Source organism: Streptomyces sp. NPDC043870 (assembly GCF_056435785.1).
Genome location: NZ_JBWKDT010000008.1, coordinates 181,225 through 234,714, shown reverse-complemented (window position 1 = coordinate 234,714; position 53,490 = coordinate 181,225). Strand labels below are relative to the sequence as shown.

General features: G+C 71.4%; 60 protein-coding genes and 2 pseudogenes (1 of these 62 only partly in view). 39 read left to right on the top strand and 23 right to left on the bottom strand.

Annotation, left to right across the window (positions count from 1 at the left end; genetic code table 11):
• Positions 1 to 537, top strand: partial view of a DMT family transporter gene (locus AC0699_RS13900; protein WP_478659572.1) — the 3' portion only. 402 nt of this gene lie to the left of the window's left edge; the window shows 537 of its 939 coding nt (coding positions 403–939); its start codon lies beyond the left edge, outside the window; it ends in the stop codon at positions 535 to 537.
• 118 nt (positions 538 to 655) lie between these two features.
• On the opposite strand, the gene AC0699_RS13895 is transcribed toward AC0699_RS13900, so the two are convergent.
• Positions 656 to 1,348, bottom strand: a complete 693-nt coding sequence (locus AC0699_RS13895; RefSeq protein ID WP_478659520.1) for a pyridoxamine 5'-phosphate oxidase family protein — start codon at positions 1,346 to 1,348, stop codon at positions 656 to 658.
• 23 nt (positions 1,349 to 1,371) lie between these two features.
• On the opposite strand from AC0699_RS13895, the gene AC0699_RS13890 reads away from it, so the two are divergent.
• A complete protein-coding gene (locus tag AC0699_RS13890) occupies positions 1,372 to 2,703 on the top strand; it encodes an aminotransferase class I/II-fold pyridoxal phosphate-dependent enzyme (RefSeq protein WP_478659518.1) in 1,332 nt (443 codons plus the stop codon).
• Here AC0699_RS13890 and AC0699_RS13885 read toward each other — a convergent pair.
• Positions 2,694 to 3,710: a DMT family transporter gene (locus AC0699_RS13885; RefSeq protein WP_478659517.1), complete on the bottom strand. Its 1,017-nt coding sequence runs from the start codon at positions 3,708 to 3,710 to the stop codon at positions 2,694 to 2,696. The two genes, AC0699_RS13890 and AC0699_RS13885, sit on opposite strands and share 10 nt — an antisense overlap.
• Positions 3,711 to 3,784: 74 nt before the next feature.
• Here AC0699_RS13885 and AC0699_RS13880 point away from each other — a divergent pair, with 74 nt between their 5' ends.
• The gene (locus AC0699_RS13880) at positions 3,785 to 4,684 is read left to right on the top strand and encodes a LysR family transcriptional regulator (RefSeq protein ID WP_478659515.1); all 900 of its coding nucleotides are present in this window, start codon (positions 3,785 to 3,787) and stop codon (positions 4,682 to 4,684) included.
• 144 nt (positions 4,685 to 4,828) lie between these two features.
• On the opposite strand, the gene AC0699_RS13875 is transcribed toward AC0699_RS13880, so the two are convergent.
• Entirely contained in the window at positions 4,829 to 5,296 is a 468-nt protein-coding gene (locus AC0699_RS13875) for a pyridoxamine 5'-phosphate oxidase family protein (RefSeq protein ID WP_478659513.1), read from the bottom strand.
• Positions 5,297 to 5,435: 139 nt separating this feature from the next.
• Here AC0699_RS13875 and AC0699_RS13870 point away from each other — a divergent pair, with 139 nt between their 5' ends.
• Positions 5,436 to 6,086 carry a cysteine hydrolase family protein gene (locus tag AC0699_RS13870; RefSeq protein WP_478659511.1) on the top strand — a complete coding sequence of 217 codons (651 nt, stop codon included), beginning with the start codon at positions 5,436 to 5,438 and terminating at the stop codon, positions 6,084 to 6,086.
• 46 nt (positions 6,087 to 6,132) lie between these two features.
• On the opposite strand, the gene AC0699_RS13865 is transcribed toward AC0699_RS13870, so the two are convergent.
• A complete protein-coding gene (locus tag AC0699_RS13865) occupies positions 6,133 to 6,663 on the bottom strand; it encodes a Rieske (2Fe-2S) protein (RefSeq protein WP_478659509.1) in 531 nt (176 codons plus the stop codon).
• A 577-nt stretch (positions 6,664 to 7,240) separates the two neighbouring features.
• On the opposite strand from AC0699_RS13865, the gene AC0699_RS13860 reads away from it, so the two are divergent.
• The 7 genes from AC0699_RS13860 to AC0699_RS13830 all read left to right on the top strand — a co-directional run bounded on the left by AC0699_RS13860 (position 7,241) and on the right by AC0699_RS13830 (position 13,257).
• Positions 7,241 to 8,095 (top strand): HipA family kinase, encoded by an 855-nt coding sequence (locus tag AC0699_RS13860; protein ID WP_478659508.1) that lies wholly within the window; start codon positions 7,241 to 7,243, stop codon positions 8,093 to 8,095.
• Positions 8,092 to 8,475, top strand: a complete 384-nt coding sequence (locus tag AC0699_RS13855; protein WP_469771112.1) for a DUF3037 domain-containing protein — start codon at positions 8,092 to 8,094, stop codon at positions 8,473 to 8,475. Before AC0699_RS13860 ends, AC0699_RS13855 begins: the two co-directional genes overlap by 4 nt.
• A gap of 160 nt (positions 8,476 to 8,635) precedes the next feature.
• The gene (gene fabG, locus AC0699_RS13850) at positions 8,636 to 9,397 is read left to right on the top strand and encodes a 3-oxoacyl-ACP reductase FabG (RefSeq protein WP_478659506.1); all 762 of its coding nucleotides are present in this window, start codon (positions 8,636 to 8,638) and stop codon (positions 9,395 to 9,397) included.
• A gap of 16 nt (positions 9,398 to 9,413) precedes the next feature.
• Positions 9,414 to 10,187, top strand: coding sequence for an SDR family oxidoreductase (locus AC0699_RS13845; RefSeq protein ID WP_469771110.1), 774 nt, complete (start codon positions 9,414 to 9,416; stop codon positions 10,185 to 10,187).
• Between the two features lie 118 nt (positions 10,188 to 10,305).
• Entirely contained in the window at positions 10,306 to 11,886 is a 1,581-nt protein-coding gene (locus AC0699_RS13840; protein WP_478659504.1) for an ABC transporter substrate-binding protein, read from the top strand.
• A gap of 102 nt (positions 11,887 to 11,988) precedes the next feature.
• Complete coding sequence (gene ung, locus AC0699_RS13835; protein WP_478659502.1) at positions 11,989 to 12,672, top strand: uracil-DNA glycosylase; 684 nt, start codon at positions 11,989 to 11,991, stop codon at positions 12,670 to 12,672.
• A 147-nt stretch (positions 12,673 to 12,819) separates the two neighbouring features.
• Entirely contained in the window at positions 12,820 to 13,257 is a 438-nt protein-coding gene (locus AC0699_RS13830; protein WP_478659570.1) for a hypothetical protein, read from the top strand.
• Positions 13,258 to 13,268: 11 nt separating this feature from the next.
• On the opposite strand, the gene AC0699_RS13825 is transcribed toward AC0699_RS13830, so the two are convergent.
• Both AC0699_RS13825 and AC0699_RS13820 read right to left on the bottom strand, forming a co-directional pair.
• The gene (locus tag AC0699_RS13825; RefSeq protein ID WP_478659500.1) at positions 13,269 to 13,781 is read right to left on the bottom strand and encodes a DinB family protein; all 513 of its coding nucleotides are present in this window, start codon (positions 13,779 to 13,781) and stop codon (positions 13,269 to 13,271) included.
• Positions 13,782 to 13,824: 43 nt separating this feature from the next.
• Positions 13,825 to 14,436, bottom strand: coding sequence for a TetR/AcrR family transcriptional regulator (locus AC0699_RS13820; RefSeq protein ID WP_478659498.1), 612 nt, complete (start codon positions 14,434 to 14,436; stop codon positions 13,825 to 13,827).
• Between the two features lie 76 nt (positions 14,437 to 14,512).
• Between AC0699_RS13820 and AC0699_RS13815 the strand changes: the two genes are divergently transcribed.
• Together AC0699_RS13815 and AC0699_RS13810 are read left to right on the top strand one after the other, a co-directional pair.
• On the top strand, positions 14,513 to 15,730 hold the full coding sequence (locus AC0699_RS13815) for an FAD-dependent monooxygenase (protein ID WP_478659496.1): 1,218 nt from the start codon (positions 14,513 to 14,515) through the stop codon (positions 15,728 to 15,730).
• A gap of 10 nt (positions 15,731 to 15,740) precedes the next feature.
• The gene (locus AC0699_RS13810) at positions 15,741 to 16,646 is read left to right on the top strand and encodes a Gfo/Idh/MocA family protein (RefSeq protein WP_478659494.1); all 906 of its coding nucleotides are present in this window, start codon (positions 15,741 to 15,743) and stop codon (positions 16,644 to 16,646) included.
• Here AC0699_RS13810 and lnt read toward each other — a convergent pair.
• The 6 genes from lnt to AC0699_RS13780 all read right to left on the bottom strand — a co-directional run bounded on the left by lnt (position 16,570) and on the right by AC0699_RS13780 (position 23,793).
• Entirely contained in the window at positions 16,570 to 18,177 is a 1,608-nt protein-coding gene (gene lnt / locus AC0699_RS13805; protein WP_478659492.1) for an apolipoprotein N-acyltransferase, read from the bottom strand. The two genes, AC0699_RS13810 and lnt, sit on opposite strands and share 77 nt — an antisense overlap.
• A 74-nt stretch (positions 18,178 to 18,251) precedes the next feature.
• Positions 18,252 to 18,713, bottom strand: a complete 462-nt coding sequence (locus AC0699_RS13800; protein WP_478659490.1) for a nuclear transport factor 2 family protein — start codon at positions 18,711 to 18,713, stop codon at positions 18,252 to 18,254.
• Positions 18,714 to 18,809: 96 nt separating this feature from the next.
• Complete coding sequence (locus AC0699_RS13795) at positions 18,810 to 20,822, bottom strand: APC family permease (protein ID WP_478659488.1); 2,013 nt, start codon at positions 20,820 to 20,822, stop codon at positions 18,810 to 18,812.
• A 108-nt stretch (positions 20,823 to 20,930) separates the two neighbouring features.
• Entirely contained in the window at positions 20,931 to 21,806 is an 876-nt protein-coding gene (locus AC0699_RS13790; protein WP_453664517.1) for an undecaprenyl-diphosphate phosphatase, read from the bottom strand.
• A gap of 214 nt (positions 21,807 to 22,020) precedes the next feature.
• Positions 22,021 to 23,070, bottom strand: a complete 1,050-nt coding sequence (locus AC0699_RS13785) for a helix-turn-helix transcriptional regulator (RefSeq protein ID WP_478659486.1) — start codon at positions 23,068 to 23,070, stop codon at positions 22,021 to 22,023.
• Between the two features lie 267 nt (positions 23,071 to 23,337).
• Complete coding sequence (locus tag AC0699_RS13780; RefSeq protein ID WP_478659484.1) at positions 23,338 to 23,793, bottom strand: winged helix-turn-helix transcriptional regulator; 456 nt, start codon at positions 23,791 to 23,793, stop codon at positions 23,338 to 23,340.
• Between the two features lie 116 nt (positions 23,794 to 23,909).
• Here AC0699_RS13780 and AC0699_RS13775 point away from each other — a divergent pair, with 116 nt between their 5' ends.
• A complete protein-coding gene (locus AC0699_RS13775; RefSeq protein WP_478659482.1) occupies positions 23,910 to 25,079 on the top strand; it encodes a thiolase family protein in 1,170 nt (389 codons plus the stop codon).
• A 237-nt stretch (positions 25,080 to 25,316) separates the two neighbouring features.
• On the opposite strand, the gene AC0699_RS13770 is transcribed toward AC0699_RS13775, so the two are convergent.
• Complete coding sequence (locus AC0699_RS13770; protein ID WP_478659480.1) at positions 25,317 to 26,039, bottom strand: UdgX family uracil-DNA binding protein; 723 nt, start codon at positions 26,037 to 26,039, stop codon at positions 25,317 to 25,319.
• 168 nt (positions 26,040 to 26,207) lie between these two features.
• Between AC0699_RS13770 and AC0699_RS13765 the strand changes: the two genes are divergently transcribed.
• The 8 genes from AC0699_RS13765 (at position 26,208) to AC0699_RS13730 (ending at position 31,942) form a co-directional block, all read left to right on the top strand.
• Complete coding sequence (locus tag AC0699_RS13765) at positions 26,208 to 26,696, top strand: hypothetical protein (RefSeq protein WP_478659478.1); 489 nt, start codon at positions 26,208 to 26,210, stop codon at positions 26,694 to 26,696.
• On the top strand, positions 26,693 to 27,010 hold the full coding sequence (locus AC0699_RS13760) for an MrpF/PhaF family protein (RefSeq protein ID WP_478659476.1): 318 nt from the start codon (positions 26,693 to 26,695) through the stop codon (positions 27,008 to 27,010). Before AC0699_RS13765 ends, AC0699_RS13760 begins: the two co-directional genes overlap by 4 nt.
• Before the next feature lies 1 nt (position 27,011).
• Positions 27,012 to 27,317, top strand: coding sequence for a monovalent cation/H(+) antiporter subunit G (locus AC0699_RS13755; protein ID WP_478659474.1), 306 nt, complete (start codon positions 27,012 to 27,014; stop codon positions 27,315 to 27,317).
• Between the two features lie 5 nt (positions 27,318 to 27,322).
• Positions 27,323 to 27,604 (top strand): Na(+)/H(+) antiporter subunit B, encoded by a 282-nt coding sequence (locus AC0699_RS13750; protein ID WP_478659568.1) that lies wholly within the window; start codon positions 27,323 to 27,325, stop codon positions 27,602 to 27,604.
• Complete coding sequence (locus AC0699_RS13745) at positions 27,601 to 28,341, top strand: MnhB domain-containing protein (protein ID WP_478659472.1); 741 nt, start codon at positions 27,601 to 27,603, stop codon at positions 28,339 to 28,341. Before AC0699_RS13750 ends, AC0699_RS13745 begins: the two co-directional genes overlap by 4 nt.
• Positions 28,338 to 28,682 (top strand): sodium:proton antiporter, encoded by a 345-nt coding sequence (locus AC0699_RS13740; protein ID WP_478659470.1) that lies wholly within the window; start codon positions 28,338 to 28,340, stop codon positions 28,680 to 28,682. The genes AC0699_RS13745 and AC0699_RS13740 overlap by 4 nt, the downstream gene beginning before the upstream one ends.
• 8 nt (positions 28,683 to 28,690) lie before the next feature.
• Positions 28,691 to 30,544, top strand: a complete 1,854-nt coding sequence (locus AC0699_RS13735) for a complex I subunit 5 family protein (protein WP_478659468.1) — start codon at positions 28,691 to 28,693, stop codon at positions 30,542 to 30,544.
• Between the two features lie 465 nt (positions 30,545 to 31,009).
• Positions 31,010 to 31,942 (top strand): cation diffusion facilitator family transporter, encoded by a 933-nt coding sequence (locus tag AC0699_RS13730; protein ID WP_478659466.1) that lies wholly within the window; start codon positions 31,010 to 31,012, stop codon positions 31,940 to 31,942.
• A gap of 340 nt (positions 31,943 to 32,282) precedes the next feature.
• On the opposite strand, the gene AC0699_RS13725 is transcribed toward AC0699_RS13730, so the two are convergent.
• Positions 32,283 to 32,987, bottom strand: coding sequence for a TVP38/TMEM64 family protein (locus tag AC0699_RS13725; RefSeq protein ID WP_478659464.1), 705 nt, complete (start codon positions 32,985 to 32,987; stop codon positions 32,283 to 32,285).
• A gap of 49 nt (positions 32,988 to 33,036) precedes the next feature.
• Between AC0699_RS13725 and AC0699_RS13720 the strand changes: the two genes are divergently transcribed.
• From AC0699_RS13720 to AC0699_RS13700, 5 genes are all read left to right on the top strand, one after another.
• Complete coding sequence (locus AC0699_RS13720; protein WP_478659462.1) at positions 33,037 to 33,738, top strand: DNA alkylation repair protein; 702 nt, start codon at positions 33,037 to 33,039, stop codon at positions 33,736 to 33,738.
• 82 nt (positions 33,739 to 33,820) lie between these two features.
• Positions 33,821 to 33,982, top strand: a complete 162-nt coding sequence (locus AC0699_RS13715; RefSeq protein WP_469771086.1) for a hypothetical protein — start codon at positions 33,821 to 33,823, stop codon at positions 33,980 to 33,982.
• Between the two features lie 111 nt (positions 33,983 to 34,093).
• Complete coding sequence (gene tuf / locus AC0699_RS13710) at positions 34,094 to 35,263, top strand: elongation factor Tu (RefSeq protein WP_478659460.1); 1,170 nt, start codon at positions 34,094 to 34,096, stop codon at positions 35,261 to 35,263.
• Positions 35,264 to 35,328: 65 nt separating this feature from the next.
• Positions 35,329 to 36,201 carry a patatin-like phospholipase family protein gene (locus AC0699_RS13705; RefSeq protein ID WP_478659458.1) on the top strand — a complete coding sequence of 291 codons (873 nt, stop codon included), beginning with the start codon at positions 35,329 to 35,331 and terminating at the stop codon, positions 36,199 to 36,201.
• A 600-nt stretch (positions 36,202 to 36,801) separates the two neighbouring features.
• Positions 36,802 to 37,647 (top strand): spermidine synthase, encoded by an 846-nt coding sequence (locus AC0699_RS13700; protein ID WP_478659456.1) that lies wholly within the window; start codon positions 36,802 to 36,804, stop codon positions 37,645 to 37,647.
• Here the strand turns inward: AC0699_RS13700 and AC0699_RS13695 are convergent.
• Together AC0699_RS13695 and AC0699_RS13690 are read right to left on the bottom strand one after the other, a co-directional pair.
• On the bottom strand, positions 37,609 to 38,925 hold the full coding sequence (locus AC0699_RS13695; RefSeq protein ID WP_478659454.1) for an MFS transporter: 1,317 nt from the start codon (positions 38,923 to 38,925) through the stop codon (positions 37,609 to 37,611). The two genes, AC0699_RS13700 and AC0699_RS13695, sit on opposite strands and share 39 nt — an antisense overlap.
• Positions 38,926 to 38,966: 41 nt before the next feature.
• Positions 38,967 to 40,004 carry a DUF8017 domain-containing protein gene (locus AC0699_RS13690; protein ID WP_478659452.1) on the bottom strand — a complete coding sequence of 346 codons (1,038 nt, stop codon included), beginning with the start codon at positions 40,002 to 40,004 and terminating at the stop codon, positions 38,967 to 38,969.
• A gap of 106 nt (positions 40,005 to 40,110) precedes the next feature.
• Here AC0699_RS13690 and AC0699_RS13685 point away from each other — a divergent pair, with 106 nt between their 5' ends.
• The 5 genes from AC0699_RS13685 to AC0699_RS13665 all read left to right on the top strand — a co-directional run bounded on the left by AC0699_RS13685 (position 40,111) and on the right by AC0699_RS13665 (position 42,508).
• On the top strand, positions 40,111 to 40,551 hold the full coding sequence (locus AC0699_RS13685) for a DUF4442 domain-containing protein (RefSeq protein ID WP_478659566.1): 441 nt from the start codon (positions 40,111 to 40,113) through the stop codon (positions 40,549 to 40,551).
• Positions 40,552 to 40,740: 189 nt separating this feature from the next.
• On the top strand, positions 40,741 to 41,427 hold the full coding sequence (locus AC0699_RS13680; RefSeq protein ID WP_478659450.1) for a DedA family protein: 687 nt from the start codon (positions 40,741 to 40,743) through the stop codon (positions 41,425 to 41,427).
• Between the two features lie 18 nt (positions 41,428 to 41,445).
• A complete protein-coding gene (locus AC0699_RS13675) occupies positions 41,446 to 41,982 on the top strand; it encodes a gamma carbonic anhydrase family protein (protein WP_478659448.1) in 537 nt (178 codons plus the stop codon).
• 88 nt (positions 41,983 to 42,070) lie between these two features.
• On the top strand, positions 42,071 to 42,238 hold the full coding sequence (locus AC0699_RS13670) for a hypothetical protein (protein ID WP_478659446.1): 168 nt from the start codon (positions 42,071 to 42,073) through the stop codon (positions 42,236 to 42,238).
• 105 nt (positions 42,239 to 42,343) lie between these two features.
• Complete coding sequence (locus AC0699_RS13665; protein ID WP_478659444.1) at positions 42,344 to 42,508, top strand: CsbD family protein; 165 nt, start codon at positions 42,344 to 42,346, stop codon at positions 42,506 to 42,508.
• Between the two features lie 196 nt (positions 42,509 to 42,704).
• On the opposite strand, the gene AC0699_RS13660 is transcribed toward AC0699_RS13665, so the two are convergent.
• Positions 42,705 to 43,928 (bottom strand): FUSC family protein, encoded by a 1,224-nt coding sequence (locus AC0699_RS13660; protein WP_478659442.1) that lies wholly within the window; start codon positions 43,926 to 43,928, stop codon positions 42,705 to 42,707.
• Positions 43,929 to 44,053: 125 nt separating this feature from the next.
• On the opposite strand from AC0699_RS13660, the gene AC0699_RS13655 reads away from it, so the two are divergent.
• Positions 44,054 to 44,800: an acyltransferase gene (locus tag AC0699_RS13655; RefSeq protein ID WP_478659440.1), complete on the top strand. Its 747-nt coding sequence runs from the start codon at positions 44,054 to 44,056 to the stop codon at positions 44,798 to 44,800.
• Between the two features lie 45 nt (positions 44,801 to 44,845).
• Here AC0699_RS13655 and AC0699_RS13650 read toward each other — a convergent pair whose 3' ends face one another.
• A complete protein-coding gene (locus AC0699_RS13650; protein ID WP_478659564.1) occupies positions 44,846 to 45,712 on the bottom strand; it encodes an EamA family transporter in 867 nt (288 codons plus the stop codon).
• A 92-nt stretch (positions 45,713 to 45,804) separates the two neighbouring features.
• On the opposite strand from AC0699_RS13650, the gene AC0699_RS13645 reads away from it, so the two are divergent.
• The gene (locus AC0699_RS13645) at positions 45,805 to 46,377 is read left to right on the top strand and encodes a helix-turn-helix domain-containing protein (protein WP_478659438.1); all 573 of its coding nucleotides are present in this window, start codon (positions 45,805 to 45,807) and stop codon (positions 46,375 to 46,377) included.
• A gap of 44 nt (positions 46,378 to 46,421) precedes the next feature.
• Positions 46,422 to 46,979 (top strand): YbaK/EbsC family protein, encoded by a 558-nt coding sequence (locus AC0699_RS13640; RefSeq protein WP_478659436.1) that lies wholly within the window; start codon positions 46,422 to 46,424, stop codon positions 46,977 to 46,979.
• 208 nt (positions 46,980 to 47,187) lie between these two features.
• Here the strand turns inward: AC0699_RS13640 and AC0699_RS13635 are convergent, their stop codons facing one another.
• On the bottom strand, positions 47,188 to 47,745 hold the full coding sequence (locus tag AC0699_RS13635; protein WP_478659434.1) for a hypothetical protein: 558 nt from the start codon (positions 47,743 to 47,745) through the stop codon (positions 47,188 to 47,190).
• Between the two features lie 5 nt (positions 47,746 to 47,750).
• Positions 47,751 to 47,927 carry a hypothetical protein gene (locus AC0699_RS13630; protein WP_478659432.1) on the bottom strand — a complete coding sequence of 59 codons (177 nt, stop codon included), beginning with the start codon at positions 47,925 to 47,927 and terminating at the stop codon, positions 47,751 to 47,753.
• A 122-nt stretch (positions 47,928 to 48,049) separates the two neighbouring features.
• On the opposite strand from AC0699_RS13630, the gene AC0699_RS13625 reads away from it, so the two are divergent.
• The 3 genes and pseudogenes from AC0699_RS13625 to AC0699_RS13615 all read left to right on the top strand — a co-directional run.
• Positions 48,050 to 48,625 (top strand): TetR/AcrR family transcriptional regulator, encoded by a 576-nt coding sequence (locus AC0699_RS13625; protein ID WP_478659430.1) that lies wholly within the window; start codon positions 48,050 to 48,052, stop codon positions 48,623 to 48,625.
• A 208-nt stretch (positions 48,626 to 48,833) separates the two neighbouring features.
• Positions 48,834 to 49,259, top strand: coding sequence for a VOC family protein (locus AC0699_RS13620; RefSeq protein WP_478659429.1), 426 nt, complete (start codon positions 48,834 to 48,836; stop codon positions 49,257 to 49,259).
• 479 nt (positions 49,260 to 49,738) lie between these two features.
• A pseudogene (locus AC0699_RS13615) lies at positions 49,739 to 50,361 on the top strand (RHS repeat-associated core domain-containing protein); the annotation flags it as partial.
• A 60-nt stretch (positions 50,362 to 50,421) separates the two neighbouring features.
• Here the strand turns inward: AC0699_RS13615 and AC0699_RS13610 are convergent.
• The 3 genes and pseudogenes from AC0699_RS13610 to AC0699_RS13600 form a co-directional block, all read right to left on the bottom strand.
• The gene (locus AC0699_RS13610; RefSeq protein WP_478659427.1) at positions 50,422 to 50,829 is read right to left on the bottom strand and encodes a CoA-binding protein; all 408 of its coding nucleotides are present in this window, start codon (positions 50,827 to 50,829) and stop codon (positions 50,422 to 50,424) included.
• 491 nt (positions 50,830 to 51,320) lie between these two features.
• On the bottom strand, positions 51,321 to 51,965 hold the full coding sequence (locus AC0699_RS13605; RefSeq protein WP_478659425.1) for a CBS domain-containing protein: 645 nt from the start codon (positions 51,963 to 51,965) through the stop codon (positions 51,321 to 51,323).
• A gap of 364 nt (positions 51,966 to 52,329) precedes the next feature.
• Positions 52,330 to 52,536 (bottom strand): annotated as a pseudogene (locus AC0699_RS13600) (transposase); the annotation flags it as partial.
• Positions 52,537 to 52,776: 240 nt separating this feature from the next.
• Between AC0699_RS13600 and AC0699_RS13595 the strand changes: the two are divergent.
• A complete protein-coding gene (locus AC0699_RS13595) occupies positions 52,777 to 53,379 on the top strand; it encodes a hypothetical protein (RefSeq protein ID WP_478659423.1) in 603 nt (200 codons plus the stop codon).
• The last annotated feature ends 111 nt before the right edge of the window (positions 53,380 to 53,490 follow it).

The window sequence follows — 53,490 nt, the reverse complement described above, 5'->3', positions numbered from 1 at the left end:
GCGGGCGCGCTCACCGGCCTCGTGGTGCTGGTGCTCGGCGGCGAGGGCGGCACGGTGCGCCCGGTGGGTGTGGCGCTCGCGGTGCTGTCGGCCGCGGGCTACGCGGCCATCACCCTGCTGACCCGGTGGCTGGGCCGGGACGGCGGCGGCGGTGACGCGCTCTCCACGACCATGTGGACGTTCGTGGTCGGTGCGGTGGGACTGCTGCCCTTCGCGCTCGTGGAGGGGCTGCTGCCGCACACCGCGGAGCCCGTCCGGGTGCTGTGGCTGCTCGTGTACGTCGCCGCCGTGCCGACGGCGCTCGCGTACGCGCTGTACTTCGCGGGCGCCGCGGTCGTCCGGGCGGCGACCGTATCGGTGATCATGCTGCTGGAGCCGGTGAGCGCCGCGGTCCTGGCGGTGACCGCACTGAACGAGCGGCTGACCACCGCGACCGTGGTGGGGACGCTGGTGCTGCTGGCCGCTGTCGTGGGCCTGGCCTGGCAGGAGGCACGCCTTGCGGCGGGCCGTCGCAGGGCGGCGGAACTGCTCGCCTGACATGAACGGAGGGCGGGCCCACACGGGTCGTGTGAGCCCGCCCTCCCCGCGGACCGCGACCCCCGTGCGCGATCCAGCCGGCTTCCCGGGTCCTCCCGCCTCGCTGCCTGGGGTCCCCTTACGGCACGGACAGGTAGTCGGGCAGCGTGACGGCCGGGTCCAGGTCGTCCGCCGGAATCGGCGTGCCATGGCTCCGGACCAGCGGGACGACGCCCGTCCAGTACGGCAGCGACAGGTCCTCCGGCTCGTCGTTCGGACCGCCCGTACGGACCTTGGCGGAGACCTCGTCCAGGTCGAGCCGGAGCACGGCGGTCGCGGCGAGCTCCTTGTCGTTGGCCGGGCGCGAGTCGTGCGAGCGGCCGGGCACGACATGGTCGACCAGCGCGTCGAGAGCGGTGCGCTTCTCCTGCGGGTCGGTGACCTGATGGGCGGTGCCGAGGACCACGACCGAGCGGTAGTTGATCGAGTGATGGAAGGCCGACCTGGCCAGTACCAGCCCGTCGACGTGGGTGACGGTCAGGCACACCTCGAGGCCCTTGTCCGGCCGGTCTGCCTGACCGGCCATGCGCAGCGGGCGGGAACCGGTGGAGCCGTGGACGTACAGCGTGTCGCCGACCCGGCCGTACAGCGTGGGCAGCACCACCGGCGCCCCGTCGCGCACAAAGCCCAGATGGCAGACGTACGCCTCGTCGAGTATCGAGTGCACCAGCTCGCGGTCGTAGGAAGCGCGGTCCCGGGCCCGGGTGGGGACGGTGCGCTCGGTCGTCCGGTACGCGGCGTTCACCGGCGTCGAGGCCATTGCGATCTCCATTGCACTAGTGCATAATCTCGTTTGTGCTAGGAGAGTATCGGATCAGGGGTCGTCGCGCATCGGAGATTGCCGCGAGCGTCGAGCGGGGGGTTGGTGCAGGCGATCTGCAGCCGGGTCAACTTCTCCCGCCCATGCGGGAGTTGGCGACCGAGCTGGGCGTCAATCCGAACACCGTGGCGGCCGCGTACCGGACGCTGCGCGACCGGGGAGTCATCGAGACGGCCGGGCGCAGGGGCAGCCGTGTGCGGCCGCGCCCGGCCAGTACGGCGCGCGGCTCGCTCCGGGTCGAGGCCCCGCCCGGCGTCCGGCAGATCTCCGACGGCAATCCCGACGTCGCTCTGCTGCCGCCGCTGCGGGACGCCTTCGCGGCCGCCGCGCGCCACCACGACGAGCGGCCCGTCCTCTACGGGCAGGCGCCGGTCGACCCCGAGCTGGCGCGGCTCGCCCGGGCCGGGATGGACGCCGACGGGGTGCCGGACGGGCCGATCGCCGTCGCGTCCGGCTCGCTCGACGCGATCGAGCGCGTGCTGAACGCGTGGCTGAGGCCCGGCGACGCAGTCGCCGTGGAGGACCCCGGCTGGGGCGGCCTGCTGGATCTGATCCCGGCGCTGGGGCTGCGGCTCGCACCGGTCGGCCTCGACGACGACGGGCCGCTCCCGGACGAGGTGGAGCGGGCACTCCACGGCGGAGCCCGGGCCCTGATCGTCACCGACCGGGCACAGAACCCCACCGGAGCCGCGATCGGTCAGGCCCGCGCGGGCGAGCTGCGCGCCGTCCTCGCCCGGCATCCGGAAGTGCTGCTCATCGAGGACGACCACGGCCACGCCATCGTCGACCAGCCGCTCCACCCCCTTGCCGGAGTGTCGGATCGCTGGGCGCTCGTGCGCTCCACCGCCAAGGCGTACGGTCCGGATCTCCGCCTCGCTGTGCTGACCGGGGACGAGGTCACGATCGACCGGGTGCTCGGACGGCAGCAGCTCGGACCGGGCTGGGTCAGCCGGCTGACCCAGCGCGCTGTCGTGGAGCTGTGGGTCTCCGGGGCCGTCGACCCGGCGGCTGTGGCCCACGCGTACGGCGAGCGGCGCGACGCGCTGCTGCGGGCGCTGGCCGAACGCGGCGTCGAGGCGCGGGGCCGCAGCGGGATGAACGTGTGGGTACCCGTGGCCGACGAGACCGGGACGGTGGCGCGGCTGCTGCACGCCGGATGGGCCGTCGCTCCCGGGGCGCGGTTCCGGACGTCCACGCCGCCCGGGGTGCGGCTCACGGTGTCCGGTCTGACGCGCGACGACATCGGCCGGCTCGCCGAAGCGGTGGCATCGGCGGCCGACCCGTTGCCCGCACGCGCCTACGGCTGACGCGGTTTCGGCCTGCTCTGCGTGAGTGCGGCTCCCGCCAGCACGATCAGCGCACCGACCGGGGTGTTCCAGCCGAACTGCTCGCCCAGCAGCGTCACACCGGCGGCCGTGGCGATGACCGGGATGAAGTACGTGACCATCGTCGCCGTGGTGGGCCCGACCTCGGCGACCAGTCCGTACTGGAGCAGCATCGCGAAGCCGGTCCCCAGAGCGCCCAGAGCGATCACCGCGAGCAGGGGAACCACCGGAAGGGAGCTGGGGAGCGTGGTGAACAGCGGGGTCACCAGCGCCAGTTGGAGTGTGGCGAGAAGAAGCTGAGCGCCGGTGAGGGAGAGGTTCGAGTGGCTGGAGCCCGCCAGCGTACGGCGGACGTAGATCCAGCCGACCGGGTAGCTCAGCGAAGCGAGAAGGGCCATCGCGGTGCCCGTGACATCCAGCCCGGAGAAGCCCTGCCAGGCGCCCAGCACGGTGAGCACCCCGAGGAAGCCGATCCCGAGCCCGGCGACACGGCGGCGGGTCGGCCGGTCCTCGGAGAGCGCCACCAGCGACAGCACCATGCCCCAGAGCGGTGAGGTGGCGTTGCAGATGCCCGCCAGCGTCGAGGGGATCGTCAGCTCGGCGTAGGCGAAGAGCGAGAACGGCAGGGCGTTGAGCAGGAACGCCGCAACGGTGAGATGCCCCCAGGTGCGCACTCCGCCGGGCAGCCGCTCGCGCTTCACCGCCATCGCCGCGGCGAGCACCGCCGTACCGAAGAGCAGCCGGCCGAAGGTGACCTGGAACGGCGCGTACCCGTGGGTGCCGACCTTGATGAGAAGGAAGCTGAAGCCCCAGATCAGGGCGAGCACGGCGAACCTGATGCGCCAGTCGACGGCGGGACGGCGTGCGGCCGGGGCAGCCGGGGCAACGGGGGCAGCCAGGGTGACGAGGGAGGCAGGGGCAGGTGGGGACGAAGGGGAGGGAGGCGATATGCGGGATCGGTCGCGCGACGGCGGCCTGACGGTGCTCATGCCCTCTACCTTGGCCGCACCGTTCTCGTAGGACAAGCGAGACTTCTTTGAGAGTTTCGCTTAGCATCGCTTACATGTTGAACTTGGAGCGCCTGCGGACCCTCGACGCGCTGGCCCGGCACGGCTCGGTCAGCGCAGCGGCCGACGGGCTGCATGTGACGACGTCCGCCGTGTCCCAGCAGATGGCGAAGCTGGAACGGGAGGTGGGCCAGCAGCTGCTGGCCAAGTACGGGCGAGGGGTGCGCCTCACCGACGCCGGACGACTGCTCGCCGACCATGCCGCGCGCATCCTGTCCCAGGTGGAGCTCGCGCAGGCCGACATCGAGGCGCAGCGCGGGCAGGTGGTCGGCGAGGTGCGGGTCGGTGCGTTCCCGACGGCCGCGCGCGGACTCTTCCCCGCCGCGCTCGCGTCCCTTCGCAGGGTCCATCCCGAGCTGCGCGTCCGCTCCAGCGAGCTGGAGCCCGAGCACGCCGTGCGGCAGGTGATCAGGGGCGATCTCGATCTCGCGGTCGTGCTGGACTGGAGCAACAAGCGGCTGCCGGTACCCGGCGGGCTGGCCCGGGCGCAGCTGCTGGACGACGCGGCGGATGTGGCGATGCCGGCGGACCATCCGCTCGCGGACCGGGCGGAGGTGGACCTGGAGGACTTCGCGGACGACGAGTGGGTGTCGTGGCCCGAGGGTGAATTCTGCTACGAGTGGCTGATGTTCACGCTGCGCGCCAAGGGCATCGAGCCGCGGATCGCGCACATGGCGGGCGAGCACCACACCCAACTGGCGCTGATCGCCGCAGGCCTCGGGGTCTGTGTGACCCCGAGGCTCGGCCGCGGACCGGTGCCGGACGGCGTCAGGCTCGTGCCGGTACGGCAGAAGATGCTCCGGCACATCTACGCGGTCTGGCGCAGCGACGCCGACCGGCGGCCCTCGATCCGCGCGGCGGTTGAGGCGCTGCGGCAGTCGGCGGCCACGGTCTGAGCCCCGATGCCCGCATCCGGGGAGCGTGGGGTGCGGGCCGCGTCCGGGTAACGTGGGGCGTCGGCCGGGCCCGGCGAGTGTGGGGTGCCGGCCGGGCCCGGGGAGCGTCGGCAGCGCCTGGCCGACGTCCGCGTCCCTCCGTGCTCAGAGCCCCGCGAGCTTGCGGAAGTCCCAGGACGCGATCGTGTCCGGCGTCAGTCGCACCCATGCGTGGCGGCCGTCGTGCGGCATGGTGTCCAGCCCGAAGTTCTTCCGCGCGAACAGCTGCTCCGGTACGTCGAGCTCTGGGCAGGGCTCGCCGGTGCGGGGCGCCTCGCCGACGAAGACCGCCGTGCCCGAGAGCTCCACGCCGCGCAGTTCCGCGTACTCCTCCCCGGAGTCCACCACGATCGCGATCCGTGGATCCCGGCGCAGCTCGGTCCAGCGCCGGCTCCGCGTGATCGAGTACAGCCACAGGGACGTCCCGTCCCAGGCGAACCAGAGGGCGCTCACGTGCGGCCGTCCGTCCGCGGACACCGTCGCCACCCGGCAGGTGCGCTGCTCGGCGAGGAACGCGTCCAGCTCGGCCGGACTCATCATGATCCGTCGGCCCCGGCGCTGTGTGACGGCCATCGGTGGCCCTCCTCGTAATAGCGGCCAGATTCTCTGACTAGGTGTCAGGAATCATGGGCTCTCTTCCCTCATGACGCAATGGCCGTTACCGTCGCGCGCCCGGTCACCCAGGAGAAGCGTCGACGAGAAGGGCGGAGCCGTGCCTTCGTTCGAACAGTTGGTGGAACAGCTCGACCCGGCCGGCACGGTGCTGCTCACCGTCGAGTGCCAGCAGGGCGTTGTCGGAACGGACAGTGCGCTCCCCGAACTCGCGGCGGCGGCACGCGCGTCGGGTGCCCTGGACAATGCCGCCCGGCTCGTCGCCGTCGCGCACGCGGCCGGTGTGCAGGTCATGCACGCGGTGGCGGAGCGGCGGCCCGACGGTCGCGGCGCGAACCGCAACGCGCGCCTGTTCAGGGCCGCCGAGCGGCTCCCCGTGCAGCAGCACTCCGGCAGCCGGGCGGTCCGTGTCGCGGAGCCGATCGAGGTCGCGGACGAGGACATCGTCGTCCGCAGGCTGCACGGGCTGTCACCGATCGCGGGCACGGACGTCGACGCGCTCCTGCGGAATCTGGGCTGCCGGACCCTCGTCGTCGTGGGTGTCTCGGCGAATGTGGCGATACCGAACGCCGTGTTCGACGCCGTCAACCTTGGCTACACGGCGGTCGTGCCCGCGGACGCCATCGCGGGGGTGCCCCCCGAGTACACCCCCGCGATGATCAGGAACACGCTCGCCCTCGTCGCCACCGTCACCACCACCGACGACGTGCTCGCGTGCTGGAAACGCCCGCGCCGCGCGACGCGCGCCTGACACGGGTGACGCGAGCCTGACACGGGTCACGCGCGCGTCACACGGGTCACGCGAGCTTGATCGAGTCCCCGTCCACGACGATCGAGGCGGCGGGCAGCGGAGAGGTCGCGGGACCGCTCTTCACGCTGCCGTCCGTCGCGTCGAACATGCTGTTGTGGCAGGGGCAGTTGATCATGCCGTCGGAGACGCCCTTCACCGCGCAGCCCTGGTGGGTGCACTTGGAGGAGAACGCCTTGAAATTGCCCGCCGTCGGCTGTGTGACCACGACATCGCCGATGACCTTGCCACCGCCCTCGGGGATGTCCGCGACCTTCGCGAGCACCTGCCCGCCACCGCCACCGCCCGTCGTGCCGCCCGTGCTGCCCCCGGTGCTGCCGCCGGTACTTCCCCCGGTGCTTCCACCCGTACTGCCGCCCGTCCCGCCGGTCGTTCCGGCGCCCGCCGGTGTCTCGCCCACGCTGCCCGAACTGTCCGATCCGCCGCACGCCGTCAGCGCCGCGGCGAGTCCGGCGCCGCCCGCCGCCGCGAAGACAGTGCGTCGCGCCACGGTGCGCGCAGGTCCCTGCGTTCCGGTCATGCCGGCTCCCTTTCCATGGTCGGCCCCGGTTTCGGGCCCGCTTGTGTTGTTCTACGGGACCGGGTCGCGCCCCGTTCAACGGCCACGCCGGAAAGCCGGACAGCAATCTGGCCGATTCCTCCCCGAAGTCACAGCCACCCCGCTGCGTCGCTGAAGCCGTACTCACCTCACCTGCTGCGGCCTGGGCGTATCCCATCAGCCTCTGCTGCGTGTTCGAGCGTCGCCTGTCAACACGAGAGTGGACAGGACCTGTTCGAGTGGATCACGATGGGGCGTTCTTCAAAGGCCAGTGCGACTGCTGCCAATGCCGGGGGAGGGGGACGGGACTCACACGGCAGCAGCCCCCGGTGTACGGGCAGCACGCACAAGGGTTCGTTCCGCAAGCCGGGTTCGTACCGCAGCAGCCGGTGGGCCACCAGCCTCCCGCACCGCACCTTTCCGCTCGTCGATCGCCCGGCGGCTGCGGTCGATGTCACCAGCCTCGTTACGGGTGGGTGATCGCCGCTCTCCCCGGGGTGAGTCGTGACTCGGGAGAAATCTTGGATCGTGAAGCTCAGCCGCCGGATAGCCTGGGAAAATGCTCACAGAAGTGATCGCGACCCGTTACGTCACGCCCCTGCGTGAAGGCGGCTCGCTCCCGGGAATCGTCGAGGCCGACGACCTCGGTACCTACGTCATGAAGTTCACCGGGGCAGGACAGGGACGCAAGACCCTGGTCGCCGAGGTCATCTGCGGCCGGCTGGGTCGCCGGCTGGGGCTGCGGGTCCCGGAGCTCGTCCAGATCCAGCTCGACCCCGTCATCGGGCTCTCCGAGCCGGACCAGGAAGTACAGGAACTGCTCAAGGCCAGCGGCGGGCTGAACCTGGGGATGGACTTCCTGCCCGGCTCCCTCGGCTTCGATCCGCTCGCCTACGAGGTGAGTGCGGCGGAGGCGGGCCGGGTCATCTGGTTCGACGCGCTCATCAACAATGTCGACCGGTCCTGGCGCAACCCCAACATGCTTGTCTGGCACGGCGACCTGTGGCTGATCGACCACGGTGCCACCATGATCTGGCACCACAACTGGCCGGGTGCCCAGGCCTCCGTGGCCAAGCCCTACGACGCCTCCGACCATGCCCTCGCGCCCTTCCGGCCCGACATCGCCACGGCTGCCGCCGAGCTCGCTCCGCTGGTCACCGAAGAGCTGCTGACCCAGGTCGCGGCGGATGTCCCGGACGAGTGGCTGGTCGACGAGCCGGGCTTCGACTCCACCGACGCCGTGCGCCGCGCCTATGTGGAGGCCCTGCTGCCACGCGCGGCCACCATCCATGAACGGATCACTCTGAGCGCCCCGTCCAAGACCCGGACCTCCCAGGCACCCGGCTGGCTGACCGAGCACCTCACGCCCTGGCCGCACCCGACCAAGAAGAGCAAGAAGGGCGACGGCCGGTGACCGAGCGCGATGTCTTCGAGTACGCGCTGCTGCGCGTCGTACCCCGCGTCGAGCGGGGCGAGTGCTTCAACGCGGGCGTGGTGGTGTACTGCCGCGCCAAGTCCTTCGTGGCCGCCCGCACCCACCTCGACGAGGGCAAGCTCAGGGCACTCGACCCGCAGGCCGATGTCCTTGGCGTACGGGCCGCGCTGCACGCCGTCGAGGGCGTCTGCCGGGGCGGCGAGGACGCCGGCCAGGCCGCGCGCGACGACGCCGGGCGGCGCTTTCGCTGGCTGATCGCCCCGCGCTCGACGGTCGTCCAGCCCGGCCCCGTGCACACCGGACTCACGGCCGACCCGGAGGCCGAGGTCGAGCGGCTGCTGGATGTGCTGGTGCGGTGAGCCCGGAGGTGAACCGAGCCCTGGAAAGAGGGGGGCACGTTGACACCGGGTGCCAGGGCTTCTAGCGTCTCGTCCACGAAGGTACTAAGCGGTCGCTCATTCATCTGGGCCGTGCCGGGCGGCCGCTTCCAACGGGATCCAAGGGCGAGGAGAACCAACCATGTCCACCACCGAGCAGCGCGTCGCGATCGTGACGGGAGCGGCGCGAGGCATTGGCGCCGCCACCGCCGTACGCCTGGCGGCCGAGGGCCGTGCCGTCGCCGTACTCGACCTCGACGAGGCGGCCTGCAAGGACACCGTCGAGAAGATCACCTCGGCCGGCGGGAAGGCCATCGCCGTCGGCTGTGACGTCTCGGACTCCACCCAGGTCGAGGCCGCGGTGGCGCGGGTCGCCACCGAGCTCGGCGCGCCGACGATCCTCGTCAACAACGCGGGTGTGCTCCGCGACAACCTCCTCTTCAAGATGAGCGAGTCCGACTGGGACACCGTGATGAACGTGCACCTCAAGGGCGCGTTCCTGATGGCCAAGGCCTGCCAGAAGCACATGGTGGACGCGGGCTTCGGGCGGATCGTCTCGCTGTCGTCCAGCTCGGCCCTGGGCAACCGCGGCCAGGCCAACTACTCCGCGGTCAAGGCCGGCCTGCAGGGCTTCACCAAGACCCTCGCCAAGGAGCTCGGCAAGTTCGGCATCACCGCCAACGCCGTCGCGCCCGGCTTCATCGTCACGGAGATGACCGCCCAGACGGCCGCCCGCGTCGGCATGGGCTTCGAGGAGTTCCAGGCCGCGGCCGCCACGCAGATCCCGGTGCAGCGGGTCGGCAGGCCGGAGGACGTTGCCAACGCGATCGCCTTCTTCGCGGGCGACGACGCCGGCTTCGTCTCCGGCCAGGTCATGTACGTGGCCGGCGGCCCGCTCAACTGAACGGGAGGTGACTGACATGACCGCTCAGGAGCAGGAGCTTCCCCCGCTGTCCGGGAAGGTCGCCCTGGTCACGGGTGCCAGCCGGGGCATCGGCTACGGCATCGCGGAGGCGCTCGTCGCGCGCGGCGACCGGGTGTGCATCACCGGCCGCGGCGAGGACGCCCTCAAGGAGGCCGTCGAGAAGCTCGGCGGGGACCGTGTGATCGCCGTCGCGGGCAAGGCCCATGACGAGACGCACCAGGCGGTTGCCGTGGAGCGCACCATGGAGGCCTTCGGCCGCGTCGACTTCCTCGTCAACAACGCCGGCACGAACCCGGTCTTCGCCCCCATCGCGGAGCTCGACCTCAACGTGGCCCGCAAGGTCTTCGAGACCAACGTGATCTCCGCGCTCGGCTTCGCCCAGCAGACCTGGAAGGCCTGGCAGAAGGAGAACGGCGGTGCGATCGTGAACATCGCGTCGGTCGCCGGAATCTCCGCGTCCCCCTTCATCGGGGCGTACGGGATGAGCAAGGCGGCGATGGTCAATCTGACCCTCCAGCTGGCGCACGAATTCGCCCCGGCCGTCAGGGTCAACGCCATCGCCCCTGCCGTGATCAAGACGAAATTCGCGGAAGCGCTGTACGAGGGCCGGGAGGCCGAGGCCGCGGCGGCCTATCCGCTGGGCCGGCTCGGTGTTCCGGCGGACATCGGAGGAGCGGCCGCGTTTCTCACGTCCGACCAGTCGGATTGGATCACGGGGCAGACACTCGTGGTCGATGGCGGTATTTTCCTGAATGCCGGAGTTCACTGAACCGGTTTGTTCCTGAATGACCAGGGATTGCCGTAAGTGCCCCGCCGAACCTCCACGTTGGTCCGGCGGGGCACTGCGGTATGGTTCGCCGACCCATGGCTGAACGAGGAGCGTGCACGTGTTCAACCGGACGATGCTGCGGGCGGCTGCAGCCCTTGCGTCCATATCCCTGGTGGCGGGATGCGGTCTGTTTTCGGAAGACGACGCCGATGGGGCGCAGCAGATAGTTGTCGGTACGACGAGTGCGCCCAGCACACTCGATCCGGCCGCCGCGTGGGACGGCTCCTGGGAGCTGTTCCGGAATGTGTTCCAGACCCTTCTGAGCTTCCCGACCGGGAGCACCGCGCCGGAGCCCGACGCGGCGGAGAAGTGTAAGTTCACCGATCCCACCAATACGGCATACCAGTGCACGCTGCGCGAAGGCCTCAAATTCTCCAACGGGAATCCGCTGGACGCGGCCGCGGTCAAGCACTCGATCGACCGTATTCAGAAGATCAACGTCAACGGCGGTCCGAACGGACTGCTCGGATCGCTCCGTGCGGTCGAGACGGACGGGAACCGTACCATCACGTTCCGGCTGACCAAGCCGGACGCCACGTTCCCGTTCATCCTCGCCACGCCCGCGATGTCCCTCGTCGACCCCGCCGAGTACCCGAAGGACAAGCTCCGCGAGGACGGCAAGGTCACCGGCTCCGGCCCGTACACCCTGGAGTCGTACCAGGAGGGCACGCAGGCGGAGCTGAAGAAGAACGCCCGCTACAACGGCTTCGCCGACCGTAAGAACGACGCCGTCACCATCCGTTACTTCAAGGAATCCGAAGCGATGGTCGGTGCCCTCAAGCGGAAGGAGATCGACGCGACGTACCGCGGCCTCACCGCGGAGGAGGTCGTCGATCTGCAGGAGAAGAAGAAGGCGAACGAGGGCCTCCAGCTCATCGAGACCACCGGCGCCGACATCCGCTACCTGGTGTTCAACCCCAAGGACCCGTCGGTCGGCAAGCTGCCGGTCCGCCAGGCGATCGCCCAGGTCGTCGACCGCGGGGCGCTGGTCGGCAAGGCCTACCGGGGCACTGCCGAGCCGCTGTACTCGATGGTCCCCAAGGGCATCGCCGGGCACACCACCGGCTTCTTCGACAAGTACGGTGACGCCGACGCCGACAAGGCACGCGCCATCCTGAAGGACGCGGGAATCGACACCCCCGTTCCGCTGACGCTCTGGTACACCACCGACCGGTACGGATCCGGCACCGCCGGCGAGTTCGCGGAGCTCAAGCGACAGCTCGAATCGTCGCGGCTGTTCAAGGTCACGCTCCAGGGCAAGCCCTGGAAGGAATTCCAGGAGGGGTACAAGAAGGGCGAGTACCCGGTCTTCGGCCGAGGCTGGTTCCCCGACTTCCCCGACCCGGACAACTTCATCGCGCCCTTCGTCGGCAAGCAGAACGTGCTGGGTACGCCGTACGAGAGCCCGGAGATCACCCAGCAGCTGCTGCCCCAGTCGCGGCAGACGAGCGATCGCGGTGACGTGTCCAAGGAGTTCGCCCGGGCGCAGGAGATCCTCGTGGACGATGTGCGGCTGCTGCCGCTGTGGCAGGGCAAGCTCTACGTCGCGTCGAGCGAGGAGATCGCCGGCGGCGAGCGCGCCCTGGACCCGCAGACGGTCATGCAGATGTGGGAGCTGCACCGGCAGACCAGCTGGTAGGGGTGGGGCCGGTTCGGGGCGGACCGTCCGGCGGGAGCGATTGTCAGTGGCCGCAGGTAGGTTCTGTGGTCGAGAACTGATCGCACACCGGAGGTTGTTGACGTGACCGACACCGACATGCTGCCCGAGTCCTGGCGCGGCGTCCTCGGCGAAGAGCTCCAGAAGCCGTACTTCAAGGAGCTCGTCGACTTCGTCGAGGACGAGCGCGCCAGGGGGCCGGTGTACCCGCCGCGCGAGGAGGTCTTCGCCGCGCTGGACGCCACGCCCTTCGACCGGGTGAAGGTGCTGGTCCTCGGCCAGGATCCGTACCACGGTGAAGGGCAGGGGCACGGCCTGTGCTTCTCGGTGCGCCCGGGCGTCAAGACCCCGCCCTCCCTGCGGAACATCTACAAGGAGATGCAGGAGGAGCTGGGCCTCCCGGTGCCGGACAACGGCTATCTGATGCCGTGGGCCCAGCAGGGTGTCCTGCTGCTCAACGCGGTGCTGACCGTGCGCTCCGGCGAGGCCAACTCCCACAAGGGCAAGGGCTGGGAGAAGTTCACGGACACGGTGATCAGCGCCGTCGCCTCGCGGCCCGATCCGGCGGTCTTCGTGCTCTGGGGGAACTACGCGCAGAAGAAGCTGCCGCTGATCGACGAGGAGCGCCATGTCGTGGTGAAGGGCGCGCATCCTTCGCCGCTGTCCGCGAAGAAGTTCTTCGGCTCCCGCCCGTTCACGCAGATCAACGAGGCAGTGGCGGCCCAGGGGCACGAGCCGATCGACTGGCGCATCCCCGACCTGGGCTGACGGTTCGCGCACCTGGCTGACAGGTTCGGGCCCGGCGCCCGAGCCTGTGCCGGATCACCGGTGGCGGCGGCTAGCGTCGGGACCACCGATGTCGAAGCGCTGGAGGCCGCACTCGTGGAGCAGCAGGAGGCGTCGGAAGACGCGGTCATGACCAGGATCGGGCAGGCGATCATGCTGCTCCACGGCGGGGACCGCGAGGAGGCACGCAACCGCTTCGGGGAGCTGTGGGCGCTGCTGGGGGAGAACGGCGACCCGTTGCACCGCTGCACCCTCGCCCACTACATGGCGGACACCCAGGACGATCCCGGGGACGAGCTGGCCTGGGACCTGCGGGCGCTGGCGGCGGCGGAGGGACTGACCGACGAGCGTCTGGCGCAGCACCACTCAGCGGCCGCCGTGCGCGGCATCTATCCGTCCCTGCACCTGAATCTCGCCGCGGACTATCTGAAGCTCCACCGCCCCGAGGCCGCGCGCGTCCATCTGGACCGGGCGCGGGCGGCGTCGGACGCGCTGGGGGACGACGGCTACGGGGACGGGGTGCGTGCGGCGATCGACCGGCTGGGCCGCCGGTTGTCGGAGGGGTGACGCGAGGCGCGTCAGACCCCCGCCGTACCGTCGATCCGCTCCCGGAGCAGATCGGCGTGCCCGTTGTGACGGGCGTACTCCTCGATCATATGGACATAGATCCAGCGCAGATTGAACGTCAGTCCGCCGTGGTGCGCGCCGGTACCGAGGTCGTCCAGGGAGCGTGAGGCGGCCAGCTCCCGGGCGTGCGTGATCTCCTCGCTCCAGGCCGTGTGCGCGGCCTCCCAGGTGTCCCCGCCGGTCAGATGGAACTCACCGTCCGGGTCCTCTTCGCTGTAGTACAGCGGTGGTGCGTCCTCCGCGGCCAGGATGCGGCGGAACCAGTTCCGTTCGACGTCCGCCATGTGCCGTACGAGACCGAGCAGGGAGAGCTGCGAGGGCGGCACGCTCGTTTCGCGGAGCTGCTTGTCGTCGAGCCCCGCGCACTTCAGCGCCAGCGTCTCGCGATGGAAGTCGAGCCAGCCCTCCAGCATGTCGCGCTCGCCGGCGGTCGTCGGTGCTGTGGTCCGCTCAGATGTCGTCATGGTGTGCATCCTCGACGATGCGCATCCACCCCCGCCAGGGAATTCAGTGACCGAGCATTCCGTGCATCAGCTCGCCGAACCCCTTGCGCAGCTCCGCCCTGCTGGGCACCTGCGCGTGGTACGACCCGGCGGCGCAGGAGAACATGAGTCCCTCGCACCACGCCACCAGCGACAGCGCGTGCCGCTCCGGTTCGGCCGATCCGGCCCCCGCCATCAGCGCGACCAGCGGCTCGCGGAACGCCGCGCCCGTCCGGTCGTAGAAGGCCCTCAGCTCGGGCCTGCGTGTGGCCTCCAGAGCCAGCTCGTACCGGCAGACCAGCAGCGGCCGGTGATCGGTGAGACAGCGGTGCAGCGCCAGGGAGAGTGCGTCGAGCAGCTCGTCCGTGCCGCCCACCGGCTGCGGCATCTCCTCCGGGGTGAGCACCTGCGCCTCGCGCTCCGCCAGACGGCGCACCGCTGTCTCCAGCAGTGCCTGCCGGGTGCGCGCGTGATTCGACGTCGAGCCCTGGGGGAGCCCGGCTTGTTCGTCGACCGCCCGGTGGGTCAGCCCCCGCATGCCGCGCTCGGCGAGGAGGGTCAGGGCGGCGTCGCCGATCAGCTCGGAGCGTGGGACGGCGGCGGCGCGGGGGCCGGGGCCGGTGGTGCGGGGGGTCATGGGGACAACCTACCGCGTTAACTACACCTGTAGTACGGTGACTGTGTCACTACAGGTGTAGTTCGAAGGGGGAGTCATGGACCGGCACACCGCGCCCCGGGCCGTCGTCGTCGGAGGCGGTATCGGCGGACTCACCGCCGCCGTCGCCCTGCACCAGCAGGGCTGGGACATCACCGTGCTGGAGCGCGCCGCCGCCCTCACCCCGGTGGGTGCCGGAATCGGCCTCGCCCCCAACTCCCAGCGTGCTCTCGACGTCATCGGCCTCGGCGACCGGGTCAGGTCCCTTTCCGCCTGGCAGGGAGACGGCGGACTGCGCACTCCCCGGGGGCGCCGGCTCAACCGCACCGACAGTGCCGCCACGGCCGAGCGGTTCGGCGGCCCCCTCGTCCTGCTGCACCGCGCCACCCTCGTCGGCATCCTCGTCTCCGCGCTGCCCGGCCCAGCCGTACGGACAGGCGCCGCCGCCACGCTTCTCGACGCCGGTGACGAGCGCCGCCGCGCCGTCGTCACCACCCCCGACGGTGACCTCGAAGCCGATCTCGTCGTCGCCGCGGACGGCATCAACTCCGCGGCGCGCCGGGCGCTGTTCCCAGGGCATCCCGGACCCCGGTACTCCGGGTTCACCACCTGGCGCGTCGTCGTCCCCGCACCGGACCGGCCCTTCGCGCCGCACGAGACCTGGGGCAAGGGCCGTCTCTGGGGCAGCCAGCCGCTCAAGGACGGCCGCGTCTACGCCTATGCCGCAGCGGTGACGCCCGCAGGCGGGCACGCCCCGGACGACGAGCGGGCCGAACTGCTCCGCCGCTTCGGCGACTGGCACGATCCGATCCCCGCGATCATCGACGCCACCGAGCCCGACGGGGTGCTGCGCCACGACGTGCACCACATGGCCGTGCCGCTGCCCGCCTACCACCACGGCCGGGTCGCGCTCCTCGGCGACGCCGCGCACGCCATGCAGCCCACCCTCGGCCAGGGCGGCAACCAGGCCATCGAGGACGCGATCGTGCTCGCCCACCACGCCGGACGGGGACCGGACATCACCCGGCGCCTCGCCTCGTACACGTGCGAACGGCTGCCGCGGACCATGGGGATCGTGCGGCAGGCCACGAGGACCGGCCGGCTGGCCATGCAGAGCAGCGCACCGGCCGTCGCCGTGCGCGACGTACTCATCGCCGCCGTCTCCCGGTTCGGATCCGGCTTCGTCCTGCGGGGCTTCGACGGCAGCGCCGGCTGGCGGCCGCCCCCGCACACGTATGCTGCCGGAACAGCGAAGGCACAGAGGACAACGCGATAGGGAGGACCTCGTGAAGGTCGGCTGCATCGGGCTCGGGGACATCGCGCAGAAGGCCTATCTGCCGGTGCTCAGCACTCGTCCGGGCGTCGAACTGCATCTGCACACACGCACGGCGGCCACCCTGGACCGGGTCGCCGCAGCCCACCACATCCCCGGGGAGCACTGCCACACCACCCTGGACTCCCTCCTCGCCCAGGGCCTCGACGCCGCTTTCGTCCACGCCCCGACCACCGTGCACCCCGAGATCGTCTCCCGGCTGCTGGAAGCCGGTGTGGCGACGTATGTCGACAAGCCGCTCGCCTATGAACTCATCGAGTCCGAGCGCCTGGTGGAGCTGTCCGAGCGGACCGGGACCAGCCTCGCCGTCGGCTTCAACCGCCGCTTCGCCCCCGGCTACGCCCAGTGCCTGGAGCACCCGCGCGAGCTGATCCTCATGCGGAAGAACCGGGTCGGCCTCCCCGAGGACCCCCGCACCCTCGTCCTCGACGACTTCATCCATGTCGTCGACACCCTCCGCTTCCTGCTCCCCGGGCCGGTCGAGCACACCGACGTACGCGCCAGGATCCGCGACGGGCTCATGCACCACGTGGTGCTGCAGCTCTCCGGCGACGGATTCACCGCGATCGGGATGATGAACCGGCTGAACGGCTCCACCGAGGAGATCCTCGAAGTGGCCGGGCAGGACACCAAGCGGGAGGTGGTCAACCTCGCGGAGATCATCGACCACAAGGGCCAGCCGACCCTGCGGCGGCGAGGCGACTGGGTGCCGGTGGCGCGCCAGCGCGGCATCGAACAGGCCGTCATGGCCTTCCTCGACGCCGTCCGCGCCGACAAGTTCCTCAGCGCCCAGGACGCACTGCTGACCCATGAACTGTGCGAGCGGGTGGTGCGGGAGGCGCTGGAGCAGGCCTCCTGAGGGCTCGCAGGCCCTCCGCCGCGCACAGCGCCGCGAGCACCGTCAGCGCGCCGTACACGGCCCAGTCGCCGAGCCGGACGTACGGCGTCGTACCCCGGGCGAGCGGGATCTCGTACACGGCGGTGGTGCTCGCGTCCGTACCGAGCCTGGCGCCCACAGGCTCACCCTCGGGACCGTAGACCGCGCTCACGCCCGTGAGCGTGGCATGCACCATCGGCCGGCCCGTCTCGGCGGCCCGCAGCGCCGCCAGCGAGGCATGCTGCCCGGGCGCCCAACTGCCCTGGAACGTCGAGGTCGCCGACTGGGCGATCAGCAGCTGGGCGCCGCCGCGGACCAGCCGCCTGCTCATGTCGGGGAACGCCGACTCGAAGCAGACCAGCGGCCCCACCCGCAGCCCGCTGTCCGCCCCGTCGCCGGGCAGCGTCATCACGACCTGGCGGCTGCCGCGCATCCGGTCCTCACCCGCCGCCTCGCCCACGGACGTCGCCCAGCCGAGCAGCGCACGCGCCGGTACGTACTCGCCGAAGGGGACCAGCCGCATCTTGTCGTAGCGGTCCCCGGTCGGACCCTCCGGGCCGACCAGCACACTGCTCTTGAATATCCCCGGGCGGTCCGAGCGCCGGGCGTCCACGTTGACCAGCACGGGGGCACCCACCGTCCGCGACAGCGCGGCGATCCGCGCCGCGAGATCGCGCCGTGCGGCCAGGTCCGCGCCGACGCTGCTCTCGCCCCACACCACGAGATCCAGCCGTTGCCCCGCCAGCTCCCTGGTCAGCTGCTCGCCGCGCGCGAAGCGCCGCTCCGCCCCGCCGACCCCGTTGATGACGCCCGGCTGGACGACGGCGACCCGCACCACCTGGCCAGGCCGTTCGGGGCGCGGCGAAAACACCCACACCGCCCCGGCGGCCACGGCGCAGGCACAGACACCCGCGACCGCGGGGACGCGTGCGGTGGGGAGCGCAAGGAGCACGGTCACCGCCGTGTTCACGGCGACCACCAGCAGGCTCACCAGCCAGACCCCGCCCACCGAGGCGAGCCGCAGAGCGGGCGGGACCTGCCACTGGCTCGCCCCGAGCAGACCCCAGGGGCCGCCCAACCCCTCCCAGGATCGGACGAGTTCCACCATCAGCCAGCCGGACGGCACGACGACCAGCGCCGCGGCCGCCCGCGCCGCCGACGGCGAACCGCCCAGCACCGAGCGGACCAGCCACCCCCACGGCGCCCAGAGCAGCCCGAGCAGGGCCGCCAGCACAACGAGGAACACATGCAGATTCGGCACCAGCCAGTGGTGCACGGCGAGCATGAAGCCGATACCGCCGAGCCAGCCGTCGAGAGCGGCCCGGCGGTCCGTCGGCGCCGTCCGGATCAGCAGCAGCCACGGTACGAGCGCCACATACGCGAACCACCACAGCGCGGGTGCCGGGAACGCGAGCGCGGGCAGCGCGCCCGTCACGAGCGCGGCCGCTCCGCGCCACCACGGCGACGACAACAGCCTCGCCAGCTGCTCCCGCCGGCCGACCGGAATCCGCATGCCGCGCCTCCCCGAGAGCAGTGTCTTCCTCCAGTGTGATGGAGCGGCGCAGCCCGGGACAGGCCACGTGTCGATCAGTCGGCGGCCGGCGCGGGGAAGGCGGCGTGCCGCCACTTCTCCCGGACGGTCACCGAACGCAGCCGCCAACCGCCGTCCGTACGCGTCAGGCCGAACGCGTACCGCCCGCCGGAGACGAAGTCGTCCCCCGACTCCAGCCGCATCGGATTCACGTAGTCGGCCTGTACGTCGGCCCTGTCGCCGGGGTAGCCGCCCAGGTCCTGGAGGCGCACCTGCCGGTTGACGATCAGGTGCTGCCGTACGGGGAACAGTCGCATGGTCTCCGCCAGCCAGTCGGCGACCGCCGCCGCCGGGCCCTCGATGCCGCCCGCGCTGCGGTAGTCGGCGCGGCCGTCCGGGGTGAACAGGGCCCGGTAGCCGGGCCAGTCCGCGTCGTCCACGGCCATCGCGTACCCGGTGATCACCTCGTCGATGGCCAGCCGGTCCATCACCGTCGCGAGATCCACGCGCTGCGTCATCGGCCAAGTGTCGGTCAGCGGACGCGTCACGCCAAGGGCCCACGCAGGGCCAGGGACATACGCGGGGCCGGCGAAGGGGTCAGGGGGCGTCCGCAGTCAGCGCCTGGAGCGGGCGGCCGGCTCGCCGCGGCGGACCGAGCCGGGGGCGCGCGCCGCGGGGTGGTCGGCGTGAGCGGAGGAGCTCAGCTGCCAGGGGACGCTGGTCACCATGACTCCCGCTGTGAAGAGCAGCCGGCTCTTCAGCCACAGTGCCGACTGGTTGTGCAGCAGGTTCTCCCACCAGCGGCCGACCACGTACTCCGGGATGAAGACGGCGATGACGTCCCGCGGGCTCTCACGCCTGACGGAGCGGACGTACAACAGAACGGAGGTGGTGATCTCCCGGTACGGGGAGTCGAGGACCTTGAGAGGCACCTCGATTCCGTACTCCTCCCACTGCCGCTGCAGCGCCGCCGCCGCGTCGCGGTCGACGGCGACGGTGAGGGCCTCCAGCCGGTCCGGACGCATCGCACGCGCATAGGCGAGGGCCCGCAGCGTGGGCTTGTGCACGGTGGAGACCAGGACGATCCCCAGGACCCGTGAGGGCGGCGCCAGTTCGCTGCGCGGGTCGGTGACCGCCAGTTCGGCCGTGGTGGCGTCGTAATGACGGCGGATGCCCCGCATCATCACCCACAGCACGACGGCGGCGAGCACCGCCAGCCAGGCGCCCTGGGTGAACTTGGTGAGCAGCACGACGACGAGGACCAGACAGGTGGTGACCGCGCCGGTCGCGTTGAGGATCCGGGAGGTGGCGTGGCGTCGGCGCAGGGCGGGGTTCCGCTCCGTGCGCAGCTCGCGGTTCCAGTGCCGGACCATGCCGGTCTGGCAGAGCGTGAACGAGGTGAACACGCCGAGGATGTACAGATGGATCAGGCTGGTCACGTTCGCCTTGTAGGCCCACAGCAGCAGTCCGGCCACGACCGCGAGCGCCAGGATGCCGTTGGAGAAGGCGAGGCGGTCACCGCGGTTGTGCAGCTGGCGGGGGAGGTAGCGGTGCTGGGCGAGGACGGAGGCGAGCAGCGGGAAGCCGTTGAACGCGGTGTTCGCGGCGAGGATCAGGACGAGCGCGGTGGCGGCCTGGACGAAGTAGAAGCCGAAGCTGTTCTCTCCGCCGAAGACCGAGGCGGCCAGCTGCGCGATGACGGTGCGCTGCGTGTAGTTCTCGCAGTCGGCGAGCCCCGTCAGGTTGCAGGAGTCCGTGGTGATGTGCACCTTCGCGACGGTGGCGAGCGTCGTGACACCGACGAACATGACGACGGCGATGATGCCCATCCAGGCCATGGTGGTGGCCGCGTTCTGCGACTTGGGCTTGCGGAAGGCCGGCACGCCGTTGGAGATCGCCTCGACGCCGGTCAGCGCCGTACAGCCGCTGGAGAACGCGCGCAGGACCAGCATCACCAGGGCAAGACCGGCCAGGTTCGCGTCCGCGGGGACCGGTTCGATGCCGTACTCGGCGGTCGCGGCGACCGGTGCGTCGCCGAGCAGATAGCGGATGAGCCCCGTCCCGCACATGATCAGCACGCCGCCGACGAACAGATAGGTCGGCGCGGCGAAGGCCCGGCCGGACTCGCGTACCCCGCGGAGGTTCATCGCGGTCAGCAGAGCGACGAAGGCGAGCGCCATCAGCACCCGGTACTCGGCCAGCTGCGGAATCGCCGAGATGATGTTGTCGACGCCGGAGGCCACCGACACCGCCACGGTCATCACGTAGTCGACCAGCAGCGCAGCGGCGACCACGAGACCGGCGGACGGGCCCAGATTGCTGGTGGCGACCTCGTAGGAACCGCCGCCGCTCGGATACGCGTGCACCACCTGGCGGTACGAGAGCACGACGACGGTCATCAGTGCCACGACCGCGGCCGCGATCCACGGGGTGAAGTGCAGATAGGCGAGCCCGCCGAGGGTGAGCACCAGCAGGATCTCCTGCGTCGCGTACGCCACCGACGACAGCGGGTCGGAGGCGAAGATCGGCAGGGCGAACCGCTTGGGCAGCAGTGTCCCGCCCAGCTCCTCGCTGCGCAGCGCGCGGCCGATGACCAGCCGTTTCAGGACCGCCGTCACGTTGGACACGGCGCGAGCGTACGTGGCGGGTTCCGCACCGCCTCGTCTCGCCGCGCCGGTCACCGGCACGACCCCACGGGCGACGGACCGCCGTGTGGGCCTCTTCAGGCGCGCGGGTCAGCCCGCTGACTCCCCGGCGTGCGGGCTCAGGACGTCCGTGCCGACCAGGATGAACAGGAGGATGCCGAGCAGGATCCGGTAGATGACGAAGGGCATGAAGCTCTTGGTCGTGATGAACTTCATGAACCACGCGATGACCGCGTAGCCGACACCGAACGCGATGATCGTCGCGAAGATGGTCGGGCCCCACGACACATGCCCGCCGTCACCCGCGTCCTTCAGCTCGAAGAGCCCGGAGGCGAGCACGGCCGGAATGGCCAGCAGGAACGAGTAGCGGGCCGCCGCCTCGCGGGTGTAGCCCATCAGCAGACCACCGCTGATCGTGGCGCCCGAGCGCGAGACACCCGGGATCAGGGCCATCGCCTGGCAGACGCCGTAGATCAGACCGTCCTTGACGGTGAGCTCTTCCAGGGACTTCCGCTGCTTGATGGCGCGGTGCTTGCCGCCGGTCTCGTCGCGGGCAGCGAGGCGGTCGGCGATACCGAGGACGATGCCCATCACGATGAGCGTGGTAGCGATCAGCCGGAGATCACGGAACGGACCCTCGATCTGGTCCTTGAGCGTGACGCCGAGCACGCCGATCGGGATCGAGCCGACGATCACCAGCCAGCCCATCTGCGCGTCGTGGTTCCTGCGCATCGACTTGTCCGTGAGCGAACGGAACCAGGCCGAGACGATCCGCGCGATGTCCTTGCGGAAGTAGATCAGCACGGCCGTCTCGGTGCCGATCTGGGTGATCGCGGTGAAGGCCGCACCCGGGTCGTGCCAGCCGGCGAACGACGCCGTGAGACGCAGATGCGCGCTGGACGAGATGGGCAGGAACTCCGTCAGCCCCTGGACGAGCCCGAGGATGAATGATTCGAACCACGACATGAAAGCTAAGCCATCCAAGTGCTGGTCAGGTCTGAATGTGCGATGCGGGCCGCGATCATGCGTCCGTCCGTGGCAGCGTAGCGGCACCGGGTTCACGGCCCACGGGCGGGCTGGCACCTGCGAATCCCGCAAGGTCATCGCCGTGCGCGGTCGGTTGCCTCCTCGGCGGGTCCGCCGGGTCCGGGCCGGTCCCGTCCGGCCCGGAACCGGCCGGTCAGGCTCCGGGCCCGGGCGGCGGAGGGCTGCCGATCAGGCCCTGGCGGGCCGCCTGGAGCCCGGCCTGGAAGCGGGTGCGGGCGCCGAGAAGGTCCATGATTCTGCGCATCCGGCGCTCGACGGTGCGCTGTGCGACGCCGAGGCGGCGTGCGATGGCGTGGTCGGTCAGGCCGGACGCGGACAGGGCGAGGAGCTGCTCGTCATCGGTGGACAGGGTCCGGTCCTCGGCCGGCCGGCTGCGGGCGGGCCACAGCGGCACCGCCCGGTGCCACAGCATCTCGAAGAAGACCACCAGGGCGTCGAGCAGCGCGGAGGCCTGCAGCACCATCACCTCGCGCTCGGTCGGCAGGACGAACGGCACGAGCGCGAGCCGCCGGTCGGCGATCACGAGCTTGAGCGGGACCTCGTCCAGGACCCTGCTGTCCTCGCCGAGCAGCGCCAGCTCCCGGCAGAGGCCCAGTTGTCCGGGCGAATCGAGGGAGCGTTGGTCGTAGATGGTGCGATAGCGCACGCCGCGGCGCATGAGCTGGCGCTGTACGGAGGTCTGCTCCTCGGCGGGCCGGGCGACATAGGGCGGCCGGTCGAGTATGAGCACCTCGTCCCTGGTGGACTGCTGGGTCTGGAAGAAGCGCTGCGCGATCGCGTCCCGTCCGCTGAGGACCTGGACGGCCGGGCCGCCCTCGACGCGGCGCACCGTACGGAACTCCTCGGTGAGCGAGGCCGCCGCGAGCCGGGCGCGCTCGATCTCCTCCTGCCGCTGCAGGGCCAGCACTTCGGTCACGACGTCCGGTGGCGCGGGGGCGAAGCGGACGGGGCGGCTGGGCACGCGCGTCAGCATGCCCCGCTTCTCCAGCGAGCGCGTCCGGCGCCGGACGCGCGCTGCGTCCCAGCCGGTCGCCGCGGCGAGCTCGGCGACGGTCGCGTCGGGCCGGGCGAGCAGCACCCGGTAGAGGCGCTCGTCGTCCGCGGGCACTCCCAGCGCGGCCAGCCGGTGTTCTGAGCGGCCTCCTGAGGGCTCCGCCGCGTCGGGTTGCCGCCCGGTGACCATGCTCCGCCTTTCCCGCAACTGCCCGTCGGGATGCCGGCATCGACGGTAGGGCGACCGTCGCGACAGGTCCAGAAGTCCGGCGGTCCGGCCTGCCTTGCGGCGCCGTACGGGTGGATCGCCGTGCCGCACGATCCGTAGGCTCCGCGCGTGCCGCACCCTTCCGCAGGTTCCGCGCGTGCCGCACTCCGCACTGCGGACGCCCCGAGGTGTGTCCTGCGGAAGCCCCTGCCGTGGGACACGCGATCACCACGTTCCGCGGCGGGGATCTCAGTCGTCCGCCGGGCCCGTCACCGTCCAGCCCGGCGCGTGCACGTGCGGGGTCAGGGTGTCCGCGGCCGCCTCCCCGCCGCAGGACGCACAGACGACCACCGGGGTGAGCTTCTCGCCGCACGCGTGCTCCAGCACCGTCGGTGGGCGGTCCGACAGATGCCGGTCACCCCAGGCCATCAGCGTCAGCAGGACGGGCTGCAGTTCTCGTCCGGCGTCCGTCGGGTGGTACTCGAAGCGCTGCGGGCGGTCGCTGTACGGGACCTTTTCCAGTATCCCGGCTTCGACCAGCCGGCGCAGCCGGGCGGTGAGGATGTCGCGCGGCGCGCCGGTGTTGCGGGCGATCCGGTCGAAGCGGCGGACTCCGAGGAAGACCTCGCGCAGGACGAGCAGGGCGTACTTCTCGCCGACAAGGGCGAGCGCGTCGGCGATGGAACAGGGGCGGGCGGCCTTCATGGAGCCAGCTTAGAAGGTAGTGAGTTGGAAAACCCAACCCAGTGGGCTACTGTCGAGTAGCCAGAGAGTCCAGTTTTCCAACTCACCCTGATGTAGTGATCGAGGAGGCGCGCTCCATGCGTGACGCCGTCATCGTCGAAGCAGTCCGTACACCGATCGGGAAGGGCAAGCCGAACGGCGCCCTGGCCCACGTCCACCCGGTGGAGCTGCTCTCCCACACACTCCGCGCCCTCGTCGAGCGCAGCGGAATCGATCCCGCGCTGGTCGACGACGTCGTGGGCGGCACCGTCGACCAGGTCGGTGAGCAGGCCATGAACACCACGCGGTACGCCTGGCTGGGCGCCGGATTCCCCGAGTCCGTGCCCGCCACCACCGTCGACCGGCAGTGCGGCTCCTCGCAGCAGGCCGTGCACTTCGCCGCGCAGGGCGTCATGGCGGGCGCGTACGACGCCGTCATCGCCTGCGGAGTCGAGTCCATGAGCCGCGTGCCGATGTGGTCCAACGTGCCGCCGGGCACCGACCCCTTCGGACCGGGGGTCGCCGAGCGCTACCCGGAGGGGCTAGTCCCGCAGGGGATCAGCGCGGAGCTCATCGCGGCGAAGTGGTCCATCGGGCGCGAGGCGATGGACGCGTTCGCGGTGGCCTCGCATCAGCGGGCCGCCCGGGCCTGGGCGGACGGGCTGTTCGACGCCGAGGTGGCGCCGATCGGCGGTCTGGAACGTGACGAGAGCGTACGGCCGGGGACGACCGCGGAGGTCCTGGCGGGGCTGCGCCCCTCGTTCGAGGACCCTGTCTTCGCCGAGCGCTTCCCGCAGATCGAGTGGTCGGTCACCGCCGGAAACAGCAGCCCGGTCAACGACGGGGCGTCGGCCGTCCTGATCACCTCCGGCGAGACCGCCGAGCGGCTCGGCCTGCGCCCGCTGGCCCGGCTGCACAGTTTCGCCGTCACCGGATCCGACCCGCTGCTCATGCTGACGGGAGTGCTGCCGGCCACCGAGAAGGTGCTCAAGCGGGCGGGCCTCGGCCTCGACGACATCGACCTCTTCGAGGTCAACGAGGCCTTCGCGAGCGTGGTCCTCGCCTGGCTTCAGGAGACGGGAGCCGACCGGGCGAAGGTCAATGTCCACGGTGGCGCCCTCGCCATCGGCCACCCCCTCGGCGCGAGCGGCACCCGCCTGATGACCACGCTGGTCCACGCGATGCGGGCACGCGGCGCGCGCTACGCCCTCCAGACGATGTGTGAGGCAGGCGGTCTCGCGAACGCCACGATCCTGGAGGCGCTGTAGCCACACGCGCCCTGCGCCCCGGCCTGGGGCGTGGCGGTCGGGCCGGCCCGGGTCGCCTGCGGCGGTGAGGTCGTAGCCGTACCCGGCGGCGGCGATCATGACCGGGTGAGCGGGCCGGCCCTCAGGATGTCCCCGGACACGAAGAGCTCCCCGGTCAGCTGTGTGACACGGGGTGCCAGGTGTCGAGGCGGCTGTGCGGGCGTCGCGGGACGCAGTCAGGGCACCAACGCCGCATGGTCACGAGGCCTTTCCGCCCCTCTTGCCGTTCAGGACGTCCGCGACGACGCGGAGGTCGGTGACCAGCCCGCGGTACACCGACTCGCGGTCGTCCGCTCGCAGGACGGCGGAGGGGTGGATCGTCGCCACCAGGCCCTGGATGCCCTCGTCGGCCTCACCTCCCTCACCGTCCTCACCACTCTCGCCGAGCCCCGGCCACGGCAGCAGGGCGCCCCGCTGCTCGGTCACCCGGAACGACGACCCCAGCAGCGCCTTCCCCGCCGTGGAGCCGAGCGCCACGACCAGCTCAGGGGATACGAGCCGCAGTTCGGCCACGAGCCACGGCCGGCACGCCGTCATCTCCCGCAGGCTGGGCGCCTTGTGAATGCGCCGCTTGCGCCCTTCGGGGATCGTGAACTTGAAGTGCTTGACCACGTTGGTGACGTACGTCTGCTGCGGGTCGATGCCCGCCTCCCCGAGCGCGCGCATCAGGACCTTCCCCGCCGGGCCGACGAACGGCCTGCCCTGCCGGTCCTCCTGGTCGCCCGGCTGCTCCCCGAGGAGCAGTACGCGCGCCGAGGCCTCGCCCTCGCCGAACACCGTCTGCGTCGCATCCTCGAACAGCGGGCAGCCGCGGCAGTCGGCAGCCGCCTTCCGGAGCCCGGCCAGGCCCGCGCGTCGCCCCGGCAGGAACGGAGTGGCGTCGTACCCCTGCCCCTCTTGCTCGTCAGACGTTCTGCCCATCTGTCGACGCTTCCCTTCGCGACGGCAGAGCTTCGGCAACATCCGTTGTCCGTCGCGACTGCGCCACATCAGTGAAGGTACCGCGCCCCGGGGCGTGCCGCGCGCCGCACCAGCAGTGCCCGGACCCGCCGCACGGTAGACGTGGCTGACGCATTCCGGGGAGGTCTGATGTGGCGCTCATGGACCGCGGCGGCAGGGGAGTTCCTGATCTGGTGGGCGCTGTGCGTCCTGCTGTACGTGATCCTCATCAGTACGGTGTCGGCGCCGGAACTCGCCGTCGGGTCCGTCATCGCCGCGCTCGCCGTCGTGGCCGCCCGGAGGGTTCGCACGGCCTCCGGCGCCGAGCTCGGCGGCAGCGCCCGCGTCGTGCAGGCCCTCCTGCGGTGGCCCGGTTCGATGCTGTCCGACACCGGACGGCTCGCCCTGGCCACCGTGCGTGTTCTGCGCGGCGCACGCGTCCATGGCCGCTTCCACACCGTGGTGCTCGCCCAGGACACAGGTCCCGCCTGGGCGAGCGCGCTGCTGTCCGCCACACCGGGCGTCTACGTCGTCGAGAGCACGGGCTCCCGGGACGAAGGTCCGGTCCTCCTCGTCCATACCCTCCCCGGAGGCCCGACCGCCCTGGAGAGCGCGCTGACGAGAGGCGGGCGCCAGTGACGGTCGCATGGCTGACGGCCGCGGCCCTGCTGCTGCCGCTGGGGCTGGCGCCGTGCCTGTGGGTGAGCGGACGGGGCGCCCCGCACGAGCGGCTCGCCGGACTGGCACTGGCCACCACCACGGTCACCGTTCTCCTGCTGCTTATCGCGCAGGGGTTCGGGCGGACCGGCTACCTGGACATGGCGCTCGTCCTCGCCGTGCTCGGCCCTGTCGGCACGCTGGTCTTCGCCCGCTTCCTCGGCGACAGCGGCGGGAACGGTCCGGGCGGCGGGAGCGGCCCGAACGGTGCAAGCGGCGGGAGAGGGATGAGCTGAGATGGCCGTGTCCTCCGCCGTACTCGTGCTGCTGACCGCCGGGGTCGCGATGCTGCTGCTGTCGGCCCTGGCCCTGGTCGTACTGCCTCGCCCTCATGCCCGGCTGCATGCCCTCACGCCCGCGTCCCTGCTCGGCGGGCCGCTGATCGTCCTCGCGGCGGCCGTGGACACCGGGCCGGGTCGGAACGCGGTGAAGCTGCTGGCCATCGGTGTGCTGATCGCCGGTGGCGGAACGGTGACGACGATGGCGATCGGCCGGGCCGCCGCCTCCCACGAGGGCCGCACCCGGGAGGACACACCGCAGTGACCGGAATGGAACAGAGCCTGAGCGATTGGCTGATCGCCTCGGCCGTCGTCCTCGTCACCGTGACCGCGACCATGACCGTGCTCACCCGGGACCCGGTCCGGCAGGCAGTACTCCTCGGCGTGCTGGGCCTCCATCTGGCCCTGCTGTTCGCGCTGTTGCAGGCGCCGGACGTGGCGCTGTCGCAGCTCGCCGTGGGGACGGTCGTCACTCCGCTGCTCTTCCTGCTGACGGTACGCAAGATCCGGCGGTCGCCCAGCGGCGGCGGTGGCAAGGACCGCAAGCGGTGAGCCGTACCGTACGCATCCGGATGTTCTGGGCCGCGGCGGTCCTCCTCGCGGCCGGCTGGGTGCTCGCCTGCCTGGATCTCCCCGGCTTCGGCGGCGCCGAGCACCCCTACGGAGACCGTGCGGTGGCCGCGGCCCTGCGGCAGCGCACCGCCAACGCCGTCGCCTCCGTCACGTTCGACCAGCGCGCCTTCGACACCCTCGGCGAGGAGTACATTCTGCTCGCCGCCGTCCTCGGCGCGATCGTCCTGCTGCGGCGCGCCCGCGACGAGCAGCCCGCACGGCCGCGGCCCGGCGATGTGCAGCCCGCCGTCCGACTGGCCGGCACGGTCCTGCTCCCGGCCACCCTGCTGACCGGTGGCTACGTCGTCGCCCACGGTCAGGTGTCGCCCGGCGGCGGCTTCCAGGGTGGCGTCGTCCTCGCGACCGGACTGCACATCGCCTACATCGCCGCCGACTACCGCGTGCTCCAGCGCGTGCGCCCACTGGCGGTCCTGGACGTGGCGGACGCGGCCGCCGCGGGTGCCTTCGCCGCGCTCGGCCTGGCCGGACTGCTCGCAGGAGCCGCGTACTTCGAGAACGTCCTGCCGCTCGGCACCTTCGGATCGATCGCCTCCGGCGGTCTCGTCCCCTACGTCAACGCGGCGATCGGTGTCGAAGTGGGCTCCGGGATCGTCGTCCTGCTGGCTGCCTTCATCGACCAGGCTGCCGAGATCAGGACACCGGAGGACGCCGGATGAGCGTGCTGTCCTATCTGGCCGCCGGCTGGATCCTGCTCGCTGGGCTGTACGGCCTCGTCACCAGCCGGGACGCGGTCCACGCCATCGGGTGCCTGTCGGTCGCGCAGTCGTCGACGTACGTCCTGCTGCTCACCGTCGGCTACCGGCGCGGCGCGACCGCTCCCTACTTCTCCGACACGAGCACCCGCGCCCCCGTCGTCGACCCGGTTGCCCAGGCCCTCGCACTTACCGATGTCGTCGTCGGTGCGACCGTCACCGCCCTGCTGCTGGGGCTCGCCATCCAGATCCGCAAACGACACGACACGGTGGATCCGGACGCGCTCACCGGTCTCAGGGGCTGACCGGTTTCGTGCGAACCGAGAGTCTGCTGCCCCTCGCCGTCGTGATTCCGCTGCTGGGCGCCGTCGTGCTGGCCGTGAGCGGCAGGTGGCTGCCGAGGATCGCCACGGACGCGCTGGCCGCCGCGGCGGCCGCCGCCGTGGTCGCCGACCTCGCCTGGCTGTGGGGACGTACGGGCGACGGCACGGTGGTCTCCTGGGTGGGTGGCTGGGCCCCGGACGGCGGGGAGAGCGTCGGCATCGTCCTCGCCGCCGACCGGATCGGTGTCGGGCTGGCGCTGCTCGCCGCCGCGCTGGTCCTCGCGGCCGTCTCGTACGCCTGGCGGTACTTCGACGAGCCGCCTGCCGAGCACGCGGGTACGTTCCCCGCGCTGATCCTCCTCTTCGACGCGGGCATGTGCGGATTCGCGCTCACCGGTGACCTGTTCAACGCCTTCGTCTTCTTCGAGCTGATGGGCGTGGTCGCGTACGCGCTCACCGGCTTTCGGATCGAGGACCCCCGCCCGCTCCAGGGCGCTCTCACCTTCGGCATCGTCAACTCCGTCGCCGCCTACTGCACCCTGCTCGGCACCGGACTCCTGTACGCGCACACCGGAGAGCTCAGCCTCGCCTTCATCGGGCGCGAACTCGCCGGGCGCGGCAGCGATCCGCTGCTCGTCGTCGCGTTCGTCCTCGTCCTGACCGGGCTGCTCGTCAAGGCGGCGGTGGTCCCCTTCCACTTCTGGCTCCCGGACGCCCACGCCGTGGCGCCGACACCCGTGTGCATGCTGCTGTCCGGAGTCATGGTCGAACTCGGCGTGTACGGGGTGGGGCGGCTCTACTGGACGGTGTTCTCCGGCCCGGGCGGCATCCCGCACCACGTCTTCCGCGACACGTTCGTCGCTCTCGGTGTCGCCACCGCCCTCGTCGGCTCGGTGATGTGCTGGCAGCAGCGCCACCTCAAGCGGATGCTCGCCTTCTCGACCGTGGGTCATGTCGGCCTCTTCCTGGTCGGAGTCGCCCTGCTGACGCCGGAGGCGACGGCCGGCGCGGCAATGTACGTGGCCGGGCACGCCGGCGCGAAGGCAGCCCTCTTCGCGCTGACCGGGCTGCTGCTGGACCGGCACGGCTCGGTCGACGAACACGGACTGCGGGGCCGGGCCCGTGATCTGCCCCTCTGCGGTGCGCTCTTCGCGGTGGGCGGCCTCGCGCTGGCCGGGCTGCCGCCGTTCGGAACGGGGCTGGGCAAGGCCGTCGAGGAACACGCGGCAGCCGAGTGGGCGGGATGGATGCCCGCGCTGTTCGTGCTGGTGTCGGCCGTCACCGGAGGGGCGGTGCTGCGGGCAGCCGCCCGGGTGTTCCTGGGCGCGGGGACCCGGCCCGAGCAGCACCACGGCCCCGAGACCACCGGCAGCGGCGAGGAACCGGAGGTACGGGACCCGAAGCGGCGGATCCCCGTTCCGATGGTCGTCGTCCCCTTGCTGCTGTTGGGCGCATGCCTGGCCGTGGGGCTGCTGCCCTCCCTGGGCGAGTCGCTCGCACGCGCCGCGGCGGAGTTCACCAGCCGCGCGGACTACGCCGCCGCCGTGGGCGGACTGCCTCCGGGACCGGTCACGCAGGCGGCGCCGCCCGTCGGCTGGACCCTCGAAGGCGTGGTGCTCGGACTGGTCTCCACCGGGCTCGCGGCCGGGGTCGCGGCCGCCGCCCTGTGGGGGCCGGCGCTGACGTGGCCCGCCGCGCACCTCACTCGCGCCGGGCTCGGCCGCACCGCCCGCGTGGTGATCGTGCCGCTGCGCAGGCTGCACTCGGGCCACATCGGCGACTACACGAGCTGGCTGGCGGTGGGCATCGCACTGCTCATGGTGCTGGTGGCGGTACGTACGTAGCCGGGTCGCGCAATGTCACCAGGTCGGCATGCCGACGCAACGGCGTGACCGAGGTCCTGGTGCGTCCCCCCGACCGGAGTTTCCGCGGCCCGGCGAGCAGCTCGGCACTGTGCGGAGAGGACGTGCCGCCGGATCCGAAGCGTCGGCCGGCGCTTTCCTCGACGGCACGCCGCAGCGCCCGCGTCCTGGCCGTGCAGGGAGGTCGCAGTATGTTCGACGACGTGCGGGCCTTCGCCGAGGCCACGGCCTCGGACGCCGTGGCTCCGTCGTCCGCTCGGGCCCGTGACGGCGCGCCGCTGGACCGTCGCCGATGCTGCCGGGCAAAGGCCGATGCGGACCGTGGGAAGGGATGCGGACCGATGGGAAGAGGTGTACGGGCGGGGGAGGGTGGTGCGCCCGGCAAGGTGTCGGCTCGACGCGTTGCGCCCCAGTCGGCAACAGTGGCCGCATACACCGTGAGCAGTAGTGAATCGTAAGGAAAGCGAACGGCGGGCGCGGTCCGACCGGAGGACGCGACTGACGGTCCTTGTCGCGCTCGCCGCGAACCTCGTCATCGCCGTCGCCAAGACCGTCGGCGGATTCCTGGCGTCGTCGCCCGCGCTGCTGTCGGAGGCGGCGCACTCCGTCGCGGACAGCTTCAACGAGATCTTCCTGCTCGCGTCTCTGCGCCGCAGCCGCCGCCCGGCCGACCGCCGCCATCCCTTCGGCTACGGCAAGGAGCGCTGGTTCTGGTCGCTGCTCGCGGCCGTCGGCATCTTCGTGATGGGCGGCTGTTTCTCGTTCTATCAGGCGTCCGAGGCGCTGCGCGGCGACGGGGAGGTGTCCCCGTCGCGTTACGCCGCCGGGCTCGCCGTACTGGGCGTCGCTCTGCTCGCCGAGGGCACGTCGCTGGTACGCGCGCTGTACCAGTTCCGCAGACAGGGCGAAGAGACCAGCGATCCGGCACTGCGCACGGTCATCGCGGAGGACGGCACAGCCGTGGTCGGGGTGCTGGTCGCGATGACGGGGATGGGGCTCCATCTGGCCACCGGAGAGGCGGCGTGGGAGGCGGCCGCATCCCTGGCGATCGGTCTGCTGCTGGTGTACGTCGCGTACCGGCTCGGCCGGGAGTCGCGCGACCGGCTCATCGGTGTCGCGGTCGATCCCGCCATGCGCAAAGCCATCCACACCATGCTGGAAGGACAACCGGAGGTCGACAATGTGGCGTCGCTGCTGACGATGCGTCTGGGGCTCGACTCGGCCCTGGTGGTGGCACGGATCGATCTGGTGCCGGGGTTGGACAGCGAGGAGGTCGAGCTGGTGTCCGAGCGGATCAAGCAGGCTGTCGAGGAGCGCTGGCCGGAAGCCGACCAGGTCTTCCTCGACATCACGGAGGCGCCGCCGCGTGCCGGGCGGTAGGCCCTGTCCGGGCGATCTTCGATGGGTCCCCCCCGGCCGGAGGCTGGGGGAGAAGCTCTGGGGGAGCGTCGCGGCCCCGACAAGATCGCCCGGACAGGGCCTGGCAGGCCGTGTCCGGTCCATCGGGCCGAGATGACATCAGCGGCTGCCGCCGCCCGCGAAGCGGCTGAAGTCACAGCGGTGCGTGCAGCTGCCGGGCGGGGGCGGGGGTGGGGGTCCCTCGCCGGAGGCCGTACCGGGGGCGGGCGGCTCGCTCCCGGTCACGGGAAGGGCGGGGAGGGAAGGGGCGGGGAATGAGCCCGCCGCAGGCGCCCAGGACCGGTCGGACGCGCCCTCTGCGTCACATCCCGCGCAGGCGGTGCCGTTTGCGCCAGGCCACCACCGCGCCGGCCAGGGCCGACAGAACGATGAAGCCCATCGAGAAGAGGAAGACGGGCGACGTCGGGGAAGCCGCGCTGCTGCCGGCCACGACGTACGCCGCGGTGTTCGGGATCGAGCCGATCCCCGTCGCCAGCAGGAAGGGCAGATAGCCCATCCGGGACACTGCGGCGCAGTAGTTCGCGGCGGCGAAAGGGATGCCGGGAAAGAGCCGCAGAGCCAGCATGGAGCGGAAGCCGTGGCGGCTCAGCTGGCCGTCGGCGGCCGTCAGCCAGCGGCCGCGCACCAGCGGCCGTAGCGCGTCCTGGCCGAGGACGCGGCCCAGGGTGAAGGAGATGCCGGCGCCGAGCACCGTGCCGGCGACGGCGGCCGCCAGGCCCGCCTGGGAGCCGAAGAGGGCGCCCGCCGCCAGATTCAGCAGGGGCCTGGGCACGAAAGCCGCGGTGCACAGGCCGTACGCAAGCCCGAAGAGCACGACCGCGGCGCCCCCGCTCAGCTGCGGCGGCCAGCCCGTCGCGAGCAGCCGCTGGGGCTCGTACAGCACGACCGCGGACGCCGCCGACGCCAGCACCAGCACGAGCAGCGCCAGCCGCGACCGGGGCGACAGAAGGGCCCGGCTGCGGCGGAGCACGAGGCCTTCGGACGGCCCGGGGACGGGGTCGAGCATCAGGGGAGACTAACCGACGGGCGCGTGTGATCGCCGTAATGTGTGGCGCATGACGCCCCCGGCAATGCCTCGCAGCGCACTCGCCGACACCGTGCTGGAACGGCTCACGGCCGTGTACCCCACGGCGGCCGACCCCGTCCGGGCACGCGAGGCCGCCGCGTACATGAAGGACATCGCACCGTTCCTCGGCATCCGTACCCCGGACCGCCGCGCCCTGTCCCGTGCCGTACTCGACGGCGCCGCGCGCCCCGACGAGGCCGACTGCACGGCCATCGCCCTGCGCTGCTGGGAGCTGCCGGAGCGCGAGTACCACTACTTCGCGGTCGACTACCTGCGCCGGTACGTGACGCGCTGCTCGTCCGGCTTCCTCCCCGTCGTACGACACCTGATCACCACCGTCTCCTGGTGGGACACCGTCGACGCGCTCGCCTCGCACGTCGTCGGCGGACTGGTCGCGGCCGGTCCCGAGCTCGTCCCCGTCATGGACGAGTGGATCGAGGACGACGACCTCTGGGTCGCGCGCACCGCCCTGCTCCACCAGCTCCGCCACAAGGACGCGACCGACGCGGACCGCCTCTTCCGGTACTGCCTGCGTCAGTCCCGCCACCCGGACTTCTTCATCCGCAAGGCGATCGGCTGGAGCCTGCGCGAGTACGCCAAGACCGACCCCGACGCGGTCCGCGGCTTCGTCTCCGCCGCCCGCGACCGGCTGGCGCCGCTCTCCGTACGCGAAGCGCTCAAGAACCTGTGACCCCGTAACCCCGCACAGCCCCGCGTAACCCTGCCGGGAAAACCATTCGACGCCCACCCACGCCGTCGGAGATCCTTCAGGCATGTTCCGGTACGCCTTCCCCGCAGCGCCGTCCGCAGTCGCGGACGCGCCGAAGGCTGCCGGTTTCCACCTGGCCGCGGCAGTCGACGCGGTCGTCGCAGCAGCTACGGCCGCTGCAGTTGACGCAGCCGCCGCCGCGCCCTTCGACGGCGCCCGAAGCTGACCCTCCCCGGATCGACCGGCGGACCCCGCAGGGGGAGGGTCGGTCCGGCCCAGGGGTCCCCCTCCACAGGGAGTTCACGCTTCGAGTTCCGGGAAGGAACCGCAAACAGCCATGCCCAAGACGGCATACGTGCGCACCAAGCCGCACCTCAACATCGGCACCATGGGCCACGTCGACCACGGCAAGACCACCCTGACCGCAGCCATCACCAAGGTCCTCAGCGAGCGCGGCACCGGCACGTTCGTGCCCTTCGACCGGATCGACCGGGCCCCGGAGGAGGCCGCGCGCGGCATCACCATCAACATCGCGCACGTCGAGTACGAGACCGGCACGCGGCACTACGCGCATGTCGACATGCCGGGTCATGCCGACTACGTCAAGAACATGGTCACGGGAGCGGCACAGCTCGACGGGGCGATCCTCGTCGTCTCCGCGCTCGACGGGATCATGCCGCAGACCGCCGAGCACGTCCTGCTGGCCCGTCAGGTCGGCGTCGACCACATCGTCGTCGCGCTCAACAAGGCCGACGCGGGCGACCCCGAGCTGACCGACCTCGTCGAGCTGGAGGTCCGCGAGCTGCTCACGGCACACGGGTACGGCGGAGACGCCGTCCCCGTCGTACGGGTCTCCGGTCTCAAGGCCCTGGAAGGCGACCCACGCTGGACCGCCGCCATCGAGGCACTGCTCGACGCCGTCGACACCTACGTGCCGATGCCGGTCCGCTACACGGACGCGCCGTTCCTGCTCCCGGTGGAGAACGTCCTCACCATCACCGGACGCGGCACGGTCGTCACGGGCGCCGTCGAGCGCGGCACCGTGCGCGTCGGCGACCAGGTGGAGGTGCTCGGCGCGGAGGTCACGACCGTCGTCACCGGCCTGGAGACCTTCGGCAAGCCGATGGAGTCCGCCGAGGCCGGGGACAACGTGGCGCTGCTGCTGCGCGGTGTGCCGCGTGACGCGGTGCGCCGCGGCCATGTGGTCGCCGCGCCGGGCAGCGTCACGCCGAGCCGCCGCTTCACCGCGCAGGTGTACGTCCTGTCCGGCCGTGAGGGTGGCCGTACGACCCCGATCGGCACCGGCTACCGGCCCCAGTTCTACATCCGTACGGCGGACGTGGTCGGGGACGTCGACCTCGGTGAGGCGGCGGTCGCGCGCCCCGGCGACACGGTCACCATGACCGTCGAGCTCGGTCGCGACATGCCGCTGGAGCCCGGTCTCGGCTTCGCGATCCGCGAGGGCGGCCGTACGGTCGGTGCCGGCACGGTCACCGAACTGGTCTGAGTCCGGAGCCCGCCTCCCGCCGTGTGCGGGGGGCGGGCTCGCCCCGTACACGTCACACTGCTGCCATGGCGGAGAAGGACGACGAAGCGAAGAAGCAACGAACGGCACTGGTACTCGGCGGTGGCGGGCTCGCCGGCATCGGCTGGGAGATCGGCATGCTGCACGGACTGGCCGCGGCGGGCGCCGATCCGACCGGTGCCGATCTCATCGTGGGCACCTCGGCCGGGTCGGTCGTCGGCGCGCAGCTCACCTCCGGCCGGTTCACCCTGAAGGAGCTCTACGCCCGTCAGCTCGCCGATCCGTCGGGGGAGGTGCCCGCGGGCATGGGCCCGACCGTGCTTGCCCGTTACCTCTGGGGCGTAGTGCGCTCCCGAGACGCCGAGGCGTACGGCGCACGCATGGGACGGCTTGCGCTGGGCGCCCGCACGGAACCGGAGGAAGTCCGGCGAGCCGTCTTCGCCGAACGGCTGCTCACACACGACTGGCCGTCGGAGCGGCGGCTCGTCGTGACCGCGGTGGATGCCGTCACGGGGGAGTTCCGGGCGTTCGACCGGGAGAGCGGGGTGGAGCTGATCGACGCGGTCGGCGCGAGTTGCGCCGTTCCCGGTGTATGGCCGCCCGTCACCATCGACGGGCGGCGTTTCATCGACGGCGGGGTGCGCTCCTCGACCAACGCGGACCTCGCACTCGGCTACGAAACGGTCGTCATCGTCGCTCCCATCGCGTTCGGCGGCGGTCCGGTGCCGTCGGCCCGCGCGCAGGCTTCCCGGCTCGCGGCGGCCGGGGCCCGCGTGGTGCTGATCACGCCGGACCGGGCGGCCCGCCGGGCGTTCGGGCGCAATGTCCTGGACCCTGCGCGCCGAGCGCCCGCGGCGCGGGCGGGGCTGGACCAGGCAGCGGCCCATGCGGAGGCGGTCCGCGGCATCGTGGCCGGCTGACGGTCCGCGCGCAGCGCCTGCCCGGCCGGTGTGCCGCCCACATCCGATGGGCCGGCGTGTCCGTCCGACGACACGGGACGGGCCCACGGCCTGTCCGGTGGACTTGCCGGGCTCCCGACGCCCTGCGACTCCGTCTCCTGCGTCGTCGGCCGGCATGGCTCTCCCCCTGCCTTCGGCCGGGGGATCCCATCCCCCGCCCTGGATCCGAAGCCGCATCAGTGACATCAGCCGCTTCGCCCGTCGCCTGATGGACGCGCACTGTGCGCGAGGCGTCCTTCAGCGGCGCGACCGCGGACTGGGAGGCGGCGGACCTGCCGGTCTCCGGCGCCTACACCCTGCTGTTGTCCCCGGGCAGCAGCAACCTCGGCGCCGTCACGGTCACGGTGTCCAAGACGGTCGGCAGTGCACTGACCCCTCCACCCTCCGCGCCCTCGCTGATCCACCCTGATCCGCCGGACAGGCCCTCGTGGGCGGGCCCGGGATTCGGCGGTCGGCGTGGGCGGGCCCGGGATTCGGCGTCCGGACGGCCGCGGGTACGAGCCGGTGCTCGAGATCGGAGGCCGGACGGGCCGGCACCGCGGGCAGGCGCACAATGGGCGGGTGAATGAGGCCATCCCCGTCATCCGGGCCGTCGACCACGGCACCGCCAAGCTCATGCCCGACGTGGACCGGGAGCGGGCCTGGCTGCTGACCGTGGACGGTGCTCCGCAGTCGTACGTCGACCTGGACGATCCGACACACCTCGAGTTCGAGTACGCGCGCCGGCTCGCGCATGTGCTCGACTGCGTGGCGGACGAGGGTGCTCCGATCGATGTGCTGCATCTCGGTGGTGGGGCGCTGACACTGCCGCGCTATGTCGCGGCCACCCGGCCCGGCTCACGGCAGGACGTCGTGGAGGCGGACCGCGGGCTGCTGGCGCTCGTCGCCGAGCAGCTGCCGCTGCCGCCCGGGACGGGGATCGTCGTGCACGGGGCGGACGCCCGGCAGTGGCTGGAGCAGGCGCCCGCCGACTCGGCGGACGTGCTGGTCGCCGATGTGTTCGGGGGATCCCGCGTGCCCGCCCCACTCACGTCCGGTGAGTACGCGCGGGCTGCGGAGCGCGTCCTGCGCCCCGGCGGCATCTACGCCGCGAATCTCGCCGACGCCGCTCCCTTCACCTTCCTCCGCTCCCAACTGGCGACGTTCGCGGACGAGTTCCGGGAACTGGCGCTGATCGCCGAACCCGGCGTACTGCGCGGACGCCGCTTCGGCAACGCCGTACTGCTCGCCTCGCACCGCAGGATCGACACAGCGGCCCTCGCCCGCCGCACCGCGTCCGACGCCTTCCCCGCGCGTGTCGAACACGGCGAGGCCCTGCGACGCCTCATCGGGGACGCGCGCGCGGTACGGGACGAGGACGCCGTCGCGTCACCCGAGCCGCCCGACGGAGCCTTCAGCATCGGCTGAGGCACCGACCGGTGCGTCGCCGTTTCCCGCTACCCGCTTCGTACGCCGGGTCAGATTCCGCACGTCGGGAACCAGCAGCACCAGCGCCGTCACCAGCACGATCAGTGCCGCACAGCCCCACAGGGCCTCCTGGCGCCCGAACAGACTCTCGGCGGGACCGGCCAGCGCCGTCGAGAGCGGCAGCATGGCGGTCGAACCGAACCAGTCGTAGGCAGAGACCCGGGACAGCTTCTCCTCCGGGATCTCCTGGTGCAGCGTCGTCATCCACGCGACGCCGAACACCTCGATCGCGACACCGCTGATGAACATGACCACGAACAGGGCACCGAGCGGTACCGGGACGGCGAGTGCCGCCGAGGGCAGCGCCAGTGGGAACACACAGAGCGTGCCCACGAGCAGCATCCGCCGGGGCTTCCACCGCATCATCAGCAGGGCGCCGCCGAGCGTGCCCACGCCGAACGCCGCCAGCGCGAGCCCCCACGGCCGTGCACCGCCGAGCGACTCCTCGGCGACCAGCGGGCCGTAGACGGAGTCGGCCGCGCCGACGACCGCGACCACCACCGAGAACTGGGCGACGATCGACCACAACCAGGGCCGGCCGGTGAACTCCTTCCAGCCGTCGCGCAGATCGGCGAGGAGCCCGCCGCCCGCTGCCCGCTCCGGTATGCGACTGACGTCGAGGAACGCGCGGAGCGCGCCCGCCACCGCGAAGGCGGCGGCGTCGACGGCGAGCACCCAGCCGGGGCCGACCGCGGCGATCATCGCGCCGCCGAGCGCGGCGCCGCCGATGCCCGCGCCGTGCACCGACATCCGGAAGAGCGCGAAGGCCCGGCTCGCCTGCTCACCGCTGACGCTGGACATCAGCATGCCCTCGGCGGCCGGGTTGAAGAACGCCTGTCCGGTGCCGCACAGCGCGGTCAGCAGCATCATCTGCCACAGCTCGGGATCCCCGGCCAGCACCAGGGCGGCGAAGGCCGCCTGCGAGACGCAGTTGAGAACGTTGGCGGCCACCATGACGCGGTGCCGCGGCAGCCGGTCCGCGATCGCCCCGCCGATCAGCAGGAAGAGAACGAGCGGGAGGGTGCGGGCCGCCGCGACGAGTCCCACGTCCCCGCCGTCCCCGCCGGACTCCAGCACCGCGAACGCCGCCGCGATCAGCGCACCATGGCTTCCCAGATTGGTGACGATCGCGGCGGCGGTCAGCAGTGAGTAGTTGCGGCCGGCCCATTCGGGACGGCGGCGGGGCGTACGGCGTCGGGCGACGGCGGGATTGTTCACCCCAGGACTATCGCCGTCGCCGTCGGCCCGTGCCAAACCGATTACGACGCGGGCGCGGAGGCCAGCCGTACGGTGCTGAGGATCTGCTGGATGGTCGCCTCGGGGACCTCGCCCGTGACGCCCGTGTTGGCGTAGAGGACCCAGGACGAGAAGTCACCGTTGGTGGTCTTGAAGGAGAAGGCGATCGACTTGCCGTCCGTGTCGCACTTGTCCTCCTTCTTCACGCCGAGGGCTGTCGCCGTCGCCACATGGCCGCTGAGGCCGGACTTCGTCGTGTACGGCCTCGCCTTGGTGACCTTGACGGTGCCCTTGGGCTCCGTCTGGGCGTAGGCGGCCCACACCCAGTTGCCCGCCTCGTTGTAGGCGGCCTCGGCGGTGTCCTTGGCGCCCTGGCCGCCCTTGGTCCCGGTCCCGGCGAGCCCGGAGTCCTCGGCGCGGCCGTCCAGGTCGGAGTCGACCGAGCACCACTTGCTCTTGAAGTACGCGGGGGCCGTCATCATGACCGCGGCCGAACCGTCGCCCTTCTTCTCGTCCTCGAACCCGGACCCCACACCCGTGCCGGCCACCTCCCAGGTGGCGGGGACGTCGAACTGGGTCCCGTACTTGGGGTTGGTGACGACCTTCCAGCCCGGGATCGTCGGCTTGGCCGCGCCCGAACCGTCGCGCGGGTTGTCGGTGGGGGAGGGCGCCCCGGTCGGCTTCGTGGCGGTGGCCGCGGGCTTCTTGCCGTCGGCCTGGTCCGACTTCTTCTCGTCGTCGCCCTTCATCACCACGACTCCGGTGATGACGGCTGCGGCGACGACGGCGGTGGCCGCCGCGATCGCGACGACGACCGTCTTCTTCTTGTCCTGGGGCGAGTGGGGCCCACCGGGTTGCGGCGGTCCGGGGACGCTGTACTGCGGCACGGTCGGCTGCTGGTACGGGTTCGGCTGCTGGTAACCCGGCTGCGGCGGATACCCGGGCTGCTGCTGGTATCCCGGCTGCTGGTACGGGTTCGGCTGCTGGTAACCCGGCTGGGTGTACGGGTTCTGGTCCTGCGGGTTCTGCTCGCCCCCGGGCGGCTGCTGTCCTGGCCACATGGCCAGTAACCATAGAGGTGCCGGGTGTCCGCTGCCACGGCGCCCCCGTGGGGATGGCCAAGTTGAACTACCCGTGGGTAACATCCGGTCCATGAGCGCAGATCAGATGTCCGTCGGTGAGATGCTCGCCGCCACAGTTCCCATGGTCAGGACCCTCAACCTGGAGTTCGTCGAGGCCTCGACCGAGCGTGCGGTGATCCGTATGCCGGACCAGAGCGACTACCACAACCATGTAGGCGGGCCGCACGCGGGCGCGATGTTCACGCTCGCCGAGTCCGCGAGCGGCGCGATCGTGCTCGCCGCCTTCGGCGACCAGCTCTCCCGCGCCGTGCCGCTCGCCGTCAAGGCCGAGATCGGCTACAAGAAGCTCGCGATGGGCGTCGTCACGGCGACGGCCACCCTCGGCCGCCCCGCCGCCGATGTCGTCGCGGAGCTGGACGCGGGCGGGCGCCCCGAGTTCCCGGTCGAGATCGCGATCACGCGCGACTCGGACGGAGCGGTGACGGGCGAGATGACCGTTGTCTGGACGCTCCGTCCGAACGCCTGATTCCGCACGGCAGATGTGAGCCGCCCCCGGTGTCCCGTTCCGGACGCCGGGGGCGGTCGTGTCTCCAGGTAGGCTGCCCGGGGTGCGCGTCCCACGGCGCACCCCGGGCAGCGCAGCCCGATGAGATCCGGCCATCCACCACGCCCGCACGACCACGGGCCGGGGCCGATGACAACGGGAGGAACGGCGTTGCACGTCCAGGAGTGGCTCGAGACCGTCCCTGCGGTGAGCATCTACATCCTGGTGGGGGTGGTCATCGGGCTCGAGAGTCTCGGCATCCCGCTGCCGGGTGAGATCGTCCTCGTCAGTTCCGCGCTCCTCGCCTCCCAGCACGGGGACATCAACCCCTGGGTGCTCGGCGCCTGCGCCACCGCAGGCGCGATCGTCGGCGACTCGATCGGGTACGCCATCGGCCGCAAGGGCGGCCGCCCGCTGCTGGGCTGGTGCGGCGGGAAGTTCCCCAAGCACTTCAGCGAAGCCAACATCGCGATGGCCGAGCGGTCCTTCGAGAAGTGGGGCATGTGGGCCGTCTTCTTCGGCCGCTTCGTCGCGCTGCTGCGGATCTTCGCCGGTCCGCTCGCCGGTGTCCTGCGCATGCCGTACTGGAAGTTCCTCATCGCCAACGTCTTCGGCGGCATCCTCTGGGCGGGCGGTACGACCGCCGTCATCTACTCGGTCGGCGTGGTCGCCGAGGCCTGGCTGAAGCGCTTCTCGTGGCTGGGTCTGGTGCTGGCCGTGCTGATCGGTCTCACCTCGATGCTCGTCCTCAAGAACCGCGCCAAGAAGGCGGCCGAGCGCGCCGAGAGCGCGAGTGACGCCCCCGCGGACGCCACGGAGGAGCCGTCGCCTACGGTTCAGGCAGGCGCGGCACAGTAGGAGTATGAGGAGAAGGCGATGGCAGAGCGTGAGCGGGCACTGATCTCAGGAGTGGGCGGGAAGGAGCCGCAGATCGCTCCCGACGCGTTCACCGCGCCCACGTCCGTCGTGATCGGGGACGTCACCCTCGCGGCCGGTGCGAGCGTCTGGTACCACGCCGTACTGCGCGCCGACTGCGGCCCGATCGTCCTCGGTGCCGACAGCAACATCCAGGACAACTGCACCGTGCACGTCGACCCCGGCTTCCCGGTGACCGTCGGTGAGCGTGTGTCCGTCGGGCACAACGCCGTGCTGCACGGCTGCACCGTCGAGGACGACGTGCTCGTCGGCATGGGCGCCACCGTGCTCAACGGTGCCCACATCGGTGCCGGCTCGCTCATCGCCGCGCAGGCGCTCGTCCCGCAGGGCATGCGGGTGCCGCCGGGTTCCCTGGTCGCGGGCGTACCCGCCAAGGTCAGGCGCGAGCTGACCGACGAGGAACGCGAGGGCATCAAGCTCAACGCCGCGATGTACCTGGAGCTGGCGAAGGGGCACCGGGCCGCTCTCGACGCCTGACCGCCGGCGCCGGCTGCTGATTGGGCCGCGGGGCACGGGGTAGTCGCAGCGGGCGAGGGATGACAGGCGCGACCTGAAAGGCTCAGTCATGACCACCCCGAAGGAACCGCCCCCTGACGGACCCGGGCCGGTGCCGAGCAGCCCCGATCCCGTGCCGCGCGATCCGCAGCCGCCCGCACCGGCCCCGGAGCCCGACGACGCGCCGCCTCCGGCCCCGGAGCCCGGCACCCGGCCGCTGCCCGAGCCACCCGACTGAGGAGGCCGTGTCCGATGGTGTCCCGGCGTCACCGATTGCGGACGCTGGGTGATGGGCGCAAGGTGGATACGCCAGTCCACCCCCCACAGTGAAGGGACAACCGTCATGGGCAAGGCAAAGGCCAGGGCGAAGCAGGCCAAGGGCAAGATGAAGGAAACCGCCGGCAAGGCAATGGGCGACCAGGGCATGCAGGCCGAGGGCCGCGGCGAGCAGATGGCGGGCAGGGCCGCGGAGGACGCGGCCGAGCGGATCAAGAAGTCCGGACGGTAGTCCGTCCCAGGACGCCGCTCGTGACCGGGGCGGCCGCACCCGTACTCCACGTGGTGCGGCCGCCCCGCTGCGAAGTCCCCGCGATGGCCCTACGAGGCCCTGGGACGGTCTGGGACGCCGGGGATGTCCGCGGGGCGGGGAGCCTCGGGGCCGGGAGCCTCGGGGAAGTCCGCGGGAAGTGTTCGGGAAGCTGTCCTCAGCCTCCTTCTCCGCCGCGCCGCACACTGCGGCGCACCCGGCGCTTCACGTCGTCGAGCCACTGGCGGCCGGCCGGCGGCCGGCTGGAGTGCCGGTCCAGCTCCTCGATCAGCCGCTCCGAGCGTTTCTCGACGTCCAGCTCGTCCAGGATCCGGTCCGCCTCCGCGAGCAGCGCCCCATGGAGCTGCCAGTGCTCGTGGTCGTCGCGGACGCCGTCGAGCAGGAGCCCGGCCACCCGGTCGCGGCACTCACGGCCCGCGGCGAGTTCCTCGGCGAGGCGTGATTCCGCCTCCTCGGCGTTCTCCGAGACCTGTGAGGTGATCAGCTCGGAGAAGGACTCGATCGCGGCGGACAGATGGCCGAACAGTTCCTGCAGCGCCGGGGTCACATGCGGCGGGAAGAGCGTGCCGGCCGGCCGGGTCTTGGCCAGGTCGGTGAGCGTCCGGCAGGACACGCGCAGGATCACCGCGCAGATCTCCAGCGCATCCAGTCCCGTGCGCAGCACGAGCCGCGAAAGCAGCGGCTCCTTGACCCGGGGATTGAGCCGCAGACTGTCCTCGGCCTGGCGCAGGGCCGCGTCGACCTGCACGATCTCGTGGTCGAGCCGGCGGGCCTCGTGCAGCCTGGCCGCGGCCTGCGCCACCGGCGTGTAATCGGCGAGCGCGTCGGCGAGGCTCGACAGCAGCCGCACCATCCGGGCGGCGAGGTCCGTGATCGCCTCGCTGGCGTCGTTCACCCATACGGGCGGCACGAAGAGCACATTGAACAGGAGCCCTACGACGGCGCCGATCAGGGTCTCCAGCACCCGGTCCCAGGCCGTCGCCGTCACCTGGGTGACGCCGAGCACGAGCATGGCGCTGATGGCCACTTCGGGCACGAACTCTCCCACCTTCACGAACCGGCCGATCACCAGCGACGCCAGGATCACCAGCCCGAGGCTCCACCAGCTCAGCCCCACCAGCGCGCTGAAGCCGATCGCGATCAGTACCCCCGCCACCACCGAGTTCACCCGGCGGATGCCGGTGGTGAGTGTCGAGTACAGCGTGACCTGAACGACGAGCAGCGCGGTGAGCGGCGCGGTCAGTGGCGCGGGCTCGCTGCTCAGCTGAAGGGCGACGACGTACGAGATGACGGCGGCCGCGGTGGAGCGCACCGTCTGGACGACGGCCGGTTCCCTGTGTCGCCGTACGAAGTCGCGCAGTGGTTCGGTGGCTTCGGACACTCTCTTCCCATCCCCGCCGGTGGCGCCGGTGAGACACCCCGGCCCCGGACTCACCCCTGGCTGTGGGGTGAAGATCACAGTTCGCCGCTCTGACCGGCCCGGTCCGCGCCGACTACCGTGTCCGGGTGCCGAAGAGCAGAAACACGTTCTCCTCCCTGACCGCCTGGCGACGCCGTGTTCTTGCCCGCGCCGTGCACCGCGGCTGGCGCTGGGTGCAGGACACGGGCGCGGTCACGGCGGAGCAGCCGGGGCGGCTGCGCTTCCGCAGGCTCGGCACCGGGACGCGGCTCGCGTTCCCGCAGGGAACCGTGTTCGGCGAGGCGTGGATCGAGCTCGGTGACCACTGCATCATCGGCGAGCAGGTGACGCTGACTGCCGGCATGATGCCGGATCTCGACCTCGGGCCCGACCCCATCCTGACGCTCGGCAACGGCGTGGTGCTCGGGCGCGGCAGCCATGTCATCGCGGACACGACGGTGACGATCGGGTCGGACACGTACTGCGGCCCGTACGTCTACATCACCTCGACCAATCACAGCTACGACGACCCGCACACGCCGGTCGGCAAGCAGTGGCCTCGGGCCGAGCCCGTGGAGATCGGCCCCGGCTGCTGGCTGGGCACGGGCGCGGTGGTCCTCCCCGGCGCGCGGCTCGGCCGCAACGTGGTGGTCGCGGCCGGCGCTGTCGTACGGGGCGAGGTGCCGGACCACGCGGTGGTCGCCGGTGCGCCCGCCAGGGTCGTACGGAGCTGGGACCCGGAGAAGGGCTGGCAGCCGCCGCTGCGGACGCCCGCGCCGGTGCCGATCCCCGACGGCGTCACCCCCGAGCAGCTTGTCGCGCTCGCGGAGCTCGAGGAGGCTGATCGCCCGTGACCTGGGTCAGGTCCTGTCCGGCGGATCAGGCCACAAGCCGTAGGGCTAGCCGGTGGCCAGCAGCACCGTGCCGACGAGTGCGAGCCCGGCGCCTGCCGCCTGCACGGCCCGCAGCCGCTCCTTGAGCACGCCGCGCGCGGCCAGCGCGGTGACCACCGGATAGAGCGAGGCGAGCACCGCCGCGACCGTCACCGGGCCCTGCTGTGCGGCGATCGAGTACGTGCCGTTGGCGGCGACGTCCGCCAGACCCACAAAGGCGAGCGCCGGCAGCGCAGCGCGGACGACCCGCAGCCCGCCGTCCTCCGGCAGCGCCCGCGCACCCCGTTTCACCGAGACGTACAGGGCTGCGCCGCCCACCGCCACATTGGTGACGCGCTGCACGAGCAGCGCCAGGAACAGTCCGGTGATGGTGGTCGACGCCTCGGCGATCAGCGCCATCACAGAACCGAAGCCGAAGGCCGCCAGCAGTGTCAGCAGGATCGCCTGCCGCTGGACCGGCGCCCCGCGCAGCTCGGGCCCGCCCGCGAGCAGTACGCCGACCACCGCCACCGCGATGCCCGCGAACTGCAGCAGCCCCGGCCGGTCCCCGATGAGCAGCCCCACCGAGACCGGTACGACGACTCCCAGCGAGCCGAGCGGGGAGACGACACCCATCGGGCCGAGTGCCAGCGCCTTGTAGAAGCTCAGCATCGCGACCGGGCCGACGACACCGGCAGCCACCGCGTACCAGAGCTGGGGACCGGCTTCGTTCCAGCCACCCGTCGCGACCACGATCGCGCCGAGCACGACCACCGCGATCGTCTGCGACACCACGACCACGGTCAGCGCGGGCGTACGTCGTGCGAGCAGCCCGCCGCCGAAGTCGGCCAGGCCCCAGAGGAGGCTCGTGGCCAGGGCGAACAGTGCCGTCATGGATGCCTCGCAGTACAGTTCGGTGAACGATCGGGTGCACCACACCGTAGTGCATTCTATTGAACTCTGTCATTCATAATATTGGACGGAACGTGTCGGACCTCGACCAGCTCACGCAGTCGCTCGCCCGTAACCTCAAGCGCTGGCGCGGCGAGCGGGGCTTCACGCTCGACGCACTCGCGGCCCGCTCCGGGGTCAGCCGCGGCATGATCATCCAGATCGAGCAGGCGCGCACCAATCCGAGCGTCGGTACGACGGTGAAGCTCGCCGACGCCCTGGGCGTCAGCATCACCACGCTCCTCGACTACGAGCAGGGCCCGCAGGTCCGGCTCGTACCGCAGGAGCAGGCCGTCCGCATGTGGTCCACGCCGGGCGGCAGCTCCACCACGCTGCTCGTCGGAACCGAGGCCCGTGGCCCCCTCGAACTCTGGGCCTGGACGCTGATGCCGGGCGAGGAGAGCGCCTCGGACCCGCACCCCGACGGCACCGTCGAGCTTCTGCATGTCACCGCGGGCGAGCTCACTCTCGTCATCGAGGGGGAGTCCCACAGCGTCCCCGCCGGCACCTCGGCGACCTTCGAGGCGAACGTCCCGCACGCCTACCGCAACAACGGCACGCAGAAGGTTGAGATGACCATGGCCGTGTCCGTTCCGCCCGCGCGCTGAGACGTCCAATCGGGGCGCGCCCGACGGCTGTTAGCGTGACGGGTATGCGCGCACCCATCGGAGACTTCGACAACGCCCGGCCCGCCCCGGACTGCCTCGACGAACTCACGCCGCCCGTCGCCGAGGCGGTGCGCCGCTGGAGCGGAGACGTCCCGGCCGAGCAGCTGCTGTACGTCGACACCGACCCGCGGATCGCCGACACGGCGGTCTTCGTCGAGCACCACGGCGCCGACCTCCTCGACACGTCCGCGAACTGCGTCGTCGTGGCCGGGAAGCGTGGCGGCGAGGCGACCCTCGCCGCCTGTGTCGTCCTGTCCAGGACCCGTGTCGACGTCAACGGCGTCGTGCGGAAGCAACTCGGCGCCCGCAAGGCGTCGTTCGCCTCCATGGACAGCGCCACCGGCGGGACCGGCATGGAGTACGGCGGCATCACACCGATCGGACTCCCGGCCGGCTGGCCGCTGCTCGTCGACGCGGCCGTCGTCGACACCGAATGGGTCCTGATCGGCAGCGGGCGCCGCCGCGGCAAGCTGATCGTGCCCGGAAAGGTCTTCGCCGGCCTGCCGGGGGCGGCGATCCTGGAGGGCCTCGGCGTCGCCTGAGTCCCCCGGCCTTGAAGCGATCCGGGTTGCTCGGATCGGACTCGGACGTCCGCCCCGTGTCAGGTTCTGAGCCAGATCAAAAGCGTGCCGGCGGTGACGGTGCGGAGGGGGTACCTGTCCGCGCTCGTCGTAGCGGGGCTTCGTGGCTGCGGAGATCTCGCCACGCTGAGCCGGTCGGTGCGGCAGCCGGCGGCAGCCGGGCGTTCGGTCAAGCCTGGGCCGCGGCTGCCGTGTCCGGGGCTGGGTCAGCGTTGCGTTCGGCTCGTTGCTCCTGCTGCACACGCCATCCGTACCGGGTGATGCCGCGTGGCTTGTAGACCGAGAGGGCTGTGGTCGTGAGCAGTACGGCCACAGCGGCGGCGGCGTCGAGGGCGATCTGGAATCTCATTGCGCCGAGGTCGGAGCCGGACAGGTTCCTGCGGCTGGCGGCGTCCGCCACCTGGTCGGCCACCCGCATGTGTACCAGGAGGAGGAACGTGGCCAGGACGGTCAGGGCGAGCTTGGCCAGCACCCAGTAGTGGCGCAGCAGCCCCCACGTGGTGCCCAGGGACTGGACGAGACCGGTCAGCAGCGAGGCGAAGGCCAGCGGGACGATCACGTACCAGCCTGTCACCTCCATGGCGAGATACGCCCCGCGGGCTCGCTGGGCGTCCTGCCCGGTCAGGCCGACGACGGCGAGCACCAGGAAGGCGGCGACCGAGCCGAGCCAGCCGACCGACGAAGCCACGTGCGCGGTCAAGGCGAGTTTGCGGATACCGGGCGCCATGGCCATCAGTGGCCGCCGTGCATGCCGGGCCCCATGCCGCTGCCGGTGAGGTGCAGGACGACGAACAGGACGACCACGACGAGCGCCAGGGCCCCGGACACCTTCACCCAACGCGGTGCGCCGGGGGCTGTTCCACGGACCGGGGCTGCACCAGGGGTGGGCTCGGACGGTGAGTCGGTCATGCGAATCCCCTTGCTCGGGCGGGCGCGGTGGTCGGGTTCTTCCACGGCGCCAACACTTATCGAGACACAGTGTCTACGTCAAGTCGAGGTGTATCACCTTCGTCGCTGCGTACACTGAGTCGATGCCGAAGCTGTGGAACGAGACCATCGAGGAGCACCGCCGCGCCGTACGCGACGCGGTGCTCAGGACCACGGCGGCGCTGGTGGCCGAGCAGGGGTTGCGCGGGGTGACGATGTCGCGGATCGCGGAAGAGAGCGGCATCGGGCGGGCCACGCTGTACAAGTACTTCCCAGACGTCGAATCGATCATGATGGCGTGGCATGAACGCCAGGTCGCCGGCCACCTCGACGAACTCGCCGAACTCCGCGACCGCGCCAGCACCCCCGGCGAGCGGCTGGCGGCCGTGCTGGAGCGCTATGCGTTCATCCAGCAGCAGCGGCACGGGCATGGAGGAGAGCTCTCGGCCGTCCTGCATCAGGGCGGTCACGTGGCGCACGCCGAGCAGCATCTCCGTCACTTCATCCGGGGCCTGATGGCCGAGGGGGTTCAGGCGGGCGAAGTCCGGGGCGATGTCGCGCCGGACGAGCTGACGGGGTACTGCCTGCACGCGCTCGCCGGGGCCGGCGGCCTGTCGTCCGAGGCCGCAGTGCGGCGGCTCGTCGCGGTCACGATGTCCGGCCTGCGTCCTTCCTCCTGACGCTTCGCCAGGCACGGGACATGGCGTGGAGAGCGGGCGATGCACACCGACGGCCCGCGCGACGACTGAGCCGCACGTGTCATGAGTAGCTCAGCTGCTCGTTCCCGTCAGCGCCGCGTCCCTCCGGGGTGAGGTCGGTAAGGCCGCCGTTGTGGCTCGCGCCTGTCGCCTCCGCCCGTCCGGCCACTGCTCGCGGCACAGTGGAGACATGAACGCAGACGACAGGAACCTTCTGGCCCGGGCACGCGTGGCGACCAGGCTGCCGGCTCAGGACCTGGACCGGGCGCGGCGCTTCTACTCCGAGGTACTCGGTCTGGAGCCTGTCGACGAACGGCCTGGTGGACTGCTGTATCGGTGCGGAGGCGTGGATTTCGCGCTCTTCCAGTCGGCGGGAGCCTCGCCCGGCACGTTCACGCAGATGGGGTGGGAGGTCGACGACATCGCGGCCGTCGTGTCCGAGCTCAGGCGGCGCGGTGCGGTGTTCGAGGAGGTCGATCTGCCCGGGCTGCGGACGGTGGACGGGATTGCCGAGATCGAGGGGAACTACCCGAGCAAGGGCGCACGAGGTGAACGCGGCGCCTGGTTTCGTGACAGTGAGGGGAACATGCTGGGCATCGGCGAGCCGGTCGTCTGAGGCGAGCACCCGGTCAACGCCCGGTGCGGAGGGGCGGGCCAGGCGCCCGTGAACCGGCTGTCGCCGCGCAACAGGTGGCCGGGTCAACGATGGGAAGTGGCTGGCCATCGGCCTGGGGCCGCTCGTTCGGATCTTGCCGGGTTCGCGTGCCCCGACCAGAGGCAGCCATTGGCCGGCTCAGAAGCCTGCGCGTCGGGCCGGATCTCGACCACCGGGCAGCCCGGCCAGGTCCGCACCATACGCAGTGCCTCATCCAGATCGGCGACCTCGATCTCGGCGTACCCGCTCACGACCTCCTTGCCCTCCACGAACGGCCCGCCGACCACGACCGGCTCCCCACCCTCCAGCCGCACGGTCGTCGCCGTCTCCGGCGTGCGCAGCTTCTGCCCACCCGTGATCTTTCCGGGCGTGGGCGGCGAACCACTCGTTGACGCGTTCGAACGCCCGCGCCCGCTCTGCGGGGCTCATCGCCTGCAGCTCGCCCGCGGACCTGGCGCTACACCTGGGACGCCGAGGACCGGCTCACCTCCTGCACCACCCCGGACGGCACGGTCTGGCGCTACACCTACGACCCCTTCGGCCGTCGTACCGCCAAAACACCGCATGGCCGCCGACGGGACCACGGTCGCGGCCACAGCCCTCTTCTGCTGGGAGGACACCTGGCTGGCCGAGCAGACCGACACCGCGTCCGGTGTCACCCTGACCTGGGACCACGAGGGCTACCGCCCCCTGTCCCAGTTGGAGCGCCGCACCGTCGGCGACGCCCGACAGGATGAGATCGACAGCCGCTTCTTCGCCATCGTCACCGACCTGGTCGGCACGCCCACCGAACTCGTCGACGAACAGGGCGGGATCGCCTGGCACAACCGCCTCCACCGTCTGGGGGCTCACGGCCTGGAACCGCGACGCCACCGCCTACACTCCGCTGCGCTTCCCGGGCCAGTACGACGACCCGGAGACTGGTCTCCACTACAACGTCCACCGGCACTACGACCCGGAGACGGCCCGCTATGTGTCATCCGATCCCCTGGGGCTCGCCTCCGCCGCCAATCCGTCCGCCTATGTCACCAATCCGTACACCTGGATGGATCCCGAAGGGCTGATCGCCAAGGGGTGGGGACACGGCGAGAGGAGCGCGTCGCCCACGTGAACCCATGACCCGCTAGCGCAGGGAATTGAGCTCAATCGCAGGGCAGCGGTCCATGACCATGTCGAGCCCGGCTTCGCGGGTCCTGTCGTACGCCTCCTCGTCGATGACGCCGAGCTGGAACCAGACCGCCTTGGCGCCCTTGGTCACGGCTTCATCGGCGACCGCGCCGGCGAGCTCGCTGTTGACGAAAACGTCCACGACGTCAACGTCGAAGGGAATGGCATCGAGGGACGGATAGCCCAGTTCCCCGTGGACCTTCTCGGCCTTCGGGTGCACGGGGACGATCCGTTTGCCATAGCGCTGCAGGACCTTCGCGACTCCGTAGGCGGCGCGCTGCTCGTTCGAGGAGAGACCGACGATCGCCCATGTGTCGCCGAGTTCGTTGAGGATCTTACGGACGGTATCCGTCTCGCTGTGCACGCTGTACCTCCCATGGGCCGGTTGTTCGACCCAAGAGGGAACGACCGTCGACTGCGCGCCATTCCCGGCGGCTCCAGCGCGTGGAAAGAGGCGATCCGAACCTTTCGCTCGCCCTTCCCCGCATCCGTACCCTCGACTCGGCTTTTCTCGCCCGTGGGCCCCGGCCGGGTATTTCGCGCCGCCGTGCGGAGCGAACTGCACGTTGCGTGGGACGGGCCGCACGTTCTGGCCGACCAGTTGAACAGCGGCGCCGTCTGTGACGTCCTTGACCTCGGCGAGCGGCTCGCGGATGCCCTTGTATGGCAGACAGATGCCCGTGCCGACGTCCGGCCAGCTACTCCTACTCCCGGGCGATGATGCCGAGGCGTGACGGCGACGCGCCACACACGAGAGGGATCGTGGATGGGTTCGGACGGTCTCGAGCCGAGATCTGCTCGACTGCACCTGGTGGTCGGCCTGCAGCTGCTGCAGCCGACTCCCGGGGCAGACAGCTAGCCCGCCCGGGCGGCTGCGAGGTGGGCGTCCACGGCGACGACACCGTCGACGCCCTGGCAGAGGCCCACGACCACCGGGACGAGACGCCGTTCCGGGACGTGACCCCGCAGGGTGAGGACCCCGTCCCGGACCTCGACCGTGACCGTGCCCTCGTCCAGGCCGAGGATGCGCCCCAGGACGTCCTGCTCGACCTCGCCGCGGATTTCGACGTCGGAGCGGATGAAGGCGTCGAGCAGGTCGCTGCGGCTGACGATGCCGGTGAGGAGCCCGTCCTCGCCGACCACCGGAAGCTGCTTGACGTGCCGCCTGCGGAGTTCCCGCGCGGCCCGGGGGATCGTCCAGTCGGCGCGGGCGGTGAAGACGGGGCTGCTCATGAGCGCGCCCGCGGTCCGAGCCCGGGCCTTGCCCCAGACGCGCTCGTCGTCCCCGTCCTGCCCCTGCGGATCGGGCATGCCGGTCTCGTGCCGCAGCACGTCGGACGCGGACACGACGCCGACCGGGGCGCCGTCGTCGTCGACGACCGGGGCCGCGACGATGTCGTTCGCGTCCAGCAGGGCGGCGACCTCCTGGAGCGGTGTGTCGGGGCGGAGGGTGACGACATCCTCGGTCATCACGTCACCGACCGTGCGGCGGTGCAGCATGGCATCGGCCTCCTCCGCTGTGCGACGGGGCGGCCGCGGTCGGACCGCCCGGGCGGACGACGCGCGGGGCGCCGGCCTGCGTGGCCCTGTCGGCCGTCCACGCCGTCTCCCCTTCCCATGACAGCACCGCGCCGCTCCGGCGACCAGTGACGTTCGGTCTGGCGGGGGAGGGCCGGCGGTCCCACGGCCAGGAGTACGGCCGAGCGCGCGGTAGACGCTGGCGACGCTGAGCGCCTGGCCCTTGCGCTTGTCGATGGGGATGAGCAGGTCGACCATCCTGACTGCTCACTCAGAGTCATCGAGCTGCGGGCTTCAGCCGCGAATACGCGACACCTCAGCATGCGACCTCGCCAGTCCCAAGGGCCGACATGCCCTCCATCACCGGGTCCGTGATGGCGGAGATCGTGGCCCTCGATCACTCGGCGCGCCGTCCACCTTGGCGAGATGAGCCCCGATCTCGCCATGGGAGGGCCCCTTCGCGGACAGTGACAGCACCATGATTCATGCCGGTCAGGCACCGCCGTCGCTTCTTGACGGTCTGCGGCTCGACGGCGCCCGCTCGGTCACGGGAAATGCCGACGCCAGCCCGGCCAATGTCCATCATTCACAGTCCCTGCCGCCGAGCAGTACCGGCGCCGACTGGTCACCGCCCGGCAGGCACCGTCCGACTGGGCCTGGCTACACCGGTGAGCAGCAGCATGCCGAGCGCTAGTGTCGTGACCGGAGGGGTTCACCGGCTCGCGCTCCGCGCTCGCCCTTCCAACTGTGGGGGAGACAACGGCCGGCGCCTGGTCGGCCGAGGGGGAGGATCATGCTGTTCGCGCAGCTCAAACCCGGCGGGCTGTACGTCAAGCGGACCTACCGACCGGACTGGGAGCTGACCCTGATCCGGGTCGGCGAGTCCCCGCGCCTGTGGCGGTGGAACGAGAAGCGGTGGTCCTACGAGGTGGCCGAAGACGCCGACCGGGCGGACCTCAAGCAGCGTGTCGGCTATCTCGCCGTGGCGCCCCCGGCGGCGTGGCCGGAGAGCGACGGCGTGGGCGGCATGCTGAGGCGGGGCATCCATCGCTGGGCGAGGCCGATGGCCGCGCTCCGTTCTCCCTTGCCGGATCCCTCCGTGACGCGTGTGGCCTGGTTCGATCTGCCGACTCGCGACGAGGACGAGGAGCTGTCATGGACGATCTTCGATCCGCGGGACATCGTCTGCCCGTACACCTCACCGGAGGAGTTCCAACAGCTCATCCTTGACCGGATGACGGCGCTCGGCGTGGAACCGGCTCCCGTGTTCCAGCCGCCGCCCCCGGGCAGCATCACGCCCACCGACGTCCCTCGTGCGGCGCTGCGGCTCGACGTCCTCGCGGAACTTCTCGACCGCGTCCCCAGTCCCGGGGCGGAACAGGAAGCCGAACGCTGACGGGTGTTCCGCCCAGCAAAGTGGCGAGCCCGGGGGGGGGGGCGGGGGGGGGGGGGGGAGGGGGGGGGGGGGGGGGTGGGGGGGGACCTCTTCCTTTTTTTTCTGGGGGTC

What these genes read in the sequence shown, in the direction of transcription:
- AC0699_RS13750 (WP_478659568.1), top strand. Translation starts at nt 27,323, where the DNA reads ATGGAACAGAGCCTGAGCGATTGGCTGATCGCCTCGGCCGTCGTCCTC.
- AC0699_RS13725 (WP_478659464.1), bottom strand. Translation starts at nt 32,987, where the DNA reads ATGCTCGACCCCGTCCCCGGGCCGTCCGAAGGCCTCGTGCTCCGCCGC.
- AC0699_RS13885 (WP_478659517.1), bottom strand. Translation starts at nt 3,710, where the DNA reads ATGAGCACCGTCAGGCCGCCGTCGCGCGACCGATCCCGCATATCGCCT.
- AC0699_RS13875 (WP_478659513.1), bottom strand. Translation starts at nt 5,296, where the DNA reads ATGGCCGTCACACAGCGCCGGGGCCGACGGATCATGATGAGTCCGGCC.
- AC0699_RS13640 (WP_478659436.1), top strand. Translation starts at nt 46,422, where the DNA reads ATGCGCGCACCCATCGGAGACTTCGACAACGCCCGGCCCGCCCCGGAC.
- AC0699_RS13775 (WP_478659482.1), top strand. Translation starts at nt 23,910, where the DNA reads ATGCGTGACGCCGTCATCGTCGAAGCAGTCCGTACACCGATCGGGAAG.
- AC0699_RS13790 (WP_453664517.1), bottom strand. Translation starts at nt 21,806, where the DNA reads ATGTCGTGGTTCGAATCATTCATCCTCGGGCTCGTCCAGGGGCTGACG.
- AC0699_RS13630 (WP_478659432.1), bottom strand. Translation starts at nt 47,927, where the DNA reads ATGACCGACTCACCGTCCGAGCCCACCCCTGGTGCAGCCCCGGTCCGT.
- AC0699_RS13715 (WP_469771086.1), top strand. Translation starts at nt 33,821, where the DNA reads ATGTTCCGGTACGCCTTCCCCGCAGCGCCGTCCGCAGTCGCGGACGCG.
- AC0699_RS13595 (WP_478659423.1), top strand. Translation starts at nt 52,777, where the DNA reads ATGCTGTTCGCGCAGCTCAAACCCGGCGGGCTGTACGTCAAGCGGACC.
- AC0699_RS13620 (WP_478659429.1), top strand. Translation starts at nt 48,834, where the DNA reads ATGAACGCAGACGACAGGAACCTTCTGGCCCGGGCACGCGTGGCGACC.
- AC0699_RS13785 (WP_478659486.1), bottom strand. Translation starts at nt 23,070, where the DNA reads ATGGTCACCGGGCGGCAACCCGACGCGGCGGAGCCCTCAGGAGGCCGC.
- AC0699_RS13650 (WP_478659564.1), bottom strand. Translation starts at nt 45,712, where the DNA reads ATGACGGCACTGTTCGCCCTGGCCACGAGCCTCCTCTGGGGCCTGGCC.
- AC0699_RS13800 (WP_478659490.1), bottom strand. Translation starts at nt 18,713, where the DNA reads ATGACGCAGCGCGTGGATCTCGCGACGGTGATGGACCGGCTGGCCATC.
- AC0699_RS13860 (WP_478659508.1), top strand. Translation starts at nt 7,241, where the DNA reads ATGCTCACAGAAGTGATCGCGACCCGTTACGTCACGCCCCTGCGTGAA.
- AC0699_RS13765 (WP_478659478.1), top strand. Translation starts at nt 26,208, where the DNA reads ATGTGGCGCTCATGGACCGCGGCGGCAGGGGAGTTCCTGATCTGGTGG.
- tuf (WP_478659460.1), top strand. Translation starts at nt 34,094, where the DNA reads ATGCCCAAGACGGCATACGTGCGCACCAAGCCGCACCTCAACATCGGC.
- AC0699_RS13815 (WP_478659496.1), top strand. Translation starts at nt 14,513, where the DNA reads ATGGACCGGCACACCGCGCCCCGGGCCGTCGTCGTCGGAGGCGGTATC.
- AC0699_RS13720 (WP_478659462.1), top strand. Translation starts at nt 33,037, where the DNA reads ATGACGCCCCCGGCAATGCCTCGCAGCGCACTCGCCGACACCGTGCTG.
- AC0699_RS13685 (WP_478659566.1), top strand. Translation starts at nt 40,111, where the DNA reads ATGTCCGTCGGTGAGATGCTCGCCGCCACAGTTCCCATGGTCAGGACC.
- AC0699_RS13780 (WP_478659484.1), bottom strand. Translation starts at nt 23,793, where the DNA reads ATGAAGGCCGCCCGCCCCTGTTCCATCGCCGACGCGCTCGCCCTTGTC.
- AC0699_RS13845 (WP_469771110.1), top strand. Translation starts at nt 9,414, where the DNA reads ATGACCGCTCAGGAGCAGGAGCTTCCCCCGCTGTCCGGGAAGGTCGCC.
- AC0699_RS13690 (WP_478659452.1), bottom strand. Translation starts at nt 40,004, where the DNA reads ATGTGGCCAGGACAGCAGCCGCCCGGGGGCGAGCAGAACCCGCAGGAC.
- AC0699_RS13880 (WP_478659515.1), top strand. Translation starts at nt 3,785, where the DNA reads ATGTTGAACTTGGAGCGCCTGCGGACCCTCGACGCGCTGGCCCGGCAC.
- AC0699_RS13670 (WP_478659446.1), top strand. Translation starts at nt 42,071, where the DNA reads ATGACCACCCCGAAGGAACCGCCCCCTGACGGACCCGGGCCGGTGCCG.
- AC0699_RS13675 (WP_478659448.1), top strand. Translation starts at nt 41,446, where the DNA reads ATGGCAGAGCGTGAGCGGGCACTGATCTCAGGAGTGGGCGGGAAGGAG.
- AC0699_RS13625 (WP_478659430.1), top strand. Translation starts at nt 48,050, where the DNA reads ATGCCGAAGCTGTGGAACGAGACCATCGAGGAGCACCGCCGCGCCGTA.
- lnt (WP_478659492.1), bottom strand. Translation starts at nt 18,177, where the DNA reads ATGCGGATTCCGGTCGGCCGGCGGGAGCAGCTGGCGAGGCTGTTGTCG.
- AC0699_RS13865 (WP_478659509.1), bottom strand. Translation starts at nt 6,663, where the DNA reads ATGACCGGAACGCAGGGACCTGCGCGCACCGTGGCGCGACGCACTGTC.
- AC0699_RS13755 (WP_478659474.1), top strand. Translation starts at nt 27,012, where the DNA reads ATGGCCGTGTCCTCCGCCGTACTCGTGCTGCTGACCGCCGGGGTCGCG.
- AC0699_RS13740 (WP_478659470.1), top strand. Translation starts at nt 28,338, where the DNA reads ATGAGCGTGCTGTCCTATCTGGCCGCCGGCTGGATCCTGCTCGCTGGG.
- AC0699_RS13635 (WP_478659434.1), bottom strand. Translation starts at nt 47,745, where the DNA reads ATGGCGCCCGGTATCCGCAAACTCGCCTTGACCGCGCACGTGGCTTCG.
- AC0699_RS13820 (WP_478659498.1), bottom strand. Translation starts at nt 14,436, where the DNA reads ATGACCCCCCGCACCACCGGCCCCGGCCCCCGCGCCGCCGCCGTCCCA.
- AC0699_RS13605 (WP_478659425.1), bottom strand. Translation starts at nt 51,965, where the DNA reads ATGCTGCACCGCCGCACGGTCGGTGACGTGATGACCGAGGATGTCGTC.
- AC0699_RS13895 (WP_478659520.1), bottom strand. Translation starts at nt 1,348, where the DNA reads ATGGAGATCGCAATGGCCTCGACGCCGGTGAACGCCGCGTACCGGACG.
- fabG (WP_478659506.1), top strand. Translation starts at nt 8,636, where the DNA reads ATGTCCACCACCGAGCAGCGCGTCGCGATCGTGACGGGAGCGGCGCGA.
- AC0699_RS13705 (WP_478659458.1), top strand. Translation starts at nt 35,329, where the DNA reads ATGGCGGAGAAGGACGACGAAGCGAAGAAGCAACGAACGGCACTGGTA.
- AC0699_RS13830 (WP_478659570.1), top strand. Translation starts at nt 12,820, where the DNA reads ATGACCAGGATCGGGCAGGCGATCATGCTGCTCCACGGCGGGGACCGC.
- AC0699_RS13770 (WP_478659480.1), bottom strand. Translation starts at nt 26,039, where the DNA reads ATGGGCAGAACGTCTGACGAGCAAGAGGGGCAGGGGTACGACGCCACT.
- AC0699_RS13665 (WP_478659444.1), top strand. Translation starts at nt 42,344, where the DNA reads ATGGGCAAGGCAAAGGCCAGGGCGAAGCAGGCCAAGGGCAAGATGAAG.
- AC0699_RS13825 (WP_478659500.1), bottom strand. Translation starts at nt 13,781, where the DNA reads ATGACGACATCTGAGCGGACCACAGCACCGACGACCGCCGGCGAGCGC.